Genomic DNA, 48,818 nt, shown 5'->3' with positions numbered 1-48,818 from the left:
CAGGCTCGGTTGGAATTCAGCCAAAACACTGTTGAAATTGTTTTTATTGATGTTAAGCTTTTCACGTTCAGACAGCGGACGCTGTTCCTGACCGTTGCTGTAATCGCCCATTACCAACAACTTCAAAGGCAACTCCATTTTCTTTTGAGCGCCGCCGGTGTGCAGATCTAATTTAATATTAATGCGTGCTTTGGGTATTTCATTTTGGAAGCTTGAAGAGGACATCGACTTTCCTTATTAAGGGAAGGAAACTTAAGAAATCCACCGCTGAGAAAATGAATAAAAATAATCTACGTTACCCGGCACAACATTCACCGCCCACTGATTAACTCAGTGTGTATTAAAGTAAAGGCACTTTTTGTAGATAACCCTATCCATTCATCGGATGGCATGAAACAGTATCGGACAGGTATTTTTCACACGTATTAGCATATCAATTAAATACCAGCGGGCGCAGTGTAGAAACGTTAGCCCTCTAACACCAACGAGTTAAATGTAACTAAATGTAAGGCATGAAAACCCAAAAACAGCAGATCATCCTACTGATACATAAGACTTTTCTTGCACAGGAAATATAACCCTATGCGGTTAAAGGGATTAATAAATATCATAAAAATTGAACTGAGCGTTTTGGCGGTTTTTTGTAGGAATATGCCTACAAATATTTTTTTCAGAAATGTGATGAATATTTGGGGTATTTTACCGCTTGAGAGGTAAATAACAGGTGTTGCTATTATGACTGTGAAAAGTTCGTCTCTAATAATGTCACGGTGATTTGTCGATAGATAATTTCATTGAATAATAGGTTAACCAAACTCTGGCGCGGGATTGAAGGCCACTAGCCATTAAGATTAGTATTAATGCCAATATAAATAGATTCTAAGACTGTTTGAGTTACGGTAGAGTTATACTCGCCTTATTACTATAAAAATCAAATACGCCCAGCAACTTTTCTGATCATTTTACGCTGTTCATCATTATTTTGTGTGATATGGCAATTACATAGGATGTCTTGTAATGAAAGAAATACCTTTACCGGCTAGCGCTTTGGTTTGCTATTGTTCTGGTGGTGTCGGCGGCCGCGCTGGGATTCGCCACAATATCAGGTGAACCGACATCCCATAAATCGCTAAAAGAACGGGTTCAACACAACAACCTACAAATTGATTTACACCATCCTGACGTATTGATCGAAACCACCTCACTCAGTCAGTTATTGACGATAACAGCGCCAAGCAGCGAGTATCACCCTCACCTGCGGGGGTCAATTCCCGTAGAATTGCGGCCTGGACGGCTGATTTAGTGCTGACCGGCAGCCCGGTGAACTATCACTGCTACACTGCCGCACCCAGTCGTTTATCCTGGTTGCAGGCAATACAGCAGGCCGGACAGGGCATGCGCTTTGGCGCCATTCTGGCTCATGCTTTCCCGCCAGCAAACCTGAGCCACTGGGATAACCCCAGCACCCAATGTCAGCCATTACCGGCCGCCGGGCACTGGTAATGGTGCCGGAGCAGTCTCTGCGCGGTTGCGGGTGGTGCTTTCGTGGGACAGTGATAATACTGATTTGGACTTGCATGTGGTCACGCCAGATGGCGAGCGGGCCTGGTACGGCAACCGTCAGTTGAACAACGGTGGGGCGCTGGATATTGATGTGACTACCGCTAAACTCAGTATCGTCAGTGAAGAAGGCACCACCAATGAAAAACATGAGAGTTTTATTATTCCGATGCGTAATCCCGGTGAGCTGATGCGGGTTAAAAGCTTCAGTTATTGATGGGGCTGCTGGCTGGCGATAATTCCGTAAATCCCCTCCACTTGGTATGGCTTTTTTCCTACACCAGCGTCAGGTTTGAATAATGCTCATCCTTATTTACTGATACAGATCAAGAGACCAGGCTTTAGCTATTGATTAAATGCTTATGATTATCATTTAATTTATCATCTGATTTTTGATGAGCCTGTTATGAATATTGACCTGATGCCGTACCATGCATCCCCTGAACCATTGCCTTTCGCCAAACGCTGGGCAACGATGCCATGGCGTGACAGCCGACCACTCCCTGCGGAATCACTTCAGGATAGCTGGCAATTTCTGTTACAAAACGCTCTTCCCCGCAATAAACGTTTGCTGTATTTACATATTCCATTCTGCGCCACCCACTGTACTTTCTGCGGCTTTTATCAAAACCCTCTACAACCCGCAAGCACCGCACGCTATACCGATTACCTATTGCGGGAACTGAGTATGGAAGCTGACAGCCCACTGCTACAAGGAGGACCAATTCATGCGGTCTACTTTGGTGGGGGTACGCCAAGCGCACTTTCAGCACAACAATTACACAGCATTATCAGCCAGTTGCGTAAAAAATTACCACTAGCACCCGATTGCGAGATCACCGTTGAAGGGCGGATTTTTAATTTTGATGATGAGCGGATTGATGCCTGTCTGGAAGCTGGCGCTAACCGTTTTTCGATCGGTGTTCAAACCTTTAATACCCGTATTCGTCAACGTATGGGTCGCAAGGCTGACCGCGATCAGGCTATTGGCTTTCTAACCAATCTGGCTAACCGTGATCGCGCTGCCGTCGTGTGTGACCTGATGTTCGGCTTACCTCATCAAACCCCAGAAAGCTGGCAGGAAGATTTGGCTATTGTGCGCCAACTGCCGCTGGACGGTGTGGATCTGTATGCCCTTAACCTGTTGCCGACCACGCCACTGGCTAAATCAGTCGAAAATAACCGGGTGGAACTCCCCACGCTGGCACAGCAATGTGACTTTTATTGTAGCGGTGCAGATAGCCTGGCACAGGCGGGTTGGCAGCAATTAAGCAACAGCCACTGGGCACGTACCACCCGCGAACGCAATCTGTATAACCTGTTAATCAAGCAAGGGGCCGATTGCCTCGCGCTAGGCAGTGGTGCTGGGGGTTCGTTGCAAGGGCACGCTTATATGCAGCACCGCAATCTGGATAACTATTATCGCTTACTCGATAGCGGGCAAAAACCGTTGATGATGATGACGCAAGCCAGTGGCGAGCATCCCTGGCGAGCCAAATTACAGAGCGGCATGGAAATCGGACGTCTGGACTTAAGTGAATTAATGGCCGATCCACACCCCTTGATGCCATTGATAGCCCAATGGCATCAGCACCATCTTCTGAAAGATAACCGTTGCTGTCTACGCCTGACCGACAGTGGGCGTTTTTGGGCCAGCAATATGATGCAGGCACTGCAACACCTTATTCCTTCACTTATCACCACGGAAAGCCACTCATGAATACATTGCCACTCGCCGAATTCCTTGCCACTCAACCGGATGGCACGCTAGAACAAATTGCACAGGATTATCAGGTTAGCCTGCTTGATGTGGTGCGCGCATTACCTCAGCGGGTGCTGACAGAGGCAGACCAGTTTGATCGTATATGGGACAACATGACCGAGTGGGGAGATGTCACCACATTAGTGCATACCGCCGATATTATCCTGGAGCACAAAGGTCCGTTACCCAGTGGTTTTCATCGTCATGGCTATTTTAATCTGCGTGAGCAACAAGGTCTCAGCGGCCACCTCAGAGCACAGAACTGCCAGGCAATTGCCCTGCTGGAGCGCCCGTTTATGGGTATGACCACGGCATCGGTACAATTTTTCAATCAGCAAGGTGACGTGATGCTGAAAGTGTATGTCGGTCGTGATGAACATCGCCAGCTATGCGCTGACGGCCTGACCGCATTCCATCAGTTAGCTCAACAGCTCCTCACTGAACAACACATTCTACATGAACAAAATGTGATAGAAAAAGCCGCCGAGGAAATGCCATGAAACCCTGGTTAATATTTGGTGCGGGTCACGGCGTGGGCGCACATCTGCTTGCCTTGGCAAACCAGCATACAGATGCTGCAGCGAATCCCCGCTCCGTTACCTTGTTAATCCGAAATCAGCAACAAGCAGAGGAACTGCGTCGCCAAGGTCTGACGGTAGTGTGTGGTGACGCCTGCGATCCAGCCAGTGTACTTAAAGCTTGCCAATTAGCGGGGCCGGAGGCGGCAATCATTTCAACACTCGGTAGCCGTAGCGCTGACTATCAGGGCAACCGACTGATCATTGATACTGCTGAACAACTGGGCCTGAAACGTATGCTTCTGGTGACATCAATCGGCTGCGGTGACAGTTGGCCAACCTTATCACCCGCAGCCCGTAAGGTTTTTGGTCAGGCAGTACGTGAGAAATCACTGGCCGAAAGCTGGTTACAGACCAGTAATCTGATTTATACCCTGATTCGGCCCGGAGGCCTGTTGGATAAGCCGGCAACCGGCAAAGCAATACGCCTGCAAACTGAGGCTCATGGCAGGGTCACTCGTGCGGACGTCGCACAGCATCTGAGCCTGATCATCGAGGATACGACGACATATCATCAAGTCTTTGCCCTTGTCGAGCCGGGGTTAATAAGTTCATTAGTTATAAATATATCTTGATGTAACCCTGAAGCATGACTGATAATGCTTATCATATTGATATTAGTTATCATTACATTAATGATTATATGGATAAAGAGTTGAATAAAGCGCCGAGATTGAACGACAAACCTACTGTCGAGTATCCGGCGGTAAGCAAGCCCCTGTCTGTCACCAGCGAACAACTGCTAGGAGAGCATGGTGTCGCCTTTATCATCCATCAGGGCGAATGCTATCAACTGCGTCAGACCAAGGCCGGAAAACTAATACTGACCAAATAATATACCCAAGGGTATAGCAAGCCACCCAGATTCTAGAATCAAGGCAGCCAGCAACCTATCTATTTATTTTTGTATATAAAATATGGAGAATTGCCGACATGCCTCGTTTCTCGTCCGACCGTTTCCGCTGGTCCGCTCTCAGTTTGGCAATCGCTTGCGCCCTGCCTTTGGCTGCACAAGCCGCTGATACCCCCACCTCAAGCAGCAGTAAAAAGCACACCACCGACACGATGGTGGTCACTGCAACCGGTAATGAGCGCAGCAGCTTTGAAGCACCGATGATGGTAACAGTGATTGAAGGGACCTCCCCTACCAGCGAAACCGCAACCTCTGCAACGGATATGCTACGTAAAATACCGGGGCTGACAGTCACCGGCAGCGGGCGTGTTAACGGTCAGGATGTGACACTGCGTGGCTACGGCAAACAAGGCGTGCTGACGCTGGTGGATGGTATTCGTCAAGGTACCGAGACCGGCCATCTAAACTCCACGTTCCTTGATCCGGCGTTGGTTAAACGTGTTGAAGTGGTACGTGGCCCATCAGCCCTGCTGTATGGCAGTGGTGCATTGGGTGGGGTAATCTCTTTTGAAACCGTCGATGCCGCCGATTTACTGTTGCCGGGTCAAAATACCGGTTATCGGGTTTACAGCTCCGCAGCGACCGGTGATCACAGCTTTGGCTTAGGTGCCAGTGCCTATGGCCGCACCGATGATGTCGATGGCCTGCTCTCCTTTGGTACCCGTGATATTGGCAATATCCGTCAGAGCGACGGTTTTAATGCACCGAATGACGAAACCATCAGCAATGTGCTGGCAAAAGGCACCTGGCGCATTGACCAGATTCAGTCACTGAGTGCCAATGTGCGCTATTACAATAACAGCGCGATAGAGCCAAAAAACCCGCAAACCAGCGCGGCGTCCAGCAGCAATATCATGACAAATCGCTCGACAATTCAACGTGATGCGCAACTCAAATACAACATTAAGCCACGTGATCAGCAGTGGTTGAATGCCACGGCACAGGTTTACTACTCTGAAGTGGAAATTAATGCGCGGTCACAAGGTTCAGCCGAAGAAGGGCGTAAGCAAACCACCGAAGGCGGGAAACTGGAAAACCGGACTCGTTTGTTCACCGACAGCTTTGCATCGCATTTACTGACCTACGGCACCGAAGCCTATAAGCAGGAGCAAACTCCGGGCGGCGCAACGACAAGCTTCCCGCAAGCAGATATCCGTTTTGGCTCGGGTTGGCTGCAAGATGAAATCACCCTGCGCGATGTGCCGGTTTCCATTTTGGCCGGTACCCGTTATGACAACTATAGCGGCAGCAGTGAAGGCTACGCAGATGTCGATGCCGACAAATGGTCATCACGCGGTGCTGTTAGCGTGACACCAACTGACTGGTTGATGCTGTTTGGCTCCTATGCGCAAGCGTTCCGCGCGCCGACCATGGGCGAGATGTATAACGATTCGAAACACTTTTCAATTCCTATCGGCGGCGGAAGATTCATCACCAACTACTGGGTACCTAACCCTAATCTGAAACCCGAAACCAACGAAACCCAGGAATACGGTTTTGGCCTACGTTTCAGTGACTTATTGATGGCCGAAGATGACCTGCAATTCAAAGCCAGCTACTTCGATACCAATGCTAAAGACTATATTGATACCAAGGTGAATACGGTGGCAATGACCACCACATCAGTGAATATCGATCGGGTGAAAATCTGGGGCTGGGATGCCACCATGAGCTACAAAACAGCCCTATTTAACTGGGATCTGGCTTATAACCGTACCCGTGGTAAAAACCAGGATACCAATAAATGGCTCGAATCCATTAACCCGGATACCGTCACCAGCGTGTTAGATGTTCCGGTGGCGACCAGTGGTTTCGCGGTGGGCTGGATTGCCACCTTTGCTGATCGCACCAAACCATTAAGCACCGGTCAACGTCAGGCCGGTTATGGCATCAATGATTTCTATGTCAGCTATAAAGGCCAAGCACAACTGAAAGGGGTTACCACCACCGTGGTCTTGGGCAACGCCTTCGATAAAGAGTATTACGCACCGCAAGGTGAGCCACAGGATGGCCGCAATGCGAAACTGTTCGTGAGTTACCAGTGGTAGCCCATTAAAAAAAACTTAGTCTGAAATAACCCATCCGGTAATCCAATCTGCGGTTTACCGGATTATCATTTGATAACGACGGTCACCTGCATATAAAAATCAATAGAACGAGGATGTTACTATGAGCAAATCTATATATGAGCAATACCTACACGCCAAAGCAGATAATCCGGGCAAATATGCGCGTGATTTGGCCACACTAATGGGTATTTCAGAGGCGGAACTGACCCATAGTCGTGTCGGACATGATGCAAAACGTTTACAAGGTGATGCCCGCACGCTGTTGGCCGCATTAGAGGCCGTGGGTGAAGTCAAAGCCATCACCCGCAACACTTATGCGGTGCATGAGCAAATAGGCCGTTACGAGAATCAGCATCTGAATGGCCACGCCGGTCTTATCCTCAATCCGCGCGCGTTGGATTTACGTTTGTTCCTTAATCAGTGGGCCAGCGTATTCACGCTGACAGAAGAAACGCGCCACGGTGTGCGTCATAGTATCCAATTCTTCGACCATCAGGGCGATGCCCTACACAAAGTGTATGTCACTGAGCAGACGGACATGCCAGCTTGGGAAGCCTTGCTGATGAAGTTCATCAGTGCAGAAAACCCTGCATTACAGTTAGAGCCACTGACCGCACCTGAAGTGACGGAATCGACCACCATTGATGCCACCGTAGATGCCGAATGGCGAGCTATGACAGATGTGCATCAGTTCTTCCAGTTGCTCAAGCGTAATAACCTGACCCGCCAACAAGCGTTCAGCGCCGTAGGTGATGATCTGGCTTATCGCGTTGATAACAGTTCACTGACACAACTGCTGAATATCGCCCAGCAGGATCAGAACGAAATCATGATTTTTGTGGGTAACCGTGGCTGCGTGCAAATTTTCACCGGTTTAATTGAGAAAGTGACCCCGCATCAAGACTGGATTAATGTTTTCAACAAACGTTTTACGCTGCATCTGATTGAAACTGCCATTGCTGAAAGCTGGGTAACCCGTAAACCGACCAAAGATGGATTTGTCACCAGTCTGGAGCTGTTTGCCGCCGATGGTACCCAACTGGCTCAACTTTACGGTCAACGTACTGAAGGGAAACCGGAACAAAATCAATGGCGTGAGCAGCTTTCCCGTCTGATCAATAAGGATATCGCCGCATGAGACTAAGGTTACTGTCACTCCCTTTCATTCTGTCGCTGAGCGCCTCTATTCTGCCGCTAAATACCTTAGCCGCAGAACGTATTGTCACCATTGGTGGTGATGTAACAGAAATTGCCTACGCACTCGGTGCCGGTGGCGAGATAGTGGCCCGTGACAGTACCAGTCTACAACCGCAGGCAGTGCAGAAACTGCCTGATGTGGGTTACATGCGCATGCTCAATGCCGAAGGTATCCTGGCGATGAGGCCAACCATGCTGCTGGTCAGCGAACTGGCACAGCCCTCATTAGTGATGAAGTTGGTCGCCGACAGTGGTGTCAACGTGGTGACCGTACCGGGTCAGACCACGCCGGAAAGTGTCGCGGCAAAGATTAGTGCGGTCGCCGCCGCGCTTCATCAGCCAGAGCGAGGGCAAAAACTGATTAAAGACTATCAGCAACGCCTGGCCGCAGTGAGCAATTCGCCACTGCCGGTCAAAGTACTGTTCGTGATGAGCCACGGCGGCCTCACACCGATGGCTGCCGGTCAAAATACTGCGGCAGATGCCATGATCCGAGCTGCCGGTGGCAGTAATGCGATGCAGGGCTTCAGCCGCTATCGTCCGTTGTCACAGGAAGGGGTTATCGCCAGTGCACCAGACTTATTGCTGATAACCAGTGATGGTGTAAGGGCTATGGGGGGCAGTGAGGGGATCTGGAAACTCCCCGGCATGGCACTGACACCGGCAGGAAAGCATAAGCGCTTGCTGGTCGTTGATGATATGGCATTACTTGGCTTTGGTCTGGACACACCACAGGTGCTGGCGTTACTGCGCGAAAGTATGGAACAAGCGCAATGAATTACCGTATCCACCCCCGCCTAATGCTGGGCATCTTGCTGATGGCCCTGATCATATTGGCGCTTGGGTCAGCCAATATGGGGGCATTGACGCTCTCGTTTCGTACCTTATGGTATGCATCTTTAGATGATGCTATGTGGCACATCTGGCTAAATATCCGCCTGCCCCGCGTGCTGTTGGCGGTAGTGGTCGGCTGTGCATTAGCCGTCTCCGGCGCCATCATGCAGGGATTATTTCGCAACCCATTGGCCGATCCAGGGCTGTTGGGTATCAGCAGCGGAGCCGCCTTGTGTGTCGGGCTGATTATCGTCATGCCTTTCAGCTTGCCTCCGCTACTGGCACTTTACAGTCACATGGTCGGGGCCTTTATCGGCAGTCTGGCCATTTCCGCCATTATTTTCACCCTCAGCCACTGGGGCCACGGCAATTTATCCCGCCTGCTACTGGCGGGAATTGCGATCAATGCCTTATGTGGGGCAGCCGTTGGGGTGCTGACTTATATCAGTGATGACCAGCAATTACGTCAATTCTCACTATGGAGTATGGGCAGCTTAGGTCAGGCTCAGTGGTCAACACTGATGGTGGCCGCATCGTTGATCCTACCCGCCTGTGTGCTGGGGTTATTACAGGCGCGCCAGTTGAATCTGTTGCAATTGGGGGATGAAGAGGCGCACTACCTCGGGGTCAATGTACGGCAAGCTAAATTACGTTTGCTGTTACTCAGCGCCATTCTGATCGGTGCGGCGGTCGCGGTCAGTGGTGTTATCGGTTTTATCGGGCTGGTGGTGCCACACCTTATCCGTATGCGTATTGGTTCTGATCACCGGTGGTTACTGCCCGGTGCTGCACTGGGCGGCGCGTGTCTGTTACTGACCGCCGATACCTTAGCCCGGACCTTGGTTGCACCGGCTGAAATGCCGGTCGGGTTGATAACCAGCCTGCTGGGTGGCCCTTATTTTTTATGGCTGATTTTACGTCAGCGGGAGCAACGTAGTGATTGATATAGCAGGAGTTAACATGGCAATAGCCCCTGCGGCGTTATTAGAGGCTAATCAGCTTTCTTACCATGTGCAGGGCCAGAGGTTAATTAATAACGTCTCGCTGCAAATTACCAGCGGCGAAATGGTGGCGATTATCGGGCCGAATGGCGCAGGGAAGTCAACCCTATTGCGGTTGTTAACCGGTTATCTTGCCCCCTCCGGTGGCGAGTGCCGGTTGCTGGGTAAAAACCTCAATAGCTGGCAACCGCAGGCATTGGCCCGCACCCGTGCGGTTATGCGCCAATACAGCAGTCTGGCTTTTCCGTTTAGTGTCAGTGAAGTGATCCAGATGGGCCGGGCACCTTATGGTACGGCGAATAATAATCAGGCACTACAATACGTTATGGCACAGACAGATTGCTTATCTTTGGCTCAGCGCGACTACCGGGCACTGTCTGGCGGTGAGCAACAGCGGGTGCAATTGGCACGGGTTCTGGCGCAACTGTGGCAAGCGGAGCCGACACCACGCTGGCTGTTCCTTGACGAACCCACTTCCGCATTAGATTTGTATCACCAACAACACACGCTGCGTCTACTACGTCAATTGACGGATCAGGAACCGCTGGCAGTCTGTTGCGTATTGCATGATTTGAATTTGGCGGCGTTATACGCTGATCGTATTCTACTGCTGGCACAGGGTGAACTGGTGGCATGTGGTACACCCGAGGAAGTGCTCAATGCCGAGACACTGACCCGTTGGTATCAAGCTGATCTGGGTATTTCACGTCATCCGGAAGCCGCCCTGCCACAGATTTATTTACGTCAATAATGGCCAGCCTAAGGCTGGTTTTGCTTTTCTAACACCACCTTCGACTCAGCATCCGCCAGCAGTTCATAAATCGTCTTACCGACTTTTTGCAGCGCTCGTTCAATTTCATCGGTCATGGGTTTGCTGTAGCTCAGCCGCAGGCAATTGCGGAATTTCCCCGCAGCTGAACTGATAAAACCAGCAGCCACTTGCACCCCCAGCGGCAACAAGCAGCGATTAAGGCGCAGACTATCAAATCCATGAGGCAGTTCGACCCATAACATAAAGCTGCCTTGCGGCCGACTCAAGCAAGTATTGGGAGGGAAATACTTCATTACCCAGCCAGTCATAATGTCCCGATTACGTTGATATTGGCGGCGCATCCGGCGCAAGTGCTGCATGTAATGCCCCTGCTTGATGAACTCAGCCATCGCCAGTTGCGGCAACGAGGCCACCCGTCCGGCAGAAATATATTTCATGTGTAACGCTTTATCTAAATAACGCCCCGGCGCAATCCAGCCAATGCGCAAACCGGGGGCCACGGTTTTAGAGAAGGAGCTGCATAGCAACACTCGCCCGTCATCATCAAATGAAGCGATAGTTGGTGGACGCGGATATTGATAAGCCAATGCACCGTATACATCATCTTCAATAATCGCGACGTCATAACGTTGGGCCAGGGTCAGTAACGCTTTTTTACGCTCATCAGGCATATTGTAGCCGAGTGGATTATTGCAGGTCGGCGTGAGCTGAATCGCCTTAATCGGCCATTGGTCTAATGCCATCTCTAAAGCTTCCAGACTGATCCCCACCACGGGATCGGTCGGGATTTCAATCACTTTCATCCCCATTCCTTTCAGGGTTTGCATCGCACCATGAAAGCTGGGTGAATCTATTGCCACGATGTCACCGGGTTGGCAAACAGCGCCTAAAGCAATAGCCAGAGCACCATGGCAACCCGAGGTAATAATAATATTTTCAGCCGATTGATGATTACCGCTATCCAACATCAGGCGAGCAATTTGCTCACGCAAAACCGGTGTGCCGTAAATATTGTCGTAATCCAGCACTTCCTCACTTTGATGCAGGCTAATACGGCTAAGCAGGCGGCTGAGTATTTTAAGCCCTGGGCCGGAAAGGTCAGGCGAGCCGCCTCCCAGATGGATAACATTCTCCTGATCACTTCTGGTCAGAAACGCCAGCGTATTTTCCCACTGCGATATCTCAACCGGTCTTTGTGCATGGCTGCATACCGCAGGTAACGCAGGCAGATTTGAACGACAACGCACGAAGTAACCCGACTTCGCCCGTGCCTCGATCAGCAGACACTCTTCCAGTTGCCGATAAGCCTGCTGTACGGTACTGATACTGACCCCATGCTCGTCACTCAAGACTCTGACGGAAGGGAGCCGCTCACCGGCGATATACAACCCTTCTTTAATCCGTTGACTAAGAATGTCGGCCAGTTGTTGGTAACGCGTCATTGATATCACCTGATAAATGAATAAGGACCGGTACAGATAGCGTAAATTCGCACCATTCAGTTCATATATCGCATATCTGTATGGAAATAATAATCCCAATTTGCATCTGTAATGTTTTTCGCCAAAGCTTCATTCTAATGACTCACCTACTGACGGGGAGTCGATGATGAATAATATAATTGAAGATCAAATAGATGAATGCTGCTCGTCGGCTACACCAACAACGAAAGATCGTCCTAATATTTTTATTCGGTTATGGCTAAAAACATACAGATATGGCCATCAATGGAACGAACGGCGTCAAACAATCCATACACTGGAGCGGTTGAATTCAGAGCAATTGAAGGATATCGGCCTGAGCCAGGATGATATTAAGCGGGATTACAGCCAGCCGTTTTGGCGCTGAGGGAGGGGAATGCCATTGGAACCTACAGTGGTCCGCCAGGATGGTGGGCCAATAATCGTTTCTGAGTGATGGTTTAGTGGCGATGCCCCAACCTATTACACTGACATTGGACGATATTTTCCATCAATTCTGACGGTTTCCTCCCCCCAAATGATATCATTAACGGTTGAGCACAATGTCGGCCGACCTGCACTGCAATCCCGAGTTTATCTAATTACAAACCAATAATCCGGGCTGGAATACTGGCAACGATAAAGGCCCAATGTTCAGATATCGCATCGGTATAATCAAATGCAGCCGCTTGGGTCTTGTTATTACCGCCAGTCAGGCGGAAATGGCCTTCAGAAGTAAACTGCGGGCGCCTGGATGTCATCATCACTACGCCGCCGGGGATACTCTGACCATATAACGCTGAAGAAGGGCCTTTGATCACATCAATGCGCTCAAGGAACCACGGGTCTACCTGCAACACATTAAAACTGCCGCCATCGCTGAGTAAGCGCAGACCATCGAGGAAGGTATTGTTCACGTCACCGCCGTGGAAATCCCGTAAAGCAACCGTGTCATAACGGGTAGCGCCACCCGAAAAACCAGTGAATACTCCAGGGGTGTAATTCAGCGCTTGGTTAACCGTAGCCACATTCTGTGTCATCCATCTGCTGGCGAGTAACCACCGAAACCGACTGTGCAGTCAAAATCAACGGTTGATCAGTTTTAGTCGCTCCTTTGGTGGTTTTCGCCGTGTATCCCGAAGTGGGTAAATCGGCTTCATGACCTGCTTTCGCGGTAACTTCTATCGTATCTTCAGCAACCGAAGCGAATGGAATCAATATAGCTAACGAACATAAAACAACAGAACGCTTTATTACAAAAGCCGAGAACATAGTGATCTTCTCCATAAAAAGAACATATAAAACAAATGGTTATTAATCAGCATCCATTTCTCTTTCCGCATCGCAAATATCACTGCCTGCGCGCCACATATTGTGGATCCATAAATACCGCACACAACCCATTGAATAATAATGTTAATTTCAATGACAATTATTATCCTTATTATTTAAGTCGTAAGGAGGGAGGAGAGAATTATCCGAGTAAGATATTCACTAACACGCAGTGTGTGCCACAATAGCGGCCAATCAGGCAGGCTTTAACCCCACACCTACACTCATTATTGGATTAATCGTGGCACTCACTTTCGGGCTGATCGGTTTTATGAAAAAGATTGGGTACTTTGCTTCACGTCGATATTCTCTGCTGCTGTGCCTGCTGCTGACGCTGATTTTTGTGTCAACAGCAGGTGTGACCTTTACCGCTACAGCATCAGACACTGCGTCTGAAAGCAGTGAAACCCCCGCAAAACCTGCCGTATCAGTACAACTGATTAGCCTGCAAAAACAGTTAGATAAATTAAAACAAAGTGTTTCTGTCAGTACCACCGATAATCAGCTAAGTGTGCTCAATGAAACGGCATTAGCACTGGTGCGGGATGCGGACATACTGCTCGCCGATCTCAAGCCTAAGCGGGAACAACTGCAAACACAGCGAGAAGTCTTAGGTCCATTACCTGCCGCCGGTAGTCTGGCAGAAACCCCGGTAGTGGCCCAACAACGGCGGATATTAAATACCCGCAAAGCTCAGTTGGATGGTCAATATGATCAAGCTCAGGCTATCAAAACCAACGCAGAAAACTTGGCAACCCAGATTATCGCTTTACGGCGGACTGCGCTGAAATCACAAATCGCTTTAAACTCTGGCAGTATCTTGGGCACTCATTTCTGGGCACCAATCATCAACCCCAATACGGAAGATGACCGCCGGTTAAAAGATTTTACCCAAGAGCTGGCCGATGCCTGGAGTGCAGCCTGGGCACCAGAATGGCGTTTCGGCACCGCGATGTACCTGCTGTTGACACTGTTTATCGGCATATTTGGCTTTAAATCTCTCGATGGTCTGACTGCCTGGTTTTGCACTAAATACCTGCCTCAAGGCCCATTGCGCCGCAGTTTTATGGCTTTGGCAACCACACTTTATACGGTGCTAATTACCGTGACGGTGGCGCAATGTATCACGCAGACCTTTACCCGCACGCCGGGTGCCTCACAGGTGGTAATAGATTTTGCACAGGCTTTTGTTCAGCTTATGTTTTTCTCGGCATTAGTCGCAGGTCTTGGACGGGCGTTTTTATCTAATCAACGTCCCTCATGGCGTTTACCTGCCATTGCTGATGAAGTGGCGGCATCACTGAGATTGTTCCCGCCCCTATTAGCCTGTTGTATCATGATTTTTGGTGCTATTGATCAGATGAACAACATGATCAATATCAGCGTATCAGGAGCCATTTTTGGTAATGGCATATCCGCCCTGTTGATGGCATTCACTGCGGCGATTATTCCATTACGTGCCAACCGGATACGGCGGAATCTGGTGGCTAATGGCGAAAAACCGGAAGCTTACTCCACACTCGCCGGACTGATTCATTTCGCCATCGGTGTTACAGCAATAGCAATATTACTGTCATTGTTGGTGGGTTATATCGCACTGGCAAAATTCTTAAGCTACAAGCTGGTATGGAGTTGTCTGGTCATCGCCTGTTTGTATTTGCTGATCCATCTCTGTGTAGATTTAGCAGAAAGTATCTTTTCCCCCAGCAGTAGCGCCGGTAAAGCGATTAAGCAATCGTTAAATATTGACGATCGCCATTTAGCCCAAGCCGCCACGTTATTATCCGCTACCAGCAAAGTGATACTGATATTACTGGCAGTCGTCGCCCTGCTCAACGGAACCTTTGGCTCTACCACCCCGATTTCACTGCTGCAAAAAGCCATGGAGCTCTTGAGTGGTGAAGGGCTGGAAAAATTAAATATCGTTCCCACTAATTTGTTTAATGCAGCTATTTGTCTGCTGGTCGGGCTGTATGTGCTAAAAACGGCGCGGCGCTGGTTGAATAATGAATTCCTACCGAAAACCCAGATGGATCCGGGTATAAAAACCTCCGCGGTAACACTATTCAGTAATATCGGTTATGTGCTGGTGATCCTACTGACTTTATCGGTACTGGGTCTCCAATGGAATAAATTAGCCTGGATTGTCAGTGCGCTGTCGGTGGGGATCGGTTTTGGTTTACAGGAAATCGTGAAAAACTTTATTTCCGGTATTATTTTGCTGACTGAGCGACCAGTCAAAGTCGGCGATTTGATCAGTATCAGTGGGGTTGAGGGGGATATCCGCCGCATTAATGTTCGCGCCACCGAGATCCAGCTCAGTGACCGCTCAACGGTGATCGTGCCGAACTCACAACTCATCTCGCAGAATGTGCGTAATGCCACCATGGCTAACGCGCAAGGGGTGGTGACTATTGCCCTGACTTTCCCGCTGGATTTGGATGTTGAATTGGCGCAAGCACTATTGATAGAGGCTTATGAAGAACATGAGTCGATACTCGATACTCCAACCCCGTCGGTGAAATTCAGCCAGTTAAGCCCGGACGGTATTGTGCTCAGTGTGACCGGTTTAGTCCCCAGCCCACGTATGGTAAGTAACACCAAAAGCGCGTTGTTATTCAGTATATTAAAACGGCTTCGTGCTGCGGGAGTATCACTCGCGGTCGCCACGCCAGGCAAAACCACAACCGTGGCAAACTAACGATCCCCGCGTGAAACCTTGCGTTATCGTCTGGAGGGTATCACCCATGGGCGGTTTATCGTTACCCAGCAAGGTAACGAAATTCATATCTTGACGTAATGAATCAGATAATAGATATAGCGCGGATAGCTGTTATCAAGGATCGCAACTCTGTTGCGGCTGATAATCCAGCGCTAAAGCCAGGCGCAAAATAACGGCAACCGGCTCGAAGAATTGTTCGGGTATGGTATCGCCACAACTTACATTGCGGTGTAATGCTCGTGCGAGTGCAATATTTTCCACCACAGGAATACCCTGCTGTTCCGCCAGTTTAACGATCAGTGCGGCCCGCTCACCATGGCCTTTCTCAATCACCACCGGGAGGGGCGCATCGTCTGGGTGATAAAACAGGCAAACCGCAAAATGGGTCGGGTTACGCACCACCGCAGTAGAACGCTGTACATTTTTAGCAAAACTACCACTTTGCACTTCACGCTGTAACTGGCGACGCTTCTGCTTGATCTGGGGATCCCCATCGCTGTCTTTATGTTCCCGTTTGACCTCTTCATGAGACATTTTCAGTTGTTTCATGGTGTTATAGCGCTGGAAAGCATAATCCATCAACGAAAGCACCACATAACAGGCCACCAACGCGCCCAACAACCAGCTCATAAATGTGCCAAATACTGGGATAGCGCAGCGGCTGCCGCAATAAGCCAAATAACCAAAAGAGGTGGCATAGCGCATCAATAAATAGCCAAAAATCAGGGTGAGCACCGCGACTTTCAGTAATGATTTAGCCAATTCAAACAAGCTACGCAGTGAAAAAAGCTGTTTGGCATTATTGATTGGGTTGATGTGCTCGCCTTTAAACTCCACAGCTTTAGTGGCCAATAACGACCCGACTTGCGCGATACCGGCAAAGATAGTGGCTAAAATCAGGGCCCCGCCCAAGACCCCAATAATATGGATAACTACCGCCACGCACTCGCTGCCGATATGGGCCAGCGCCATGTTCAGCGGTTGTTGTAATTGAGTCATTGTACTGCGGATCAGCGCGATGATCTGATGCACTAAGGTGTCGCCGGTCAGAAAAAAGTAAACCACCAGCACCACCAACTGAACGCCGGAGGTTATCTCAACACTTTTAATCACCTGCCCTTTTTCTCGTGCCTCCTTCAGGCGCTTAGCTGTCGGTTTTTCGTTCTTTTCACTGCTCTCACCGCCCATCAGCCCCTCCATTTATCAGTGGGATAAGCGTGTTTATCTTTTGTTCAGTCTGGTTAATGCCGACCAAATAGTGATGCAGGGCATAAGGCAGGCTAATCACCAGCAAGAGCAGGGCCAATGCGCTTTTAATCGGCATCGCCAGAAAGAAAACATTCAGTTGTTGTGCCGAACGATTGATTAATCCTAAAGATAAATCAACCAGTACCATCACCAACATCGCAGGAAGCGCAAAGCTCAGGCAGAGCTCCTGCATCAGTAACCATTCACTTTTCAGGAATTGCAGCATCGCAGTTGAAGGCTGGATCCCACTGCCAGCGGGCAACATGTCATAAGAGCCATACAGTGCCGCCAGCACCAAATTGAACCCACCGGAAAGCAAAAATAGCACAGTTAATATTTGGGTAAATAACACGCCGAAAATAGAAGATTCCATACCCATACTGGGGTTAAACAAGGTCGACATGGTGGCACCGCGTAAGGTATCAATCAGGAAGCCAGCCATATCAATGGCCCAGAACGGTAATGCAGCGACAAAGCCAATCATCACCCCAATCATTAACTCAAGCCCTAGCAGCCAAAACCACCCAGTGAGGCTATACTGAGTTATCACTGACGTGGTGAAAAATAGTGGGGTGACAGGCAGAGCAATGGCAAAAACCAAACCATTACGTAATAAGCTACTGCCTAAACTGCGGGCGGTAAACAGAGGCAATATCAGCAACATACCGTAAGGGCGCATCATCGCCAGCCCTAGCGCGCCCAACCAATACAGAGCATCATGCATATCAGGACCGCATACTGGAGATTTGTAAAAAACTCTGCTGGGTATAATTGAGCAATGTCGCCCCCATCCAATGATAGGTAATCAATAAGGTTGCCGATACTGCCAGCAACTTGATCAAAAACTGTAAAGTTTGATCTTGTATTTGAGTCAGCGCCTGTAACAAGCTGACAACCAGCCCGACCACTGATGCCACCACCACCACCGGCATCGATAGCATTAACACTATCCACAGTAATTGGGTCGCTAAATGAATAACAATGGCATTACTCATTGCCATACCCTGTGGTGAAGATTCATAAGTAAGACCCCACCAACTGGTCTAAAAGCAAGCCCCAACCATCAATCAATATAAATATCAATAATTTAAATGGAAGTGAGATGGTGATAGGTGACACCATCATCATGCCCATTGCCAGCAAAATATTGGAAACAATCAAATCGATCGCTACGAAGGGCAAGTAGAGCAATAGGCCGATTTTAAATGCTTCAGTAAGTTGGGTAATGGTAAAGGCGGGCATTAATATCAGCAGTGAATTGGATTTTATGGTGCTACGGTAGCGCTCAGGCCATTTGGTTTGGACGATATCGTTAAAAAAAGTCGCTTGCTCTGCATCAGTATTGCGTTGCAAAAAATCACGGTATGGCCCCAAGGCGTGTTCATCAATGTGCTGTAACAAAGCACCAATATCGTTTGGTAGCGGCTCATCTTGCAGGCGGGCATGCACATCCAATCCAACCGGGGCCATGATAAAAATAGTTAACACTAACGCCAGTCCGTAAATGGCGATATTGGGTGGCACCTGCTGAACACCCAGCGCATTGCGCAGCAATGAAAAAACTATTGATAACTTGAGGAATGAGGTCCCCATAACGACCAGCAAGGGCAGTAATGACAGCAGGAAAAGCAGGACAATCAATTGAGAAGACGAATTCAGTAACTCCATAATCTGTTCCGCAAAAGGCTGGCCTGTTTGGTGAAAATTATACCTACAGTATTTCCCCAGCCGCCCCCATCTGGAATCAGGTCATGACCTGAATGATGTTATACCTTATTGTTTTTACCCAAAGTCATTGGTGTTACAGCTAACACCGCCGCAACCTCAAGGCCGTAGGGCTACAGGGTAAGGTGCCATTGATCGATCCTAACAACTAACTCATTATCACAACACAATAAACTGCCACTGCCGACGGGCTGCCCATGCAGCCGGATATTGACCTCGCCGTAGAAGGCGGTTTGACAATCCAGTGTTTGCCCAACCGCTAATTGTTTGATGTCACCCAGCGGTAGCGTCAGGCGGCCAATCTCCATCACCAGCGTCTGCGGTAAGCTGTCCAGCGCGACGGCCTGCGGCGCTTTAGCAACCGTGGCCATATCCAGTCCGAGCAACTGGTCAATATCGTCATTAATATGTTGAATTGTCATTTTGTTTCCCCCCTCCAACTTGATATAAATCTGCGCTGATGCCATTGGCCATAGCCAGCAGTTCCCTTGTTCCAGTTCAGCGGCAGCCACTATCCGTACCCCATCACCGGGCCTGACTCGTTGCAACTGATGTAGGGATAAACGGCTCCAGCCAGCAACCAACCCAGCCTGCCAGCAGAACTCTTGCTGGCAGGGCTTATCCTCACTCTTCCAGTGAGATAAGGTTTCCGCCAATGATGCCCACGGCCAATCAAACAGCACACCACTGAGTTGCTGCCCTTCCAGTTCGAAAGTCAGCATCACCGCCCATTGATTTAACAATGTCATCGCCCGTGGAGCCGTGTTGTCAATCAACAAGTCAGGTAGCGGCATCAGCAGCGGGCTGACCGCCCAATGGGCCATGGCTACCACCAATTCTGTCGCCAGAAAATGGTTATCGTCAGTGGCCAGTGAGGAGGCTAGCCAGTGCTGCCAGCAATGCCGGGATAGCCATAGGCCACATGCCTGTCCGGCATAATGCAGCGGCAGATATACCCCTTCCCCCTCAGCCTGCATCAGTGTGGCGGAGACTCCGCTAGCTTGCCGTCCATTACCTATCATGGCGCTGAGTTGGCGTAATTCAGCCGTCAGACTCCCCAGCATGGGTGACCTCCAACAAGCAGGGGAAACCTAATTGTTGCAGTTGCCGCTGCCAGCGTGCCTGCATACGTTGTAACCGTTTAATTAATTCATCCTCGGTGTGACTGAGTACAATATTCAAGCCGTGAATAGCCAAGCTGACACTGATGCGGGTCCCGCATAACGGGCCGCTCACGATGCAATATTCAGCCTGCATCAGGTTATGGCCTTGTGCCGTGGCAATAGCATCGGGCATATCCTGCATCGACAGTAAACGCGGGGGAAGATAACGGGCGAATTGCTGTTTTTGCTTCTCATTACCGACACTCGACGGCTGCCCGCCACCAAAATAGCGATCACTTAGCAGTGCTAGCGTGCCTTCAATATCCATTCGACTCATCTTTTATTAATATCCCTAATTTCTCTTGTTCACGCTGATTACGCCGTAACAGTGCCTGTTGCCCCTCAATAGCTGCCCGTTGCTGCTGCCCCAGTGCCAGCAACTCACTAATTAACTTTTGCTGCCGCCGCTCTGCCTGATATACCTCATGTTGTAAAACTCTCTGCTCATCCGCCTCTACCGGGATCAGCTGACCACGCCACTGTGCCAGTTGTTGTAGCTGCTGACATAACTGATGGCGTTCGATATGGCAGTTTGCCAATTGTTGCTCGCGCTGCTGATATTCCTGTTTCAGAAACACCAAATGCTGGCGTAGTCGGCGCTCTTTGCCTTGCCGCAGTGCCAGCAGGCGCGGCAAAATATCCCACGGTGGGCGGTTCAACCGATGGCCTGCGTGAGCTGCGCCAAGGTGCTGTTGAGGCTGGCGGCATCGGAATGGCACGATAATGCATTCTCTTGTTGTAAGAAGGCGCAAATTGCCGGATAACGTTGCAATGCTTCATCGGCTTGCAAGTCTTGCCCTGCCTGATATTCACCCACTCGCACCAGCAATTCGATCTCCTGATAGCAGGCTTGTAGTTGGCGTAGTTTCTGTGCCTGTGCCAGATGCTCTGCGCTGACGATTTGCGGCATGATACGGCTGATACTGGCGGCAATATCAATGGCCGGATAGTGGCCGGCCCCGGCCAGCCGACGCGAAAGAACAATGTGCCCATCCAACAGGGAACGCACCTCATCGGCCACCGGCTCATTCATGTCATCCCCCTCCACCAGCACGGTATAAAAAGCGGTGATGCTGCCACACTCACTGTTGCCTGCCCGCTCTAATAGCCGGGGTAACGCGGCAAAAACACTGGGTGGAAAGCTGCCCGCCGCAGGCAACTCTCCTGCCGCCAGACCAATCTCGCGGGCAGCCCTGGCATAGCGGGTCAGCGAATCCGCCATTAACAACACTTTCTGCCCACGTTCTCGGAAGTATTCCGCCACGGTCGTGGCGGTATAAAGGCCCTTTAGCCGTTCCAACGCCGGGCGATCAGAGGTTGCCACCACCACCACAGTACGGGCACGGGCCTCAGGGGTTAGCACTTGCTCAAGAAACTCCCGCACTTCACGGCCACGCTCCCCAATCAGGGCCAGCACCATCACATCAGCGCGACTGCCAGCGCAAAGCATACTGAGCAAGGTACTTTTCCCAACCCCCGCCGCCGCAAAAATACCGATTCGCTGCCCTTCGCCACAACTCAATAGGCCATCCAGCGCGCGAATACCGGTGGTCAGGATTTGATGTACTGGCTGGCGGGTTAACGGATCTGGCGGTGAGCTATCCAGTTCACGCCAATATCCCGTCAGTGGTGGGCCACCATCCAGGGGAACCCCCAAGCCATCCAAAACCCGCCCAACTAAATCAGACCCGACTCTGACGCGGTGTGTATGCCCCAGCGGGGATACCCACTGCCCACAGCGTAACCCCGTCGAAGCGGCGAACGGTGATAACAACGCCGTTTGCTGCTCAATGGCGACCACTTCCGCCAGCATGCCCGCGGAATCGATACGACATAATTCCCCCAGCGCTACGCCGGGTAAATTGGCGCGTAACAAGGTTGGGCCAACATCCAGTATCGGGCCGTGATATTCCATGCCCTCCGGCGGGGAGGACGATAACAGCCATTGTGGGGGCAACTGAGGGTTGAGTTTTGGGAGATCAGGCAGCTTCATCAAGTTCGTCTCCGATAAGCTCAATCGTACCAGCCACTTTGATGTTCATCTCATCGCCCAGCTCTTGCCAGGAAAGCACTGGCAGCGCGAAAATATCCCGCTCAACAATTTTGCGGAGAAAACGACGAACATCGATGGACGTCAGTAATACCGCGTCACTGTTTTCAGCAAAGGCGATTTTTATTTTGCCGAGGATCAGGCGCGAGTGTTTATCTCCCAGTGCAGAGTAAGTGCCTGCCGAGGTTTGACGAATAGACTCCCGGATCAGGTTTTCTGCCCCTTCTCCCAAGCGTAATACCGGTAACCAGGCTTTGTTTTTACTGAACCGATGACACACGTGGCGGCGCAAAGCGATACGGACATATTCAGTCAACATCACACTGTCTTTCTCTTTGGGCGCCCACGCCACCAGCGCGCCGAAAATGGTGCGTAAATCACGGATAGACACATCCTCTTCCACCAACCGTTGCAATATTTCAGCCACTTTTCCTACCGGCATCTGGCGCTGTAGCTCTTTGACTAACTCCCCGTAGCGGCCTTCCATCGCATCCATCAGATAACGGGTTTCCTGTACGCCAATAAACTCCGCCGTATGCCGCTCAAGTACCCGCGTCAGACAATAAATAATACGTTGATGCCCCTGTGCATACGGGATACCCAAAGTACTGGCATGGCTGCCCTGTTCTGCGGCCAACCATTCGAAAGTGCCCATTTTGGGGCCCAGAATTTGGCTGCGGGTCTCTAATTGAGTACTGGGCTGAGTCAGTAATAGCTCATCTGGCGGCAAGGTTAATTCCAGCACTTGCTCCTGATAGACCCGGATAGATAAGGTATTCTCAGCCAATGCCGCGGAGCTGCGGATCACCACCTCCGGCAATGGCACGCCAAGGTGTTCAAACCAGCGCCAACGCAAGCCGTCTATTTCCCGCCCTAAATGGGGGTAATGCAAATTGGGCGCACAATACAACATCAAGGGTACGGCACCTGGGGTCATGGTGTTAGCCGAAGAAATACGGTTATCGCTGACGTTATTAGCGCCATCGCCGGACTGCGTTGACCGCCCTGTGCGATAAAACAACAAGGCTGGGGTCGCCACCAGTATCGCTAGTGTGATAAAAATCAGGAACGGAAAACCCGGCAGCAAAGCAAAAACCGTCAGGATGGCCGCCGCTAGCCACAAAGCATCGGGTTGACGCCCCACCTGAACAGCCAGGTCTTTAGCCAGACTCTGTTTATCGCTACCGGGAACGCGGGTAACAATGATCCCTGCGGTAATCGAGATAAGTAATGACGGGATTTGAGCGCACAAACCATCCCCGACAGAGAGCACCGCGTAGGTCACCATCGCCTGCTCGGCTGACATATTATGTTGCAGCATGCCAATAGTGACGCCGCCAATAATATTCACCAGAATGACAATAATCCCGGCAATAGCATCTCCTTTAACGAACTTCATCGCCCCGTCCATGGCACCAAACAAGCGACTTTCTTTTTGTACCCGCTCCCGCAACCGCCCGGCCTCGGCAGAGTCGATGACGCCAGCACGCATATCGCCATCAATACTCATTTGCTTGCCCGGCATGGCATCCAGTGAGAAACGGGCGCTAACTTCAGCCACTCGCTCCGAGCCTTTGGTAATCACGATAAATTGAACGACGGTAATAATCGTAAAAATAATCAGCCCCACAGCCAGATTGCCCCCCACCACAAACTGACCGAATGCTTCGACAATCTCACCGGCATCATGCTGTAACAGCACCAGGCGCGTGGTACTGATGGTCAGTGCCAACCGGTAAAGCGTGGTGATCAGTAATAACGACGGGAAGACCGAGAATTCGAGCGGATCACGCAGATAAATAGAGATCATTAATAAGATGACGGAGAAGGCCAGATTGACCGCAATCAGCACGTCCACCAGTACCGTGGGAAGGGGCAAAATCATCATAAAGATCGCCACCAGCAGCATGATGGCTAAGAAAACATCCTGCCGCGCGGTTATCATCATCAAACCACGCATCAATACCGATCCCTTCATCGGCATTCTCCCGGCAAGCGCCGGAGTAAAGCACCCTGCTGCCGATAGAGCTGATACCAAAATTCGGCACCTGATAACTCAGGTGCCGAGCAACTGACCATAATGCCCATCTTCAGTAAGTAGATACGCTGCGGCACGCCATTAAATTGCTCCAATCGCCAGCATTGCTGGAGCCGCAGCAGATCATCACTGGTATAGCGCTGATGTTGTGAAGGCTGATGTTGTGAAGGCTGATACGGTGAGGACTGATGCTGTAAACCGCAGGTCAGTAGCAGCCTTGAGGCTCGCCACTCAAGCAACACCACCCGCTGATCTAGCTGCCACTGCATACGAGACGTTATTCCCGCACAAGGGAGTTCGGCCATACGGATAAATAGCTGTAGATTCCGGGTAACGACTAAATCCATGTCCATAGCCAATACCCCATTGATACAAATTAAATATGATTTATTAAGAGAATAAGCAGTCAGCGATATACGGGCTATCGGGTGTTAGCCTGAGTCGTCACATCATATCTCCAGCAATACCGTCAAAATTTGCTCTTGCTGCTCCCGATCATTGAAACACTCTACCGGCATAAACTTGAACAGCTCATAAAATCGACGAATAACCTCCCGATATTCTGTAGTGCCGCCACCTGAAATCGCTTCAATCCGTGGCTGTAACCAGCTACTGAACAACCAGGGCTGACCGACCACCGCCAGGACTTCGCTTAGAATCGCATCGCCGGATACTCCACAGGCAGTCCCCATGCGGTGACAATGATCTTCCAGCCCCAGAAACATTAACAAGCGGCGCAATTGATAGAGTGTGGCGGCCAAACGCTCACCATATTTAGGGGGCGGCTGACAGGATAAATCAAACGCCAACGCCCGCATCAAAACGCGGACACGTTGCTGGCGCTGTGGCCAGCGGCTAACCTGGGTAAACCACTCCGCTACCGACAACTCACCTTGATGAATACTTTGCTGAAATAACTGTTTGACGGCTCCCAGCTCACGGCTTTTCTCGGTACCCAGCGCCAACAAACCAAATAGCTCGACTTCCCAGCCATTACGTTCAAGTAACGGGCCAAGTAATTGCGATAAGCTGCGGCGACGTAACGGATTATCTTTGCAGTGGGCCAACATGGTAGCCAATAGCACTATTTGCTGCCCTGCCGATAACCGCCCCTGACGGAGCTGGCTGGCAAGCAAAGCAATATCCATGTCAAACGGGATATTTTGCTGTAATAGGGTGTCAGCGCCATCGGATAGCTGTGCCACTAAGGTTACCAAGAGCTGCTGGCGGCGCAGATTACGCTCCTCGGCTTCAACAGACTTTTGATCTTTCAATCGTGACCCGAGGCTCAGCCCGATCCCTTCCATTGTCTCTTCCAGCGCAGTTTGCCTGACTTCAGCCAACTCCATACTGGCCAGCTCCATCACTGAATGCGCGGGGAGTATTTCGCCGTGCGACTTGGCGCCCTCCAAAGGGGAGCCGTGGACCGCGACGGCATCGGACACATGATGAGTATTTATCATGTGTCCGATGCCTGATGGGGCAAGGATGGCGGCGACTGTTGTAACCAAAGCACCAGTTGCGATAAATGGCGGCGAAGGGAAAGGCTCAGTAGCAGCATCGGCGAACCTAATTGCGCCTGATCTTCGGCCAGACTCTCGTCGCCCACACACTGCACTCGGGTCCCCAGAGCCGATATCACCGCAGGAAGATGCTGCGGATGAACCCGTAAAACCACGTTATCTTGCTGCGCCATGCTCTCCACCTTCGCCCCTAGCCGATGAATCAAAATCTGATCTACCGATTGCTGCCCAGCCCAAGTGGTTACTACCGATGCCATCGCCGTCAGGATATGCTGACGGGCGTGAGTAATCAGCGATGACTCCCATCGATCCGCCGCCACTAACCAACGGACATGCTGCGCCAACACCTCGGTTTCCATTTGATTACGGGCCAGAGGGATAATCCTGTCTGCCTGTTGCTGTGCCTGAGCCAATAGCAACCCCCTATCAGCGTCTGCGGCTTGCACAATCTCTGCCGCCCGCACGCTGGCATCAGACAAAATATCCCGTATCGACGCGATTTCCTGCAACTGAGCTGCCGGGATAACACCGCCTGCTGGAAGTGAAAAATCGAGTTTTTTCACCCTGATATAAAAGGGATTCACAATAATCGCTCCAATCGAGTTAACCAACGGTCAGCCGAAATAGATAACGCTTGGGGCAGAGATAACGCGCGCGGCTGAGGAGGTAACAAAATAGAGTTTGCGCGCCAGACCACACAGCCATGACGAATTTGATGTGCCAGACTCTGTCCCAAACGTAAAGCGGTTCCGTACAGCTGCTGTGGGCTTAATCCAGGCGGAAGCTGACCGCGAAACCCCATCCCCATCAGTTGCTGAATATCTCCCTCATTCAATTGCGGTAAAAGTACCTGCCGATAATGGCGCAGTCGCAGATAATCATCACATTGCAAATGGACCAACCCCAAGGCCAGGCAGAGGGACGATAAACGTTGATATCCCGCCATTTGGTATTGTTGTTGCTGGCTTAACACCGATGGCAGCGCTTGCTGTGGAAACTTTCGCTTCTGGATCAGTCTGTTATTCAAGGCTATATCCAGCACTTTACTGCGACCATAACAGTAATTTTCGGCTTTGACGCCAACCGCAGCCAACCATAAAGGATGGGCGAATTGCGCTGGCCGCCAGGCTAACTGATGCAAATACCGGATATCAGCGGTTAACGGTAATATCATCCTGTTCCCCTCCACCAGCCACTTAGCGGCGCAAATAACGCAACAAACCGGCCATCGATAACCCGGCCAACAAGACCAACACCCCGCCCACCGCTATTTGTATCGTACCGGCATGGCGTAACAACCATTGCAGGCTCATTTCCGCCCCCGTTTGTTGCTGTGACGCTGTGGCACTGAAACGATAGTTGGCAGGCTGCATCACCACGCTAATTTGCGAGTAATCAATACCGGGGATACCATCGCGGATCAGATTCTTGATTTGCGGTTGATAGCTCTGCAAGTTGACCTCGGGTGAATACTTGATAAATACCGAAGCAGCATGGGGAACACTGCTCTTACCGTCGGTGGGTGCGGGCATGGCGATGGTGACATCGGCATGGATCACCCCATCCATATGACTCAGCATGCTTTCCAACTGCTGTTCTTTCAAATAGACCATTTTGATCTGTTCTTGCCCAGGCGATGTCACTAACTGGTTCGATGGAAATAACTCATCCACCGTGACAAATCGTTGACGAGGAAAGCCATTTTGTCGTAGCAGTTCAACCGCGTTAATAAACTGACTTTTATCGACGCTCAGCCCGACTGTCCCGCCCTTTTCAGACTGCTTCTCCGCTTTAATTTGGTGCAACATCAGCAACGCTAGCATCTGGTTGGCTTCTCCTTCGGAAAGCCCGCTATATAACGCGATACCGCAGCCAGAAAGGGACACCACCACCAGTAATAGCAATGCCGTGCGCCGCATCTGTTTCATTGCATATTGACCAGTTTATTGATGTTTTGCCCTACGACACCGGCCACTTTAGCCGTTAAGTCTACCGCTAACGTGGCGTGCATCCATTGAGACTGCATGACCAGCAATTGATCAGGTGTCATCATTGGCGTGGCCGGTTCGACCTGCTGCATTAACTGAGTAAATTTGGCAATGTGTTGTGGGTCGTTGGCAGCGTGTTGAAGTGGTGAACTCAGCGTTGCCGCAGCTCGAATGGCACTAATATCCACGTAACTATCTCCTGTTAATAAACCTGCTTATACGGCGTCGGTTTTACTTTTTCATCAGGGGAAGCGGCCCCTTGTTGCAGCAAAATCAGCATGGCCTGAGCCTCTTCGGAGGCGGACGCTGCCAATAATGCCAGAGCTTCATTTTGGTCATTAAGACCGAAGCGCAACATAGCCTCACAAATCAGACGTACCTGTGAGCCCGGTATAAGTTGAGGTAACACGTTAAGAATATGACGAGCCTCAACCAGCAAACTGTGGTTCACCCCTGCCAAGGCGGCTTCGACCACCAATTGGCGACAAGGCGCTGAAAGTAAGATCATATTTTTGCGATAATCCCGCTGGTCATATCTTTAATATTCTTCATCAAAGCGCTGCTAAAATTGATGTAAGACGAATACTGCTGCATAGCAAATTGCATTTTCAGCATATGCTCGGGATCCGAGGGATTGCCGGAAGCCATCTGGCTTTGAAAATCCTGACCTATTTTGTTAATGCTGTGCGTTAGCTCATTAATTAACGCATTTATATCCATCAGAACTCCCTATTCCATCAGCGACCGCATATGTGAGGGGCACTGCTGAAAACGGCGACGAAAACTATCAGAGAAATGAGCGTGATTACTAAAACCACACTCCATCGCAATATCTGCCACTCGCAATCGGGTGGACAACAGTAACTCGCAGCCTTTTTTCAAGCGTTGATCCAGTAACCATTGTTTAGCCGACATACCGAATTTTTCGTAAAATAGAAAATTCAATTTACGGGCCGAAATACCTAACTCATCGGCATAGCGTGAAACTGTCCATGGATTAAGGCGGTTTTTCTCAAAGAATTCTAATAACTCATTATTGGTGCCGACAACTGACTCTAATAATCTGGAGAAATAAGTCAGATCTAAACCCAGACAATAAAAATAAAGAAAACGTAATGATGCTGTACGCTCAATATTAATTAACTGTTCTGTAGCATGAATAATATCGTCACTTGCTGGCAATACTTTGTAGCGTTCAGGCACCTTATGGGGCAAGCCGGATCTATTCGATTGCACCATTTTACTGGCCAGATCCTGATATATAGGTAAAAGATCTATTGAATGACACAGTATTGAAATAAAAGAACTCTGTGAGAAAGAAGAGACGCTGGCCAGTTCATTGGTAACCACCAAATGCCCTGCTGGCACAGTATGACACTCCCCATTGCTACGTAATGTTCCTTCTTGCCGAAATAAAATAAACTGTATTGATTTCATCATATCCCTTAGGGTGTCACTATCCTGATGCAATATTGACAAGTAATACCCTGGAGGGATATCCGGCTTAGACCTTAAACCTAATTAATAAGATTGCGATTGATTCTCTTCAGAAAGTTTTATGAATGTTTCAAATGCGGCTAACATCTTCAGCCCTCCGTTAAGCTCAGCTAATTGTTCGACCGTCTTTTTTTCATTTGTGACTAACTTTGCTATGACTGCATCCTTTTCATCTTTGTCATGATTAATCCAGGTCCCTAAGGCCCCTGCGGCGACAACACTCATTATGGACGTCAATATTGGGGCATAATTCTTGGCGAGTAAGCATAAACTATTATTAACCACCGGATGAACAACCCCCCCAATCATACCCAGAGAAACCACAATTCCTGCTTTGATAAAATACGCTGTGAAACGAGCTATTTTTTTAGCATTCGTAGGTGAAGCTTGACAATATTTAGCCAACATAAAAACCGCTTGCTGTATTGCATCACTGCCCATTGTCAATGTTTCTTTATTTTTACTGGCACAATTCCAGTTATGGTAGGCACAGGCCAAATTAGACAGTGATAGCATAAGATTTAAGCCTGCCAGAACAGCAACAGGCGTTGCTACGCCACCACTACAAACGCTGAGTCCAACACCGACAACAAACGAGGTTAACGAAATAATCGATTCAATAACATTGATGAAAAATTGTTTCTTGGCTAACTTAACGCTGGCATTTTTTAATTCATCCAGTTCACCTTCTTGAGTATCGCCTAATTTATTAACGTCTACTTTTGTATCTTCAATTATTTTATTTTTAAATTCATCAATAAGCTTGGCAGGAATACAGAGAATAGGCTTTTCACTTTCAAGCTTCTGATGGAAATTTATTCTGGCTAGATCAGATTCGGAGAGCGCATCTGGACACTGAGTTATTTGGGATGCAGTTATTTGGCTCATAGTTACCCACCTTAAACATGGCTCAAACAAACTATATTTTTTGTTTCAGATGCTATCCAATAATTGGTTGGCTTTTTCAGCCGTCGGGGCGTATTCAGGACTAAAATAACTCATTTCAATGGCTGTTTGTAATGCTTCTCTAGCATCGGCACCGTTATCCAGTGCGTGTAAACACACCGCCATTTGGTATACAGGATCAGGATCCTTCGCCTCCAATAATAACGCAGCGGCATAAGCACTTAGCGCCAGAGCATACTCTTGCTGCATTTGCATTGCTCCAGCCAAGGCTAAATGAAATCGTGGTTCTAATGGGCAATATAAAGTAAGCCAGCTAAAGTCGACCGTGGCAGCGACATAATCATCTGCCAACCAGGCTTGATAACCGCGATCATATCGCGTCTGTACTTCCTGCGGATCGATGTATTGCTGACAATCTCTCATTGGTTGCCCCGTAATATCCCTCTCATTTAGTGCACTATTTATCTTGGCACAAAGAGACTGAAAATCATCGATAGCAAAATCGCCCATTTTATCTCCCTTATTCTATTCTCTGGCACTAACATCAAAAAGTAACCAATCATTACCATCAATACTCTTACTGAAGGCACCTTTGGCTATTAATATTCGAATAAGTTTGTTGCGTATCAACTGCAAAGGCTGATTAGCAACATTATTAATAACTAACATTCTGGCTGTCGATATATCAGCAATATCTTCACCTAAATGATACAGGAAATTAAATAATGCCAAAAAATTCCCCGCTGTACTTTTATCAGAAATCGTCCCCAAATAACAAATGATTAATTCACTGTGTTCAATGCGATAAATCACTCGATAATTATTGAATAAAAACTCACTACCTAATTGAATAGCGCTATTTTCAAAATAGGCTGTTTTAGTAACACAGCCTTTACCGAGTAAATATCGGGCAACATTTTGCGTGTTAAGTGTCATATTCAGAATTTCGAGGCCATCGCAATCTGATTATTCAGGTTGAGCAAAGTATTATTAATATCGTTCATACTTTGCCTGGCTTCATGTATTTTATTTTCTAACTCGGTGATACTCTTATTATAAGACTGCGCCCCACTGCCCTGTAAATCACTGAGCATGCGGGATAATTCTGCATCTTGGGCCATATCGCCTTCTGCCAGTCTACCACTACCGGAAATCAGTTCCCCGATAGCCTTACCACCCTGCCCGCCAATCTCACCGAACTTCAGGCCGACTCCGGCACCAACGCCGCTAACCACCCCAGAAATTATCGCGCAGACACCACTGGCGATGGCACCATCAGCGACTTTGGCGATCGCATCGCGCTTATTTTTCATTGAACTCACTTGGATATCCCAACCCAAGGTTTGTTGTTTCTGATTATACGTATTAAGTAAATCACGCATTTTTTTAAATAACTCGGACATTTGAAAAATAACATCAGAAATATTACTGATGATATTGCCGATATTATTATCCACACGCCCACCATTATCGACAGACTGAGGGACTTGCTCGTTTACTTTTATTTCCTGGTTGATAGGTATATTCATAATAGCCTCACTATATTAATGAACCCGCGATTTTCGCCTGTAACATACCATTCTGATGAATGTTATCGTTTAATTTTTCTATTGTATCCTGTGCATTTTGGGCGATATTTTTCAGTTGTTTAATTTGCTGCTGTTTATTCCGGTCTACCCACTCATCCATAAACTGAGTAAAATCTTGGTCAAGCATCAACTCCTCAATTTCTTTTTGCAAACCTGCTTTTTGAATAGCCAACTGGCCACAGTTAATCTGCACTAGCCCTTGGATGCCCATTTGGAGTAGCCGTAATGGTGAGAGGCTAATGTCTTTGATAATTTGTTGGATCATCTTCTCCATTATTTTCTTGCTACATTGACGACTAAATTGCTCTGCTGTGAGGGTGGTGCCTTTATTAATTGCCACCTTAATGAGATCTTTCGTCACATCGCCCACCAGTTTTTCAATTCCAGCATGGGTAAAAGACGGGGTAATATTGCGCACCAAGGTCATTTCCGTTTCAACTAACTGCTTACACGTATTTTTGGCGAACTGTTCAGTCAATAGTTGCACTTCTTTGTTACTGAGCCTCTTTATCGCTTCGGTCAGCGCTTCAGCGCCACCCGCTTTTAGCACCTCACCCGCTCCTTTACTCACCGCTCGAGCGGCATTAATCGCGCGGGCAGCCTGAAACAGGTCGATTGCCATAGCAAAACATTCACAACCTAACTGAACTTTACCAGCAACATCAATCACTTCCTGACATTTTTCTTTTGACGCCCCCAACAGCATCGCTGTTTCTGCCGCAGCCTTGACCAAACCTGCTGTACCCGCAGCTAAATAAGTGATACCTGAGGTGATGGCGACCGGATCACCGGTCAGCACCCCTTCAGCGACCTTCAACGCCCCATAGACTACCTCGACAGCACCGATGACCCAGTCAAATACCGCGTTAAAAATACCTGCTTTATGGGCTTTATCCGCCTGTTCAACCGCTTTATCAATCTGCTGCTGGTACTCCGTGACACGTTTATCACGCAAGAAGATCTGCACATCCGTTGCCCGTTCGACTTGCTGACGAATTGACTTACATAAATCAGAAAAAATCCCGAGGCTTAGGTTACCGACCATTGACATAATGAGCTGTATGTCGGTGCTACCCAGTTGCTCAAGGGAAAGCCTGCTACTCCCCCCGGCTTTTGGGCTTGAAAAGGGTAACGAAACCAACAAGCGATCCAATGCGCCTTGCGCTGCTTGTTGTGACACTCTGGCTGACGTCGTATCCGTATCTGCCATAGGAGTCAACCCAGCAATCGCCCGCCAGTTAGGCATTTTTGTCGGTACCAATGGCTCATTTTTATCTGTTGCTGCTATGGCCCAGCCAGTCTGAGTATCCATGTTAAGCACAATGCTATTAGACATGCCTCACCTCCAATAATAGAGCCAGGCCCTGTTCGGCTTGTTGCCGAACCTGTATTAACTCAGGGCGCACATGGCACCAATTCAATGCCGCACGGAAAGCTTTTTCAGCATAAATAGCATTGCCACAAGCGGAATAACATTCACCGGCATAACAAGATGGGCGGGGATCATCCAGCTGAATTTGCCCGGCACGGCTGAAGCAATAAATCGCCGGATGGAAATCCTCAGTTTGTTGATAACACGATCCTAATGTTAGCCAATAAGCGAAATTCCAATGGTCGAAACGAATCAACAGATTTAACAGTTTCTTCGCGCCGTCATATTCTCCGCCCTGGCAAAGTTGCACGCTATATTCATATAACAGCGCCAGGTCTTGCTCTGACATATTAGCCAACATACGCAGAGAGCCACCACGCTGCATAAAATTAAGAATTTCATTGTTTGGTTGAATATTCATCTCACACCGCTCTTACAATCCAGACCTGGAATATTCCCTAATGAGTTAGCAGAAGTTACGTGCAATGGTGGTCAACAGATCTTTTAGACCCGTCTGCAATGTACTAATGTTACTGGCTGTAACGTTATAACTTTGTACGTATTTCTGTAACTGTAATTGATCCTGCGTCATAGTATCTGTTACGCGATTCTTCTCATTATCCAATGCTGATTTTACTGCCTGTAATTTCCCTTTATCCAGCTCTGGTCCATTCTTCTTTAAATATTCATCAATACTCATGCCATCAACACTAATACCATTATCTCGCATAAAATTGATCACTGAATCTGGCAATGACTTTTTGGTTTTATCATCACCTTTCGTCGCCTCTGCAATAACAGAGTCAACCTGATTAGACATTCCTTGTGTTTCATTCGCATATTTAGAACGCGCCTTCATAGCTTGAAAGGCTTGATCAGCAAGTGATTGCAGTACCTGGAGACTCCCATATAAGACATCGAGGCCCATGCTAAATATGTCATCACTAAGGATACTATTCAGTCTGTTAAACGTATCTTCGACTTTGGATGAATCAAAGACACCGATAGTATTATTGGAATATTTAGCAATATGTGCTGAAGAATTATCTAATTTATTCATGTCAGTGCTAGTTACCATAGAGCGACTCCTTGACTCAAGGTACAGATAATATTACAGGAAGATATTAACTACATTGCCCACCCGAACTTATATTTTTTAGCTGCGTCTCCAGTTGTTTAAACTGTATTTTCATTTTTGAAATACACGTAATAATTTGAGTTTTATCTTGATGTAAACCATTAGGGAAGGCTTCATCCAGACGGGTTAACATCTCCCTCGCCTTATTATCATTTCTGGCTTGTTCTTTCAGTAATTCAATTTTTTGCTGGAAACCCTTCAGCCTTTCTAGATCAGACAGTAGTTTACTATAACGACTGTGTAAGTCCCCCAGCATATTCTGAATTGGAACATTATCATTCATATGATCCCCTTATCTCTTGCCCTTATCTCTTGACGAATACTTAACATTATTCTGTATTACTGATCAGTATCAGTCTTTTATATTCTCTCAATTATTTTCATAAAATATCACGATAGCGTATCTTTAATTTCCGTAACGAACAGAAAGTGTATTGATTATTTGTTCCGCACTGGTCAGTGCTAACATCATATCGTTAAGTTTTTTATAATTATCCGGGGTTTGCTGTAGTGACAACTGATTGGCAATGAATCGTTTTTCTTTTACCAACAACTCTTGCTTCTGTTGAATTGAGCCAGGATCATACTTAATACAGTCCTCCAATTCAGTAATATGCTGCATGGGTTTATCTCCTAACCTTTAAAAATTCATCGGTATGTGAATAAGACGATTAGATTTCAATAGTGAGATACCTTGCTCCCCGATAAAGATAACTTTGTAACCATTCTCCAGCACCGTTCCTTGTTGCAAACGTAACCCATTAACCAGTTGCACAAATCCCGAATGACTGTTTCCGCCATAACTGACAATAGCAGCAGGCAGAAGTTGAGCCGTTTGATCCGAGGTAGGGATATTCTGATATTTCACCACCAAGAAGTCCGGTTGTTGCTGAGCTAAATTTGCCAGCACCTTGGCCAACTCCTGCTGCTGATCCGCCGATAGCACGCCACTGATAATGATTTCTTTATTACTTTGCGCCATGCTGAGATAACCTAATAACCCCTGTTCTTTTAAACGCTCAACTAACTGCAGAATTTGCCCGTCATGAGAATTAACCACGGTCCAACCCTTTAACCCCGCGATTGTTGCCAGGGTTTCCTGAACTTTTAACCATTGCCCTCCCATTTCAATGGCACCATGGAGAGTGATTTTTCCCGGTTCTTTAGCGGTACGTACCTCGATATCCTGATAGCCATATTGGTGTAAGACATCGCTGACACTGGTGATTAAATGGTCATCACAGACTAAGTGATTACGAAATGCAGTATGGTTAAGAACCAGAAAATTCTGCAACTGGACAACGGCAGGAGATGATATGCAGTGACCACTCAATACAACACTACCATCCGCTAACCAACCTTCCTTTATTCCCTGTAAGGCCGGTTGCCTCAACCGTTCGGATAATTGTGTCGATATATTGGCAGGCAGATAAGCCAACAATGTTGTCGGTTGCTGCGCAAACCAAAATATAAACATAGATAGCAATGACAAGAGTATCAGTGTCACTATAGACAGCCACAGTAATAAGCGCGACGTTGTTCGGGGAGTAATATTAATACCACTTAAAACATCATCTTCCTCACCGATAACTAATGCCAATCCTGCAGTTTCAATCGACTGTCTGAGGGGGAGTGTCTGCTGTAAATCGTGACGTAAACCATTTACCCAAACATCCCCTGATACCTGCATCATTATTTGATGTTCGCTGATGACTAAGGTCAATATTTGCCCCTGAGGTAATGGCAATAGAACGTCACACTGCTGCTCTCCCAGAGTAAATTCACCCTCAGGTAATGTCAGTTCACGCCCATTAAGTTCACCGTTTAACAGGCGAAGTTTATATCGTCCTGCCATACTATTCCCCTGAGTTAACCGGCACTGCTTTGATCAAAAATAATCTGACAACACTGTGAGATTGCTTATTAGTACTACGAAACAACCCTCCTAATAGAGGAATGTCACCCAATAAGGGGATTTTATTTTGTGATTCAATTTGTTTGTCTTGAATGAATCCCCCCAAGAGTAGACTTTGCCCGACACGCAATGTTGCTTGAGTCGAAATATCTGAATTTTGTATTTCTGGTAATGGCTCACTGCTGCTAATAGGGGCCTGTTGCTGGCCATCCTGAATATTAAGATTGAGCAGAACCTCTTTCACACCGTCAGCATCAATCATTCTCGGAGTCACACGCAATAATGAACCCGAAGTGATTGATTCGAGTTTTGCTACTTTGTCACCTTGTAGTTTTGTATAAAATGTGACGTTTTTATCCAATACAGCTTGAATATTATTAAGAGTAACAACCGAAGGGCGTGATAAAACTCGGGCTCGCGAGTTCTTTTGTAAGGCATTTAAACGAACCATAAAGTTTCCGGTATCACCAATTACAGTAGAGAATCCATCAGCAGCATTTTTACCCGAACCACTATTAAATGAAATTCCTGCCCCACCAATAGAAGTGGACGCTGACCAATCGATACCAAGCTGACTGATATCCCCCGCATCAACATCAATGATGGTCACCGAAATCTCTATTTGGACTGGCCGCTGATCCAACTGTGCAATCAGGCTACGGTAGATCGGCATATTCACCTGACGATCACGGATAATAATGGCATTTTGTCGAGGATCCGCCGAGAAGAGTGGCATGCTGGAATGAGTGTCCCCTTGCTCTTTTCCGCCAGCTAAAGGTAAATTATTTCCACTGCTCATCTCGCGTAACACACTGACCAGACCCGGTAATTTAACTTGTTGATCACGATACTGATAATTAGAATCGGCTGCAGAGGCATATTTTAACTGGAAGACTTTCACTGTTTCTTTATTTTGGTTTTGGTTACGGGCTTGCGAAGCAAGCATTTTACTTAATGTAGTCACACGTTCAATGCAGATAGGTACGCCGGTCACCTCAATGGCATCCAGATGAGAGATAGTCTTTATTGCACAGTTTTTACCCGCAGGTACGCCACTGCGTTGTAGATATTTAATTAAAGTGGTTGCTGACAGCCCATCTGGCGATATAAATTCCCTTCGAATGGATTGAGTCTTGTAAAAATAAAGTATTTCACCATCGTAATACCAGGTAATATTATATAATCCTGCGAGTTCAGACAGTATTTTTTCTGGCGTTTTATCACGAATTTTCCCGCTAAAGAGTTCATTTATTTCCGGGCTAACCACTACAGGTATACCATAATTCATCCCTAAATCTTTTAATAAATTAGATACGGCCATACCCCGGCTATAAATAAAGAAAGGATCTCCTTGCCAAGGAATAACTTGCCCATGGGCCAGCGACGCCAAAAGCAGTAACATCAAACCAGCAATTTCTTTCATGAGATAACCCTGTTAGCGTCCCTGCCCTGCTTGGTTAACACGCTGGTTTTAGATGAATTCATTGTTGTTACTAAAGAATTAAGATGTTGAATAACAGCATGAATTTGTTCTAATTTTATTGATAACGCTTTGCGGCGATCGTCGAGAGTTTCTTTATTATCAATTGTATATCGTCCCCATAGCCACCAATAACCATCGTTAAGCTGCAAAGCAAAGTCCTGCGTGTCCTCAAGTGCCACCATCATAAGCGTGATATAACGAATAGCTGTATCCGATATTATTTTTCTTTCTATAAAAAAAACACCAATACAAATAGAATGGCGGTAGTCCATCGCTTTAGCTGGGATACCCAGCAATGTTAAATGCACAATATGAGCATCAGATAGATCAATGTTGCTGATTAAAGGCTGCATTTTCAATATTTCTAACATCGACGGTGACTCCAGCAAGACCTCGATTGGATTATCCTCCGTAATTAAGTATTCGCTATAAGGTAAAATACTGATTTACTCTTTTTACAGAACTAAATGAATCTATAACAAGTAGTAATGAAATCAGTGTAAATCTTGATATCAAATTGTGACTGTGGCGTACTTAAAAAAAAGTCAGGTGACATTATGAAAAATACATCATCACTCGTCACTCGATTGACACTATTACTGAGCATTACATCAATTGCCATTTGGCTAATTTCAATTGCTGCTACCGCATTTTTTTCATATGAGGATACGCGTCTGCGATTGGTGAATGAATTAACCCATATGGCATCACTACGTGCAGATTTAAGTAATTACCAATTTGAGGGGGCCGAACGTGATGCGGCCGCGCTGATCAGCCGCCAGACAAATTCCCCCCCGACCTGGCGATTGCCCCTGGTTCGTACAAACGATGATATGGGTAACAATGTTCCTTTTAATTCAGGAATGTGTAATGCCATCCAATCTAAACATGATCTTCAAATCACTCAGGCTTACGGTACTTCTGGTCAGACTTATTATCTCGATAGTTTTACGATTAAAAGAAAGGGAGGCATTACCATATTTCGACCACAAATGGTATCAAGAGACTATTTGTATCAGCGACGTAAGGAATTACTTTTACTGCCAATATTCCCTACCCATGACAATATTTTCTGGGGTATGCCAACTTATAGCACGCAAAGTGGTTGGCATGTTTCCGTCGCTGTATGTGACCAGTCTGGCTCATTGGCCGGATTTTCATTAAAACTGAATGAATTAGTGACTGATAATCAACCGGTAGAACAGCGAGATATTAATTTATGGCTGGATAAAAATGGCGAGTTGCTCCCCATATCTCAAAAGAATATACCGTCAAATCAGTTACATGAAATTATTCGCCAACTAAAAAACCGTCATTTACATGACGGCTGGCAACAAACACCTGATTATCTGGTATTAAGAACCCAGTTAAAAGGCCCTGGTTGGCAACAGTTAGTTATTTACCCACGAGTAGGTTTTGCCTGGGAAGCGGCAAAGCCTGCCTTGCATCAACTCCCATTTGCACTGGCTATTTTGTTGTTACTCACGTTAGTGCTTTCTTTATTACTGCGATATTATCTGGCAATTCCCTTATGGAACTTCGTCAATATTATTGGTGCTACCGGTCCGCAAGCAATGGAGCCACGTTTACCGATTAAACGCATGGATGAGTTAGGGCAAATTGCTCGGGCTTACAACAAGTTGCTGGATACGTTGAATGAGCAATACGACACGCTGGACATGAAAGTAAAGGAACGCACACAGGCACTGGCAAAGTCAAAACAAGCCGCCGAGCAAGCCAATCACCGCAAGAGCACGCATCTAACCACAATAAGCCATGAAATTCGAACCCCACTAAATGGGGCTTTAGGCGCTGTCGAATTATTGCAAAATACAACGCTGACCTCCGAGCAATCTCGGTTGGCAGAGACGGCTCGTCAGTGCTCCCATTCTTTACTCGCAATAATCAACAATCTTTTGGATTTTTCACGTATTGAATCGGGCCAAATGACGTTGTCTCAGGAGAGAACTGCCTTACTCCCTTTACTGGATCAGGCGATGTTAACAATACATAGCCAAGCCTTAAGTAAACCAATCATTCTGGCCACTTATGTTAGCTCAGACGTTCCACTTGAACTTGAACTCGACAATCAACGCCTAAAACAGATTCTGATTAACTTATTAGGCAATGCAGTTAAATTTACGCAGCAGGGTCATATTCATCTCGATGTTGGGCTTAAGGGTAAACAGCTCTGCTTCACCGTTGAAGATACCGGCTGTGGCATTGATTTACAGCATCAACAGAAGATATTCTGCCCCTTTGTCCAGACCCGTGAGCATGGACAGGGAACCGGTCTGGGGTTAACTATTGCAGATAATCTAACAAGGATGATGGGAGGGCATATTACGCTCTTCAGCTTGCCAGGGCATGGCAGCCGCTTCTCATTGATTCTACCATTCAGTGAGTTGACGCCAGTAAAGCCTTTAGAGGGTGAATTATATGCACCACCGTCATTACACAATCAATTATCTGCCTGGGGTATTACCTGCCTACCCGACAATGATACGTCAGGGTATACGCAATCGGGGCCCTTCGCCGATAACGAGTTGAATTACCTACCTGGCCGCTTATATGCCAAAGTTAAACAGTATCTGAACAGTAGGAATCAACCTGCCCCGTATCAGCAAGAAATACAACAAAACCTCCCACTACAACCTTGGCATATGACCATCTTGTTAGTTGATGATGCTGAAACCAATCGTGATATTACTGGCATGATGCTACGGCAACTGGGGCATCAGGTTATTTTGGCAGAAAACGGCGAAGTGGCATTGCGTATTGGCCAAACTCAGCGTTTTGATCTGGTGCTGATGGATATTCGAATGCCGGTCATGGATGGGTTGATAACAACCCGGTATTGGCGTGATGATGCGATTAACCGGGATAATCGTTGCATGATCACGGCACTGAGTGCGAATACCAATCCTGACGAAAAAATAAGGGCCTATCAGGCGGGGATGAATCATTATCTCTCTAAACCCGTTACTTTTTATCAACTGGCGGAAGTACTGGATATGGCCGCGCAATTTCAGCTCGAGCGCGGCATTGACCTCGTCCCCCACGTTTCCATCCCTACACCATTATTGAATTTGAATGACGACTCACTTCGGCTGAGAGTATTACAATCACTACAAATATTAGTACAGCAGGCAAAAGAGTCTCTCGCCCATATTCCTACCTTATCGCTGCGGCTTCACACTTTAAAAGGTTGTGCCGGGCAAGCAGGGTTAATTGAATTACAAGACGCCGTTATTCAATTGGAAATAGCGATCGAAGCTCAGGAAACGATTACACAACACGATATCACTCGCCTCGACGAGATAATTCATTTGCAGTTTCAACCACGGAGTCCTCGCGACCCCATTTCAATCATCAGGTAAAGGGAATAACTTTATGAATACGAAATTACTGATCGTCGACGATCATGAGCTTATTATTAACGGTATTAAGAATATGCTCGTTGCATATCCGCGTTATCAGATTGTAGGTCAGGCGGATAATGGACTGGATGTATACAACTTATGTCGTAAAACTGAACCGGACGTTGCGATTATAGATTTAGGTCTACCCGGAATGGATGGCCTTGACGTTATTATTCAACTTCTTCGCCGCTGGCCGACGATGAAGATCTTGGCATTGACGGCCCGCCATGAGGAACATCACGCCAGCAGAACGTTAAACAGTGGTGCACTGGGTTATGTTCTAAAGAAAAGCCCGCAGCAGGTTCTAATGGCAGCGATTCAAACTGTCGCAGCTGGTAGGCGCTATATTGACCCGGCACTCAATAGCGCGTTGGTAAACAAGCTGGCACAAAGCGCCGAAACGAACCAACCGGTTTTGACCCCACGGGAGCGGCAGATTCTAAAACTGATCACCGAAGGTTCCTGTAACCGAATTATCGCCGACCGCCTTTCCATCAGCCAGAAAACCGTTGAGACCCATCGTCTTAATATGATGAAAAAACTGGATGTGCACAAAGTTGCCGAACTTATTCACTGGTCATATCGCTTAGGACTCAATGCGTAATAACTGCAAAGAATGAGTGATTCTCTTGGCATATTATTGATGATAAATACCCATAAAAATCCCCTGTCAATATCTCTCTGACAGGGGACTCAACGATACCAGCCGCTAGCGCTAAAAACCAAGAATATTAGCCTTGATTTACCGGTATTTGTTTCGGGGCAAACAATGCTTTCTCATATGCTTTGGCTTTTTCATGATCAAACTGATTTTCCCACTTGGCAATAACCAGCACAGCTAACGCATTCCCCACCACGTTCAGTGCGGTGCGCGCCATATCCAGAATACGGTCCACACCCGCAATAAAGGCTAAACCTTCCAACGGAATACCCACACTGCCTAATGTTGCCAGCAAGACCACGAAAGAGACGCCTGGAACACCGGCAATACCTTTCGACGTCACCATTAAGGTCAGTACCAGAATAATTTCCTGCCCGATAGACAGCTCAATCCCATAAAGCTGGGCAATAAATATGGCCGCAATACTTTGATATAGCGTAGAGCCATCCAGGTTAAATGAATAACCTGTTGGTACCACAAAACTGGTAATCGCTTTAGGCGCGCCATAAGCTTCCATTTTTTCAATAATTCGTGGCAATACCGTTTCAGAGCTGGCGGTAGAATATGCCAGAATCAACTCATCCTTTAAAATTCGAATCAATGTCCAAATACGCAACTTACACAATCTTGCCACCGTCCCCAAAACGACTAAGGCAAAGAAAAGAATCGCGGCATAAACCAGAATAACCAACTTCGCAAGGGGGATCAGTGACGCAAAACCAAAGTTAGCAACCGTTACCGAAATCAAGCCAAACACCCCGATAGGCGCATAACGCATAATCATATGTGTGACTTTGAACATGCTTTCAGAAACAGCTTTAAACACATTCAACAGTGGTTCTTTGGTTTCTTTTGGCAATGAAGATAGCCCTAAACCGAACAACACTGAGAAGAAAATAATCGGTAACATATCGCCTTTTGCCATTGAGGCAAAGACGTTGGCAGGGATCAGCGACAAAATAGTGCTCACCAGACTGTGACTACCACTTTGTACTTGTTCGGTAGTTTTTTCATACTGGGAGATATCCACTACGGTCAGTGCTGACATATCAATGCCATGCCCTGGCTGGAACACATTCGCTAAAGTGATCCCGACAATAATGGCAACGGTGGTGATAACTTCGAAATAGATGATGGTTTTCAGGCCAATTCGCCCAAGCTTCTTCGCATCACCAACACCAGCAATACCTACGATCAATGTTGAAATAACGATCGGTACAACAATCATTTTAATTAAGCGGATAAAAATATCGCCCGCTGGACTTAAAACATTACTAACTAACCATTCTCTGGACTCAATTTGATTATGTAATATCGCACCAACCAAAATACCTAATACCAGCGCAATGAGTATTTGCCAGGCCAAACCTATCTTTATACTTTTCATACCCTAAAAATCCCTCAAAGCATCCCATAAAATACAAGTTTCTAAGCATTTGAAATAGAATACTTAATCATTACATACGGGGCTATAGTTGATAAAACGTATGGTTCAGCCTCCCGCCAGCCGTCCACGTTATAAATCAGTATCATTTCTGGACACTATTCTGCAAGTCTTGTTTACACTAAGCCCACATTGGCGTAATGCATGATTTCAGCTAAATAAACCATCAAAATGCAGTAAATATTTGTTATTAAAAAAGTAAAATGCATCAATAACAAATAGTATCATGCTCCGTCAGTATAAAAATTAAACTAAATTAAATTGTGGGACAAACCCTAATTATGTTTTATTTATTGATGAATTTTGTTTGCATTTTGTTAAATTCAATTACGATAACTCCCCGTTTATTTTTGATATTATGCAATCAAAGTCGATCTTTCTCGAGAAGTTTATGGTCAACAATGTAAATAGGGAAAATATTAAAATGAATAGTTATGCCATTCTACTTTCTATTTATACACTTATACTTCCAGTGGAAATATATATCTAATTATAATTACAGTGAGATTAGAAAATAACATTTTAACTACAATTGTAAATTAAATTATCTTTTTTTAGTTAACCTTACCTAATTGCAAATAATTAATCACACTACGTTAGTACTCTTAGTAGCACTCGCCCTTCAATATTCCTATCTCACTGTAGAAATGAGCTGATGTGCACATTTTCTTTCCTTTATTACATGGCAACCAAGCACCTCTCCTATCATTAAGGTATCGATTCACCACGCAACACACTAAGTAAGTCTCTAAATCAACATCTTTTATGCGTGATCTGCCGCCCAAAAAAGAAACAAAACACCCACTCACACTATAATTAACCTTTGATTGACATATTATTAACAATCTCAAGGAGAACTATTATGAGCCAAATACATAAGCACCCTATTCCAACTGCAATTGCAGAGTACGCCCTAATCACCCCAGAACGATATAATCAATACTATCAACAATCTGTGCAGAACCCAGATGAATTTTGGGGCGAACATGGCAAGATTATTGATTGGATTAAACCGTATAAAACGGTAAAGAATACCTCTTTTGACCCCGGCCATGTGAGTATCCGCTGGTTTGAAGATGGCACGCTGAATCTTGCAGCTAACTGTCTTGACCGCCATTTGGCTGAACGTGGTGATCAAACCGCGATTATTTGGGAAGGTGATGACCCTACCCAGTCAAAAACTGTGACTTATAAACAACTTCACCATGATGTGTGCCAGTTTGCCAATGTGCTGAAAAAGCTGGGTATTAAGAAAGGTGATGTCGTTGCTATCTATATGCCAATGGTGCCAGAAGCCGCAGTTGCTATGCTGGCTTGCGCGCGTATCGGCGCTATCCACTCGGTCATTTTCGGTGGGTTCTCACCAGATGCAGTAGCCGGGCGCATTATCGATTCTAACTCAAAACTGGTGATTACTGCCGACGAAGGCATCCGTGCTGGTCGCGCAATTCCACTGAAAAAAAATGTCGATGAAGCGCTGAAAAACCCTGCTATCACCAGTATCAAAAATGTTGTCGTATTCCAGCGCACTGGTAATGCAAGTTATTGGAAAGATGGACGGGATTTATGGTGGCATGACCTGACTAAAGAAGCCTCTGCCGACTGTCCACCAGAAGAGATGAATGCCGAAGATCCATTATTCATCCTTTATACCTCAGGTTCTACCGGTAAACCGAAAGGGGTGGTGCATACTACCGGAGGTTATCTGGTTTATGCTGCGTTGACCTTTAAATACGTTTTCGATTATCACCCCGGCGATATCTACTGGTGTACCGCAGATGTCGGCTGGGTCACCGGTCACAGCTATCTGCTGTATGGCCCCCTGGCCTGTGGTGCCATTACTCTGATGTTTGAAGGTGTCCCAAACTATCCGGGCGTTAATCGCTTGGGCCAGGTTATCGATAAGCATCAAGTGAATATTCTATATACCGCCCCCACCGCCATTCGCGCCTTAATGGCCGAAGGTGACAAAGCTATCGAAGGTACTCATCGTAATTCGTTGCGGATCATGGGATCGGTCGGTGAACCTATCAACCCTGAAGCTTGGGAGTGGTATTACAACAAAATCGGTAACAGTAAATGCCCGATTGTCGATACCTGGTGGCAGACTGAAACCGGTGGTTTCATGATAACCCCACTACCGGGTGCCACCGAGCTAAAAGCCGGCTCCGCCACTCGTCCGTTCTTTGGCGTCCAACCCGCGCTGGTAGACAACTTGGGTAACCCGCAAGAAGGTGTGGCCGAAGGCAATCTGGTGATAACTGATTCTTGGCCAGGTCAAGCCCGGACACTATTTGGCGATCATGACCGTTTTGAACAAACCTACTTCTCAACCTTTAAAGGCATGTATTTCAGTGGTGATGGTGCACGCCGCGACGAAGATGGCTACTACTGGATCACCGGCCGGGTTGATGACGTACTGAATGTTTCTGGTCACCGTTTAGGTACCGCCGAAATTGAATCAGCACTGGTCTCCCATCCTAAAATTGCCGAAGCCGCAGTAGTCGGAGTTCCACACAATATCAAAGGACAGGCTATCTATGCCTACATCACACTGAATCACGGTGAAGAACCCACACCGGAGCTGTATACCGAGGTACGTAACTGGGTGCGTAAAGAGATTGGCCCAATCGCGACACCGGATATTCTGCACTGGACCGATTCGCTACCCAAAACCCGCTCTGGCAAGATCATGCGCCGAATTCTGCGCAAGATTGCAGCCGGTGATACCAGCAACTTAGGGGATACCTCAACGCTGGCCGATCCAAGTGTTGTGGACAAATTACTGGAAGAAAAACAATCAATGCAAACACCGTCGTAAATTGTGCCGCCTGCGGGCTGCAACCTTAATTAATGCCTCAAAGGAGAGACTCTGATGAATGACAGCATTTATCAAGAGATTGAAAATAACCCGCGTTTCAAAGAGTTGGTGCAAAAACGTGGTCGCTTTGCATGGCTATTGTCGCTGATTACTCTGGTGCTATATGTCAGTTTCATTTTCCTCATTGCTTTCGAACCACAATGGCTTGGAACCCCGCTATATACAGGTTCCAGTATCACTCGCGGCATTCCCGTTGGTGTGGGGTTAATTGTTATTTCTTTTGTTCTTACAGGTATTTACGTTATTCGGGCTAATGGCGAGTTTGACCGTCTGACCGCAGAAATTCTTCGTGAGGTGAAGCAATGAAGACTCGCCATTGGTCCGCACTGTCCCTATTAGCTTTGCCTGCGCTGTCACAGGCAGAGGCGATTACCGGCGAAGTTCATCGCCAGCCACTAAACATTCAGGCGATCGTCATGTTCGTTCTGTTTGTCGGCGCAACGTTATACATCACCTATTGGGCATCAAAGCGCACCCGCTCCCGACAAGATTATTACACTGCAGGTGGGCGTATAACCGGTTTCCAAAATGGCCTGGCGATCGCTGGGGACTTTATGTCCGCTGCATCATTCCTCGGCATTTCTGCATTGGTTTATACCTCCGGTTACGATGGATTAATTTACTCCATTGGCTTCTTAATCGGATGGCCAATCATTCTATTTTTAATCGCTGAGCGTCTGCGTAATCTGGGCCGCTATACCTTTGCAGATGTGGCCTCTTATCGTTTGAAACAAAGGCCAATTCGGACCTTATCCGCCTGTGGCTCATTGGTGGTGGTTGCCCTGTATTTGATCGCACAAATGGTCGGGGCAGGTAAATTAATTGAGCTGCTGTTTGGCTTGAACTACCACGTAGCAGTGGTGTTAGTTGGCATTCTGATGGTGCTGTACGTGTTGTTTGGCGGCATGCTCGCCACCACCTGGGTACAGATAATAAAGGCTGTATTGCTGCTGGCCGGTGCAACATTTATGGCCATAATGGTAATGAAGTCCGTTAACTTTAACTTCAACACTTTATTCAGCGAAGCGGTCAAAGTTCACCCTAAAGGTTTGGCAATTATGAGTCCTGGGGGGTTAGTCTCTGACCCCATATCCGCATTGTCTCTTGGTTTGGCCTTGATGTTTGGTACTGCGGGCTTGCCACATATTCTGATGCGTTTCTTCACGGTAAGTGATGCCAAAGAAGCCCGCAAAAGCGTATTCTATGCTACTGGTTTTATCGGTTACTTTTACATATTGACCTTTATTATTGGCTTTGGCGCGATCCTGCTAGTCGGCCCGAACCCTGCATTTAAAGATGCTGCCGGAGCATTGCTTGGTGGTAACAATATGGCGGCAGTCCATTTGGCTGATGCCGTAGGGGGGAGCTTCTTCCTGGGCTTTATCTCAGCTGTGGCCTTCGCGACCATCCTGGCCGTAGTCGCTGGGCTGACATTAGCCGGTGCATCCGCAGTTTCTCACGATCTTTACGCCAGTGTGATTAAGAACGGTAAAGCTAACGAGCGTGATGAACTGAGGGTCTCAAAAATCACGGTAGTTATTTTAGGATTCGTTGCTATCGGCTTGGGTATTTTGTTTGAAAAACAAAACATTGCCTTCATGGTAGGTTTGGCATTCTCTATTGCGGCTAGTTGTAACTTCCCAATTATATTCATCTCAATGTATTGGGATAAGCTAACCACGCGTGGTGCGATGATTGGTGGTTGGTTGGGGTTATTGACCGCGGTGATCCTGATGATTTTAGGTCCAACCATCTGGGTAACTATTCTGGGACATGCAAAACCAATCTATCCGTACGAATATCCGGCCTTGTTCTCAATGATTGTGGCATTCGTCGGGATATGGTTCTTTTCAATCACGGATAACTCAGAAGTGGGCCAACAAGAACGACTACGCTTCAAAGCACAGTTTGTACGTTCACAAACCGGTTTGGGCGCGTCTCAAAGCAGTTCTCACTGATAACTCTACTGGTAATGCCGATCGTCTAAGGGTTGCTTAAACGATCCAGTGGCTGGTGTAAAAAGGACTCATTATTTTTCATGAGTCCTTTTTTATGCAACTGACCTGTCCTAAATAGCGTTGACACGTTACTGACTTAATTTTGGCGAACGTGATAGTGACTGAATTCAAACGCACCCAATGTGATTATGCCCTGCCCTTTAAACTGGCTGTTATCGAACAGGTAGAAAAAGGCCAGCTAACCAACAAACAGGCCCCGTATTCGAGGACGATCTACTATTCTAAAACGCCTGCGGCATAGGCATCACCTTGGAGCCTTACCGCGACCGTTCTCTTTTCCCAGGAACCTGCCGATGCATAATTATCCCAATCCTCTAACAACCTTAGCAAAAAAATTAAAGAACTTGCAGGGCATGCAAGCTGAGTCAGCCAGAAACCATAATTGACTAAAGGATGACGATGTACTGATAGAGGTATTACAGTAAGGAATTACTAAGAGGTATGTCATCAAGGGGATAGCTTTAGCAGACTATAATATATAAAAATTAAAATGCAAAAAACCCTGAATCAAAGATTCAGGGTTTTGCAATAAGTGGCGGAACGGACGGGGCTCGAAC

At 47.3% G+C, this 48,818-nt stretch carries 51 protein-coding genes and 2 pseudogenes; 19 read left to right on the top strand and 34 right to left on the bottom strand.

The features are described 5' to 3' along the window. Nucleotides 1-225: type VI secretion system contractile sheath small subunit (locus tag AEP37_RS16835; protein WP_049614439.1), on the bottom strand; the 225-nt coding region annotated here is incomplete at its 3' end. An 841-nt stretch (nucleotides 226-1,066) separates the two neighbouring features. On the opposite strand from AEP37_RS16835, the gene AEP37_RS27940 reads away from it, so the two are divergent. The 12 genes and pseudogenes from AEP37_RS27940 to AEP37_RS16780 all read left to right on the top strand — a co-directional run bounded on the left by AEP37_RS27940 (nucleotide 1,067) and on the right by AEP37_RS16780 (nucleotide 10,665). Beyond that, nucleotides 1,067-1,303 (top strand): DUF2138 family protein, encoded by a 237-nt coding sequence (locus tag AEP37_RS27940; protein WP_072086333.1) that lies wholly within the window; start codon nucleotides 1,067-1,069, stop codon nucleotides 1,301-1,303. Nucleotides 1,304-1,395: 92 nt separating this feature from the next. Continuing rightward, on the top strand, nucleotides 1,396-1,503 hold the full coding sequence (locus tag AEP37_RS27935; RefSeq protein ID WP_408068343.1) for a DUF2300 domain-containing protein: 108 nt from the start codon (nucleotides 1,396-1,398) through the stop codon (nucleotides 1,501-1,503). Next, nucleotides 1,481-1,777, top strand: a pseudogene (locus AEP37_RS16825) (YfaP family protein); the annotation flags it as partial. The gene AEP37_RS27935 and the pseudogene AEP37_RS16825, both read left to right, overlap by 23 nt. A gap of 189 nt (nucleotides 1,778-1,966) precedes the next feature. Continuing rightward, a complete protein-coding gene (gene hutW, locus AEP37_RS16820; protein WP_049614437.1) occupies nucleotides 1,967-3,280 on the top strand; it encodes a heme anaerobic degradation radical SAM methyltransferase ChuW/HutW in 1,314 nt (437 codons plus the stop codon). Continuing rightward, entirely contained in the window at nucleotides 3,277-3,822 is a 546-nt protein-coding gene (hutX, locus tag AEP37_RS16815; RefSeq protein ID WP_049614436.1) for a heme utilization cystosolic carrier protein HutX, read from the top strand. The genes hutW and hutX overlap by 4 nt, the downstream gene beginning before the upstream one ends. Continuing rightward, nucleotides 3,819-4,475, top strand: coding sequence for an SDR family oxidoreductase (locus AEP37_RS16810; protein WP_049614435.1), 657 nt, complete (start codon nucleotides 3,819-3,821; stop codon nucleotides 4,473-4,475). The genes hutX and AEP37_RS16810 overlap by 4 nt, the downstream gene beginning before the upstream one ends. A 14-nt stretch (nucleotides 4,476-4,489) precedes the next feature. After that, nucleotides 4,490-4,735 (top strand): hemin uptake protein HemP, encoded by a 246-nt coding sequence (gene hemP, locus AEP37_RS26170; protein WP_049614434.1) that lies wholly within the window; start codon nucleotides 4,490-4,492, stop codon nucleotides 4,733-4,735. Between the two features lie 98 nt (nucleotides 4,736-4,833). After that, nucleotides 4,834-6,861: a TonB-dependent hemoglobin/transferrin/lactoferrin family receptor gene (locus AEP37_RS16800; RefSeq protein WP_049614433.1), complete on the top strand. Its 2,028-nt coding sequence runs from the start codon at nucleotides 4,834-4,836 to the stop codon at nucleotides 6,859-6,861. A 121-nt stretch (nucleotides 6,862-6,982) separates the two neighbouring features. Further along, a complete protein-coding gene (locus AEP37_RS16795) occupies nucleotides 6,983-8,020 on the top strand; it encodes a hemin-degrading factor (RefSeq protein WP_049614432.1) in 1,038 nt (345 codons plus the stop codon). Further along, the gene (locus AEP37_RS16790; protein WP_049614431.1) at nucleotides 8,017-8,856 is read left to right on the top strand and encodes a heme/hemin ABC transporter substrate-binding protein; all 840 of its coding nucleotides are present in this window, start codon (nucleotides 8,017-8,019) and stop codon (nucleotides 8,854-8,856) included. Before AEP37_RS16795 ends, AEP37_RS16790 begins: the two co-directional genes overlap by 4 nt. After that, on the top strand, nucleotides 8,853-9,857 hold the full coding sequence (locus AEP37_RS16785; RefSeq protein ID WP_049614430.1) for a FecCD family ABC transporter permease: 1,005 nt from the start codon (nucleotides 8,853-8,855) through the stop codon (nucleotides 9,855-9,857). Before AEP37_RS16790 ends, AEP37_RS16785 begins: the two co-directional genes overlap by 4 nt. A gap of 16 nt (nucleotides 9,858-9,873) precedes the next feature. Continuing rightward, a complete protein-coding gene (locus AEP37_RS16780) occupies nucleotides 9,874-10,665 on the top strand; it encodes a heme ABC transporter ATP-binding protein (protein WP_049614429.1) in 792 nt (263 codons plus the stop codon). Between the two features lie 8 nt (nucleotides 10,666-10,673). Here AEP37_RS16780 and AEP37_RS16775 read toward each other — a convergent pair whose 3' ends face one another. Continuing rightward, nucleotides 10,674-12,128, bottom strand: a complete 1,455-nt coding sequence (locus AEP37_RS16775) for an aminotransferase-like domain-containing protein (protein ID WP_049614428.1) — start codon at nucleotides 12,126-12,128, stop codon at nucleotides 10,674-10,676. Nucleotides 12,129-12,291: 163 nt separating this feature from the next. Between AEP37_RS16775 and AEP37_RS16770 the strand changes: the two genes are divergently transcribed. Beyond that, complete coding sequence (locus AEP37_RS16770) at nucleotides 12,292-12,534, top strand: DUF1127 domain-containing protein (protein WP_235801406.1); 243 nt, start codon at nucleotides 12,292-12,294, stop codon at nucleotides 12,532-12,534. Nucleotides 12,535-12,772: 238 nt separating this feature from the next. On the opposite strand, the pseudogene AEP37_RS26965 reads toward AEP37_RS16770, so the two are convergent. Beyond that, a pseudogene (locus AEP37_RS26965) lies at nucleotides 12,773-13,418 on the bottom strand (TonB-dependent siderophore receptor); the annotation flags it as partial. 301 nt (nucleotides 13,419-13,719) lie between these two features. On the opposite strand from AEP37_RS26965, the gene AEP37_RS16755 reads away from it, so the two are divergent. Then, nucleotides 13,720-16,179, top strand: coding sequence for a DUF3772 domain-containing protein (locus tag AEP37_RS16755; protein WP_162208251.1), 2,460 nt, complete (start codon nucleotides 13,720-13,722; stop codon nucleotides 16,177-16,179). Between the two features lie 135 nt (nucleotides 16,180-16,314). On the opposite strand, the gene AEP37_RS16750 is transcribed toward AEP37_RS16755, so the two are convergent. From AEP37_RS16750 to AEP37_RS16605, 30 genes are all read right to left on the bottom strand, one after another. After that, nucleotides 16,315-17,388, bottom strand: a complete 1,074-nt coding sequence (locus AEP37_RS16750) for an EscU/YscU/HrcU family type III secretion system export apparatus switch protein (RefSeq protein ID WP_049614425.1) — start codon at nucleotides 17,386-17,388, stop codon at nucleotides 16,315-16,317. Further along, nucleotides 17,378-18,172, bottom strand: a complete 795-nt coding sequence (sctT, locus tag AEP37_RS16745; protein ID WP_049614424.1) for a type III secretion system export apparatus subunit SctT — start codon at nucleotides 18,170-18,172, stop codon at nucleotides 17,378-17,380. Before sctT ends, AEP37_RS16750 begins: the two co-directional genes overlap by 11 nt. Before the next feature lies 1 nt (nucleotide 18,173). Next, nucleotides 18,174-18,443: an EscS/YscS/HrcS family type III secretion system export apparatus protein gene (locus AEP37_RS16740; protein ID WP_049614423.1), complete on the bottom strand. Its 270-nt coding sequence runs from the start codon at nucleotides 18,441-18,443 to the stop codon at nucleotides 18,174-18,176. A gap of 22 nt (nucleotides 18,444-18,465) precedes the next feature. Next, on the bottom strand, nucleotides 18,466-19,116 hold the full coding sequence (gene sctR / locus AEP37_RS16735; RefSeq protein ID WP_049614422.1) for a type III secretion system export apparatus subunit SctR: 651 nt from the start codon (nucleotides 19,114-19,116) through the stop codon (nucleotides 18,466-18,468). A gap of 170 nt (nucleotides 19,117-19,286) precedes the next feature. Continuing rightward, nucleotides 19,287-20,237 (bottom strand): YscQ/HrcQ family type III secretion apparatus protein, encoded by a 951-nt coding sequence (locus AEP37_RS16730; RefSeq protein ID WP_049614421.1) that lies wholly within the window; start codon nucleotides 20,235-20,237, stop codon nucleotides 19,287-19,289. Continuing rightward, the gene (locus AEP37_RS16725; protein ID WP_235801405.1) at nucleotides 20,215-20,604 is read right to left on the bottom strand and encodes a hypothetical protein; all 390 of its coding nucleotides are present in this window, start codon (nucleotides 20,602-20,604) and stop codon (nucleotides 20,215-20,217) included. Before AEP37_RS16725 ends, AEP37_RS16730 begins: the two co-directional genes overlap by 23 nt. After that, nucleotides 20,594-20,995, bottom strand: coding sequence for a type III secretion protein (locus AEP37_RS16720; protein ID WP_235801404.1), 402 nt, complete (start codon nucleotides 20,993-20,995; stop codon nucleotides 20,594-20,596). The genes AEP37_RS16725 and AEP37_RS16720 overlap by 11 nt, the downstream gene beginning before the upstream one ends. Then, nucleotides 20,992-22,329, bottom strand: coding sequence for an EscN/YscN/HrcN family type III secretion system ATPase (locus AEP37_RS16715; protein ID WP_049614419.1), 1,338 nt, complete (start codon nucleotides 22,327-22,329; stop codon nucleotides 20,992-20,994). The genes AEP37_RS16720 and AEP37_RS16715 overlap by 4 nt, the downstream gene beginning before the upstream one ends. Then, entirely contained in the window at nucleotides 22,316-24,364 is a 2,049-nt protein-coding gene (locus AEP37_RS16710) for an EscV/YscV/HrcV family type III secretion system export apparatus protein (RefSeq protein ID WP_082170838.1), read from the bottom strand. The genes AEP37_RS16715 and AEP37_RS16710 overlap by 14 nt, the downstream gene beginning before the upstream one ends. Continuing rightward, the gene (locus AEP37_RS16705; RefSeq protein WP_049614417.1) at nucleotides 24,361-24,777 is read right to left on the bottom strand and encodes a type III secretion system protein; all 417 of its coding nucleotides are present in this window, start codon (nucleotides 24,775-24,777) and stop codon (nucleotides 24,361-24,363) included. Before AEP37_RS16705 ends, AEP37_RS16710 begins: the two co-directional genes overlap by 4 nt. Before the next feature lie 96 nt (nucleotides 24,778-24,873). Further along, nucleotides 24,874-25,887 carry an HrpJ domain-containing protein gene (locus tag AEP37_RS16700; protein ID WP_049614416.1) on the bottom strand — a complete coding sequence of 338 codons (1,014 nt, stop codon included), beginning with the start codon at nucleotides 25,885-25,887 and terminating at the stop codon, nucleotides 24,874-24,876. Continuing rightward, entirely contained in the window at nucleotides 25,884-26,531 is a 648-nt protein-coding gene (gene sctL, locus AEP37_RS16695) for a type III secretion system stator protein SctL (RefSeq protein ID WP_049614415.1), read from the bottom strand. Before sctL ends, AEP37_RS16700 begins: the two co-directional genes overlap by 4 nt. After that, nucleotides 26,528-27,121 (bottom strand): type III secretion system domain-containing protein, encoded by a 594-nt coding sequence (locus AEP37_RS16690; RefSeq protein WP_049614414.1) that lies wholly within the window; start codon nucleotides 27,119-27,121, stop codon nucleotides 26,528-26,530. Before AEP37_RS16690 ends, sctL begins: the two co-directional genes overlap by 4 nt. Before the next feature lie 22 nt (nucleotides 27,122-27,143). Next, nucleotides 27,144-27,875, bottom strand: a complete 732-nt coding sequence (gene ssaJ, locus AEP37_RS16685) for an EscJ/YscJ/HrcJ family type III secretion inner membrane ring protein SsaJ (protein ID WP_049614413.1) — start codon at nucleotides 27,873-27,875, stop codon at nucleotides 27,144-27,146. Continuing rightward, the gene (gene sctI / locus AEP37_RS16680) at nucleotides 27,872-28,123 is read right to left on the bottom strand and encodes a type III secretion system inner rod subunit SctI (protein ID WP_049614412.1); all 252 of its coding nucleotides are present in this window, start codon (nucleotides 28,121-28,123) and stop codon (nucleotides 27,872-27,874) included. The genes ssaJ and sctI overlap by 4 nt, the downstream gene beginning before the upstream one ends. A gap of 14 nt (nucleotides 28,124-28,137) precedes the next feature. After that, nucleotides 28,138-28,443, bottom strand: coding sequence for an EscG/YscG/SsaH family type III secretion system needle protein co-chaperone (locus AEP37_RS16675; RefSeq protein WP_049614411.1), 306 nt, complete (start codon nucleotides 28,441-28,443; stop codon nucleotides 28,138-28,140). After that, nucleotides 28,440-28,655: a type III secretion system needle filament subunit SctF gene (gene sctF / locus AEP37_RS16670; RefSeq protein WP_049614410.1), complete on the bottom strand. Its 216-nt coding sequence runs from the start codon at nucleotides 28,653-28,655 to the stop codon at nucleotides 28,440-28,442. Before sctF ends, AEP37_RS16675 begins: the two co-directional genes overlap by 4 nt. Before the next feature lie 9 nt (nucleotides 28,656-28,664). Continuing rightward, nucleotides 28,665-29,372: a helix-turn-helix transcriptional regulator gene (locus AEP37_RS16665; RefSeq protein WP_049614409.1), complete on the bottom strand. Its 708-nt coding sequence runs from the start codon at nucleotides 29,370-29,372 to the stop codon at nucleotides 28,665-28,667. An 84-nt stretch (nucleotides 29,373-29,456) separates the two neighbouring features. Then, the gene (locus AEP37_RS16660; protein WP_049614408.1) at nucleotides 29,457-30,320 is read right to left on the bottom strand and encodes a hypothetical protein; all 864 of its coding nucleotides are present in this window, start codon (nucleotides 30,318-30,320) and stop codon (nucleotides 29,457-29,459) included. A 45-nt stretch (nucleotides 30,321-30,365) separates the two neighbouring features. After that, nucleotides 30,366-30,848 (bottom strand): SycD/LcrH family type III secretion system chaperone, encoded by a 483-nt coding sequence (locus AEP37_RS16655; protein ID WP_049614407.1) that lies wholly within the window; start codon nucleotides 30,846-30,848, stop codon nucleotides 30,366-30,368. Between the two features lie 15 nt (nucleotides 30,849-30,863). Beyond that, entirely contained in the window at nucleotides 30,864-31,274 is a 411-nt protein-coding gene (sseE, locus tag AEP37_RS16650; protein WP_049614406.1) for a type III secretion system effector protein SseE, read from the bottom strand. A gap of 2 nt (nucleotides 31,275-31,276) precedes the next feature. Then, on the bottom strand, nucleotides 31,277-31,867 hold the full coding sequence (sseD, locus tag AEP37_RS16645; protein ID WP_049614405.1) for a type III secretion system translocon protein SseD: 591 nt from the start codon (nucleotides 31,865-31,867) through the stop codon (nucleotides 31,277-31,279). Between the two features lie 10 nt (nucleotides 31,868-31,877). Beyond that, nucleotides 31,878-33,263 (bottom strand): type III secretion system translocon subunit SctE, encoded by a 1,386-nt coding sequence (gene sctE, locus AEP37_RS16640; RefSeq protein WP_049614404.1) that lies wholly within the window; start codon nucleotides 33,261-33,263, stop codon nucleotides 31,878-31,880. Further along, a complete protein-coding gene (locus tag AEP37_RS16635; RefSeq protein ID WP_049614403.1) occupies nucleotides 33,256-33,720 on the bottom strand; it encodes a SycD/LcrH family type III secretion system chaperone in 465 nt (154 codons plus the stop codon). Before AEP37_RS16635 ends, sctE begins: the two co-directional genes overlap by 8 nt. A gap of 45 nt (nucleotides 33,721-33,765) precedes the next feature. Continuing rightward, nucleotides 33,766-34,377, bottom strand: coding sequence for a type III secretion system translocon protein SseB (sseB, locus tag AEP37_RS16630; protein WP_235801403.1), 612 nt, complete (start codon nucleotides 34,375-34,377; stop codon nucleotides 33,766-33,768). Nucleotides 34,378-34,423: 46 nt separating this feature from the next. Next, complete coding sequence (locus AEP37_RS16625) at nucleotides 34,424-34,720, bottom strand: chromosome partitioning protein ParA (protein ID WP_049614402.1); 297 nt, start codon at nucleotides 34,718-34,720, stop codon at nucleotides 34,424-34,426. Nucleotides 34,721-34,843: 123 nt separating this feature from the next. Further along, entirely contained in the window at nucleotides 34,844-35,059 is a 216-nt protein-coding gene (locus AEP37_RS16620; RefSeq protein WP_049614401.1) for an EscE/YscE/SsaE family type III secretion system needle protein co-chaperone, read from the bottom strand. 18 nt (nucleotides 35,060-35,077) lie between these two features. Next, nucleotides 35,078-36,292, bottom strand: a complete 1,215-nt coding sequence (gene sctD, locus AEP37_RS16615; RefSeq protein ID WP_049614400.1) for a type III secretion system inner membrane ring subunit SctD — start codon at nucleotides 36,290-36,292, stop codon at nucleotides 35,078-35,080. 1 nt (nucleotide 36,293) lies between these two features. Beyond that, nucleotides 36,294-37,775, bottom strand: coding sequence for an EscC/YscC/HrcC family type III secretion system outer membrane ring protein (locus AEP37_RS16610; RefSeq protein WP_049614399.1), 1,482 nt, complete (start codon nucleotides 37,773-37,775; stop codon nucleotides 36,294-36,296). Then, nucleotides 37,772-38,206: a hypothetical protein gene (locus AEP37_RS16605; RefSeq protein WP_049614398.1), complete on the bottom strand. Its 435-nt coding sequence runs from the start codon at nucleotides 38,204-38,206 to the stop codon at nucleotides 37,772-37,774. The genes AEP37_RS16610 and AEP37_RS16605 overlap by 4 nt, the downstream gene beginning before the upstream one ends. A 186-nt stretch (nucleotides 38,207-38,392) precedes the next feature. Here AEP37_RS16605 and AEP37_RS16600 point away from each other — a divergent pair, with 186 nt between their 5' ends. Then, on the top strand, nucleotides 38,393-41,215 hold the full coding sequence (locus AEP37_RS16600; protein WP_049614397.1) for a two component system sensor kinase: 2,823 nt from the start codon (nucleotides 38,393-38,395) through the stop codon (nucleotides 41,213-41,215). 13 nt (nucleotides 41,216-41,228) lie between these two features. Next, entirely contained in the window at nucleotides 41,229-41,861 is a 633-nt protein-coding gene (locus AEP37_RS16595) for a two component system response regulator (RefSeq protein ID WP_049614396.1), read from the top strand. A 127-nt stretch (nucleotides 41,862-41,988) separates the two neighbouring features. Here the strand turns inward: AEP37_RS16595 and gltP are convergent, their stop codons facing one another. Beyond that, nucleotides 41,989-43,305, bottom strand: a complete 1,317-nt coding sequence (gene gltP, locus AEP37_RS16590; protein ID WP_049614395.1) for a glutamate/aspartate:proton symporter GltP — start codon at nucleotides 43,303-43,305, stop codon at nucleotides 41,989-41,991. A 919-nt stretch (nucleotides 43,306-44,224) separates the two neighbouring features. Between gltP and acs the strand changes: the two genes are divergently transcribed. Genes acs through actP form a run of 3 tightly spaced genes read left to right on the top strand, consistent with a single transcriptional unit; the run spans nucleotide 44,225 to nucleotide 48,201 of the window. After that, a complete protein-coding gene (acs, locus tag AEP37_RS16585; RefSeq protein ID WP_049614394.1) occupies nucleotides 44,225-46,183 on the top strand; it encodes an acetate--CoA ligase in 1,959 nt (652 codons plus the stop codon). A gap of 54 nt (nucleotides 46,184-46,237) precedes the next feature. Then, nucleotides 46,238-46,549: a DUF485 domain-containing protein gene (locus AEP37_RS16580; RefSeq protein ID WP_049614393.1), complete on the top strand. Its 312-nt coding sequence runs from the start codon at nucleotides 46,238-46,240 to the stop codon at nucleotides 46,547-46,549. Continuing rightward, nucleotides 46,546-48,201 (top strand): cation/acetate symporter ActP, encoded by a 1,656-nt coding sequence (gene actP, locus AEP37_RS16575; RefSeq protein ID WP_049614392.1) that lies wholly within the window; start codon nucleotides 46,546-46,548, stop codon nucleotides 48,199-48,201. Before AEP37_RS16580 ends, actP begins: the two co-directional genes overlap by 4 nt. Nucleotides 48,202-48,818 lie beyond the last annotated feature (617 nt).

Source organism: Yersinia pekkanenii (genome assembly GCF_001152565.1).
In the GTDB taxonomy this organism is placed as follows: domain Bacteria; phylum Pseudomonadota; class Gammaproteobacteria; order Enterobacterales; family Enterobacteriaceae; genus Yersinia; species Yersinia pekkanenii.
The sequence above is the reverse complement of the archived record's forward strand: the minus strand, read 5'-3'. Positions and strand labels throughout refer to the sequence as shown.

Excerpts from the sequence above, each read along its gene's own strand:
- AEP37_RS27935 (WP_408068343.1), top strand. The coding sequence starts at position 1,396 with ATGCGCTTTGGCGCCATTCTGGCTCATGCTTTCCCGCCAGCAAACCTG.
- hutW (WP_049614437.1), top strand. The coding sequence starts at position 1,967 with ATGAATATTGACCTGATGCCGTACCATGCATCCCCTGAACCATTGCCT.
- hutX (WP_049614436.1), top strand. The coding sequence starts at position 3,277 with ATGAATACATTGCCACTCGCCGAATTCCTTGCCACTCAACCGGATGGC.
- AEP37_RS16810 (WP_049614435.1), top strand. The coding sequence starts at position 3,819 with ATGAAACCCTGGTTAATATTTGGTGCGGGTCACGGCGTGGGCGCACAT.
- hemP (WP_049614434.1), top strand. The coding sequence starts at position 4,490 with ATGACTGATAATGCTTATCATATTGATATTAGTTATCATTACATTAAT.
- AEP37_RS16800 (WP_049614433.1), top strand. The coding sequence starts at position 4,834 with ATGCCTCGTTTCTCGTCCGACCGTTTCCGCTGGTCCGCTCTCAGTTTG.
- AEP37_RS16795 (WP_049614432.1), top strand. The coding sequence starts at position 6,983 with ATGAGCAAATCTATATATGAGCAATACCTACACGCCAAAGCAGATAAT.
- AEP37_RS16790 (WP_049614431.1), top strand. The coding sequence starts at position 8,017 with ATGAGACTAAGGTTACTGTCACTCCCTTTCATTCTGTCGCTGAGCGCC.
- AEP37_RS16785 (WP_049614430.1), top strand. The coding sequence starts at position 8,853 with ATGAATTACCGTATCCACCCCCGCCTAATGCTGGGCATCTTGCTGATG.
- AEP37_RS16780 (WP_049614429.1), top strand. The coding sequence starts at position 9,874 with ATGGCAATAGCCCCTGCGGCGTTATTAGAGGCTAATCAGCTTTCTTAC.
- AEP37_RS16775 (WP_049614428.1), bottom strand. The coding sequence starts at position 12,128 with ATGACGCGTTACCAACAACTGGCCGACATTCTTAGTCAACGGATTAAA.
- AEP37_RS16770 (WP_235801406.1), top strand. The coding sequence starts at position 12,292 with ATGATGAATAATATAATTGAAGATCAAATAGATGAATGCTGCTCGTCG.
- AEP37_RS16750 (WP_049614425.1), bottom strand. The coding sequence starts at position 17,388 with ATGGGCGGTGAGAGCAGTGAAAAGAACGAAAAACCGACAGCTAAGCGC.
- sctT (WP_049614424.1), bottom strand. The coding sequence starts at position 18,172 with ATGCATGATGCTCTGTATTGGTTGGGCGCGCTAGGGCTGGCGATGATG.
- AEP37_RS16740 (WP_049614423.1), bottom strand. The coding sequence starts at position 18,443 with ATGAGTAATGCCATTGTTATTCATTTAGCGACCCAATTACTGTGGATA.
- sctR (WP_049614422.1), bottom strand. The coding sequence starts at position 19,116 with ATGGAGTTACTGAATTCGTCTTCTCAATTGATTGTCCTGCTTTTCCTG.
- AEP37_RS16730 (WP_049614421.1), bottom strand. The coding sequence starts at position 20,237 with ATGCTGGGGAGTCTGACGGCTGAATTACGCCAACTCAGCGCCATGATA.
- AEP37_RS16725 (WP_235801405.1), bottom strand. The coding sequence starts at position 20,604 with ATGGATATTGAAGGCACGCTAGCACTGCTAAGTGATCGCTATTTTGGT.
- AEP37_RS16715 (WP_049614419.1), bottom strand. The coding sequence starts at position 22,329 with ATGAAGCTGCCTGATCTCCCAAAACTCAACCCTCAGTTGCCCCCACAA.
- AEP37_RS16710 (WP_082170838.1), bottom strand. The coding sequence starts at position 24,364 with ATGAAGGGATCGGTATTGATGCGTGGTTTGATGATGATAACCGCGCGG.
- AEP37_RS16705 (WP_049614417.1), bottom strand. The coding sequence starts at position 24,777 with ATGGACATGGATTTAGTCGTTACCCGGAATCTACAGCTATTTATCCGT.
- AEP37_RS16700 (WP_049614416.1), bottom strand. The coding sequence starts at position 25,887 with ATGATAAATACTCATCATGTGTCCGATGCCGTCGCGGTCCACGGCTCC.
- AEP37_RS16690 (WP_049614414.1), bottom strand. The coding sequence starts at position 27,121 with ATGATATTACCGTTAACCGCTGATATCCGGTATTTGCATCAGTTAGCC.
- ssaJ (WP_049614413.1), bottom strand. The coding sequence starts at position 27,875 with ATGAAACAGATGCGGCGCACGGCATTGCTATTACTGGTGGTGGTGTCC.
- AEP37_RS16675 (WP_049614411.1), bottom strand. The coding sequence starts at position 28,443 with ATGATCTTACTTTCAGCGCCTTGTCGCCAATTGGTGGTCGAAGCCGCC.
- sctF (WP_049614410.1), bottom strand. The coding sequence starts at position 28,655 with ATGGATATAAATGCGTTAATTAATGAGCTAACGCACAGCATTAACAAA.
- AEP37_RS16665 (WP_049614409.1), bottom strand. The coding sequence starts at position 29,372 with ATGAAATCAATACAGTTTATTTTATTTCGGCAAGAAGGAACATTACGT.
- AEP37_RS16660 (WP_049614408.1), bottom strand. The coding sequence starts at position 30,320 with ATGAGCCAAATAACTGCATCCCAAATAACTCAGTGTCCAGATGCGCTC.
- AEP37_RS16655 (WP_049614407.1), bottom strand. The coding sequence starts at position 30,848 with ATGGGCGATTTTGCTATCGATGATTTTCAGTCTCTTTGTGCCAAGATA.
- sseE (WP_049614406.1), bottom strand. The coding sequence starts at position 31,274 with ATGACACTTAACACGCAAAATGTTGCCCGATATTTACTCGGTAAAGGC.
- sseD (WP_049614405.1), bottom strand. The coding sequence starts at position 31,867 with ATGAATATACCTATCAACCAGGAAATAAAAGTAAACGAGCAAGTCCCT.
- sctE (WP_049614404.1), bottom strand. The coding sequence starts at position 33,263 with ATGTCTAATAGCATTGTGCTTAACATGGATACTCAGACTGGCTGGGCC.
- AEP37_RS16635 (WP_049614403.1), bottom strand. The coding sequence starts at position 33,720 with ATGAATATTCAACCAAACAATGAAATTCTTAATTTTATGCAGCGTGGT.
- sseB (WP_235801403.1), bottom strand. The coding sequence starts at position 34,377 with ATGGTAACTAGCACTGACATGAATAAATTAGATAATTCTTCAGCACAT.
- AEP37_RS16625 (WP_049614402.1), bottom strand. The coding sequence starts at position 34,720 with ATGAATGATAATGTTCCAATTCAGAATATGCTGGGGGACTTACACAGT.
- AEP37_RS16620 (WP_049614401.1), bottom strand. The coding sequence starts at position 35,059 with ATGCAGCATATTACTGAATTGGAGGACTGTATTAAGTATGATCCTGGC.
- sctD (WP_049614400.1), bottom strand. The coding sequence starts at position 36,292 with ATGGCAGGACGATATAAACTTCGCCTGTTAAACGGTGAACTTAATGGG.
- AEP37_RS16610 (WP_049614399.1), bottom strand. The coding sequence starts at position 37,775 with ATGAAAGAAATTGCTGGTTTGATGTTACTGCTTTTGGCGTCGCTGGCC.
- AEP37_RS16605 (WP_049614398.1), bottom strand. The coding sequence starts at position 38,206 with ATGTTAGAAATATTGAAAATGCAGCCTTTAATCAGCAACATTGATCTA.
- AEP37_RS16600 (WP_049614397.1), top strand. The coding sequence starts at position 38,393 with ATGAAAAATACATCATCACTCGTCACTCGATTGACACTATTACTGAGC.
- AEP37_RS16595 (WP_049614396.1), top strand. The coding sequence starts at position 41,229 with ATGAATACGAAATTACTGATCGTCGACGATCATGAGCTTATTATTAAC.
- gltP (WP_049614395.1), bottom strand. The coding sequence starts at position 43,305 with ATGAAAAGTATAAAGATAGGTTTGGCCTGGCAAATACTCATTGCGCTG.
- acs (WP_049614394.1), top strand. The coding sequence starts at position 44,225 with ATGAGCCAAATACATAAGCACCCTATTCCAACTGCAATTGCAGAGTAC.
- AEP37_RS16580 (WP_049614393.1), top strand. The coding sequence starts at position 46,238 with ATGAATGACAGCATTTATCAAGAGATTGAAAATAACCCGCGTTTCAAA.
- actP (WP_049614392.1), top strand. The coding sequence starts at position 46,546 with ATGAAGACTCGCCATTGGTCCGCACTGTCCCTATTAGCTTTGCCTGCG.